34 protein-coding genes (1 of these 34 running past the window's edge) are annotated in these 57671 nt (G+C 73.9%); 14 read left to right on the top strand and 20 right to left on the bottom strand.

Annotated elements, in window-relative coordinates; genetic code table 11:
• The 9 genes in view from ACFV8H_RS21615 to ACFV8H_RS21575 are tightly spaced (at most 59 nt apart) and all read right to left on the bottom strand, a layout consistent with a single transcriptional unit that may run on beyond the window.
• A protein-coding gene (locus tag ACFV8H_RS21615) for an FBP domain-containing protein (RefSeq protein ID WP_375890486.1) crosses the window boundary here: on the bottom strand, positions 1-75 show its 5' portion. 426 nt of this gene lie to the left of the window's left edge; 75 of the gene's 501 nt are visible here — the first part of the coding sequence; it begins with the start codon at positions 73-75; its stop codon lies beyond the left edge, outside the window.
• Positions 76-134: 59 nt separating this feature from the next.
• Positions 135-1730, bottom strand: coding sequence for an amino acid adenylation domain-containing protein (locus ACFV8H_RS21610; protein ID WP_380402228.1), 1596 nt, complete (start codon positions 1728-1730; stop codon positions 135-137).
• The gene (locus ACFV8H_RS21605; RefSeq protein ID WP_380402226.1) at positions 1720-2751 is read right to left on the bottom strand and encodes a kinase; all 1032 of its coding nucleotides are present in this window, start codon (positions 2749-2751) and stop codon (positions 1720-1722) included. The genes ACFV8H_RS21610 and ACFV8H_RS21605 overlap by 11 nt, the downstream gene beginning before the upstream one ends.
• Complete coding sequence (locus tag ACFV8H_RS21600) at positions 2744-4069, bottom strand: MFS transporter (RefSeq protein WP_380402223.1); 1326 nt, start codon at positions 4067-4069, stop codon at positions 2744-2746. The genes ACFV8H_RS21605 and ACFV8H_RS21600 overlap by 8 nt, the downstream gene beginning before the upstream one ends.
• The gene (locus tag ACFV8H_RS21595; protein ID WP_380402221.1) at positions 4066-4809 is read right to left on the bottom strand and encodes a thioesterase II family protein; all 744 of its coding nucleotides are present in this window, start codon (positions 4807-4809) and stop codon (positions 4066-4068) included. The genes ACFV8H_RS21600 and ACFV8H_RS21595 overlap by 4 nt, the downstream gene beginning before the upstream one ends.
• 32 nt (positions 4810-4841) lie before the next feature.
• Entirely contained in the window at positions 4842-6071 is a 1230-nt protein-coding gene (locus ACFV8H_RS21590; RefSeq protein WP_380402218.1) for a cytochrome P450, read from the bottom strand.
• Complete coding sequence (locus ACFV8H_RS21585; protein WP_380402216.1) at positions 6068-7882, bottom strand: non-ribosomal peptide synthetase; 1815 nt, start codon at positions 7880-7882, stop codon at positions 6068-6070. Before ACFV8H_RS21585 ends, ACFV8H_RS21590 begins: the two co-directional genes overlap by 4 nt.
• A gap of 43 nt (positions 7883-7925) precedes the next feature.
• Positions 7926-8717 (bottom strand): hypothetical protein, encoded by a 792-nt coding sequence (locus ACFV8H_RS21580; RefSeq protein WP_380402214.1) that lies wholly within the window; start codon positions 8715-8717, stop codon positions 7926-7928.
• Positions 8714-14497 carry an amino acid adenylation domain-containing protein gene (locus tag ACFV8H_RS21575; RefSeq protein ID WP_380402211.1) on the bottom strand — a complete coding sequence of 1928 codons (5784 nt, stop codon included), beginning with the start codon at positions 14495-14497 and terminating at the stop codon, positions 8714-8716. The genes ACFV8H_RS21580 and ACFV8H_RS21575 overlap by 4 nt, the downstream gene beginning before the upstream one ends.
• A 461-nt stretch (positions 14498-14958) precedes the next feature.
• Here ACFV8H_RS21575 and ACFV8H_RS21570 point away from each other — a divergent pair, with 461 nt between their 5' ends.
• The 5 genes from ACFV8H_RS21570 (at position 14959) to ACFV8H_RS21550 (ending at position 19156) form a co-directional block, all read left to right on the top strand.
• Positions 14959-15177, top strand: coding sequence for an MbtH family protein (locus ACFV8H_RS21570; RefSeq protein ID WP_375890468.1), 219 nt, complete (start codon positions 14959-14961; stop codon positions 15175-15177).
• Positions 15178-15284: 107 nt separating this feature from the next.
• Positions 15285-15563 (top strand): phosphopantetheine-binding protein, encoded by a 279-nt coding sequence (locus ACFV8H_RS21565; protein ID WP_375890467.1) that lies wholly within the window; start codon positions 15285-15287, stop codon positions 15561-15563.
• Positions 15563-16720: an acyl-CoA dehydrogenase family protein gene (locus tag ACFV8H_RS21560; RefSeq protein WP_380402208.1), complete on the top strand. Its 1158-nt coding sequence runs from the start codon at positions 15563-15565 to the stop codon at positions 16718-16720. The genes ACFV8H_RS21565 and ACFV8H_RS21560 overlap by 1 nt, the downstream gene beginning before the upstream one ends.
• Before the next feature lie 33 nt (positions 16721-16753).
• Positions 16754-18016 carry a class I SAM-dependent methyltransferase gene (locus ACFV8H_RS21555; protein ID WP_380402206.1) on the top strand — a complete coding sequence of 421 codons (1263 nt, stop codon included), beginning with the start codon at positions 16754-16756 and terminating at the stop codon, positions 18014-18016.
• Positions 18017-18043: 27 nt separating this feature from the next.
• Positions 18044-19156, top strand: a complete 1113-nt coding sequence (locus ACFV8H_RS21550) for a DUF6421 family protein (protein WP_380402203.1) — start codon at positions 18044-18046, stop codon at positions 19154-19156.
• 122 nt (positions 19157-19278) lie between these two features.
• Here the strand turns inward: ACFV8H_RS21550 and ACFV8H_RS21545 are convergent, their stop codons facing one another.
• Together ACFV8H_RS21545 and ACFV8H_RS21540 are read right to left on the bottom strand one after the other, a co-directional pair.
• Complete coding sequence (locus ACFV8H_RS21545; protein WP_380402200.1) at positions 19279-24429, bottom strand: amino acid adenylation domain-containing protein; 5151 nt, start codon at positions 24427-24429, stop codon at positions 19279-19281.
• A gap of 101 nt (positions 24430-24530) precedes the next feature.
• On the bottom strand, positions 24531-27788 hold the full coding sequence (locus tag ACFV8H_RS21540; RefSeq protein WP_380402197.1) for an amino acid adenylation domain-containing protein: 3258 nt from the start codon (positions 27786-27788) through the stop codon (positions 24531-24533).
• Positions 27789-28253: 465 nt separating this feature from the next.
• Between ACFV8H_RS21540 and ddaH the strand changes: the two genes are divergently transcribed.
• The 3 genes from ddaH (at position 28254) to ACFV8H_RS21525 (ending at position 32127) form a co-directional block, all read left to right on the top strand.
• Positions 28254-29114, top strand: a complete 861-nt coding sequence (ddaH, locus tag ACFV8H_RS21535; RefSeq protein ID WP_380402195.1) for a dimethylargininase — start codon at positions 28254-28256, stop codon at positions 29112-29114.
• 146 nt (positions 29115-29260) lie between these two features.
• Positions 29261-31204: an amino acid adenylation domain-containing protein gene (locus ACFV8H_RS21530; protein ID WP_380402192.1), complete on the top strand. Its 1944-nt coding sequence runs from the start codon at positions 29261-29263 to the stop codon at positions 31202-31204.
• Complete coding sequence (locus tag ACFV8H_RS21525; RefSeq protein ID WP_380402189.1) at positions 31201-32127, top strand: TauD/TfdA family dioxygenase; 927 nt, start codon at positions 31201-31203, stop codon at positions 32125-32127. Before ACFV8H_RS21530 ends, ACFV8H_RS21525 begins: the two co-directional genes overlap by 4 nt.
• A 51-nt stretch (positions 32128-32178) precedes the next feature.
• Here ACFV8H_RS21525 and ACFV8H_RS21520 read toward each other — a convergent pair whose 3' ends face one another.
• On the bottom strand, positions 32179-32748 hold the full coding sequence (locus tag ACFV8H_RS21520; RefSeq protein ID WP_380402186.1) for a TetR/AcrR family transcriptional regulator: 570 nt from the start codon (positions 32746-32748) through the stop codon (positions 32179-32181).
• A 93-nt stretch (positions 32749-32841) separates the two neighbouring features.
• On the opposite strand from ACFV8H_RS21520, the gene ACFV8H_RS21515 reads away from it, so the two are divergent.
• Complete coding sequence (locus ACFV8H_RS21515; RefSeq protein WP_380402183.1) at positions 32842-34320, top strand: MDR family MFS transporter; 1479 nt, start codon at positions 32842-32844, stop codon at positions 34318-34320.
• Between the two features lie 79 nt (positions 34321-34399).
• Here ACFV8H_RS21515 and ACFV8H_RS21510 read toward each other — a convergent pair whose 3' ends face one another.
• From ACFV8H_RS21510 to ACFV8H_RS21490, 5 genes are all read right to left on the bottom strand, one after another.
• The gene (locus ACFV8H_RS21510; RefSeq protein WP_380402180.1) at positions 34400-35095 is read right to left on the bottom strand and encodes a formyltransferase family protein; all 696 of its coding nucleotides are present in this window, start codon (positions 35093-35095) and stop codon (positions 34400-34402) included.
• 63 nt (positions 35096-35158) lie between these two features.
• Positions 35159-36448 carry a cytochrome P450 gene (locus ACFV8H_RS21505; RefSeq protein ID WP_380402257.1) on the bottom strand — a complete coding sequence of 430 codons (1290 nt, stop codon included), beginning with the start codon at positions 36446-36448 and terminating at the stop codon, positions 35159-35161.
• 2 nt (positions 36449-36450) lie between these two features.
• Entirely contained in the window at positions 36451-38247 is a 1797-nt protein-coding gene (locus tag ACFV8H_RS21500; protein WP_380402177.1) for a beta-ketoacyl synthase N-terminal-like domain-containing protein, read from the bottom strand.
• 47 nt (positions 38248-38294) lie between these two features.
• Positions 38295-40121, bottom strand: a complete 1827-nt coding sequence (locus ACFV8H_RS21495) for an amino acid adenylation domain-containing protein (RefSeq protein WP_375890442.1) — start codon at positions 40119-40121, stop codon at positions 38295-38297.
• A complete protein-coding gene (locus ACFV8H_RS21490; RefSeq protein WP_380402174.1) occupies positions 40118-46159 on the bottom strand; it encodes an acyltransferase domain-containing protein in 6042 nt (2013 codons plus the stop codon). Before ACFV8H_RS21490 ends, ACFV8H_RS21495 begins: the two co-directional genes overlap by 4 nt.
• 812 nt (positions 46160-46971) lie before the next feature.
• Here ACFV8H_RS21490 and ACFV8H_RS21485 point away from each other — a divergent pair.
• Together ACFV8H_RS21485 and ACFV8H_RS21480 are read left to right on the top strand one after the other, a co-directional pair.
• Complete coding sequence (locus tag ACFV8H_RS21485) at positions 46972-48318, top strand: MFS transporter (RefSeq protein WP_380402171.1); 1347 nt, start codon at positions 46972-46974, stop codon at positions 48316-48318.
• Positions 48319-48417: 99 nt separating this feature from the next.
• Positions 48418-50268 (top strand): acyl-CoA dehydrogenase, encoded by a 1851-nt coding sequence (locus ACFV8H_RS21480; RefSeq protein ID WP_380402168.1) that lies wholly within the window; start codon positions 48418-48420, stop codon positions 50266-50268.
• Positions 50269-50584: 316 nt separating this feature from the next.
• On the opposite strand, the gene ssuE is transcribed toward ACFV8H_RS21480, so the two are convergent.
• The 3 genes from ssuE to ACFV8H_RS21465 all read right to left on the bottom strand — a co-directional run bounded on the left by ssuE (position 50585) and on the right by ACFV8H_RS21465 (position 52800).
• Positions 50585-51124, bottom strand: coding sequence for an NADPH-dependent FMN reductase (gene ssuE, locus ACFV8H_RS21475; protein ID WP_375893191.1), 540 nt, complete (start codon positions 51122-51124; stop codon positions 50585-50587).
• 117 nt (positions 51125-51241) lie between these two features.
• On the bottom strand, positions 51242-51475 hold the full coding sequence (locus ACFV8H_RS21470) for a phosphopantetheine-binding protein (protein WP_380402165.1): 234 nt from the start codon (positions 51473-51475) through the stop codon (positions 51242-51244).
• The gene (locus ACFV8H_RS21465) at positions 51472-52800 is read right to left on the bottom strand and encodes an HAD-IIIC family phosphatase (RefSeq protein ID WP_380402162.1); all 1329 of its coding nucleotides are present in this window, start codon (positions 52798-52800) and stop codon (positions 51472-51474) included. Before ACFV8H_RS21465 ends, ACFV8H_RS21470 begins: the two co-directional genes overlap by 4 nt.
• Before the next feature lie 187 nt (positions 52801-52987).
• Between ACFV8H_RS21465 and ACFV8H_RS21460 the strand changes: the two genes are divergently transcribed.
• From ACFV8H_RS21460 to ACFV8H_RS21450, 3 genes are all read left to right on the top strand, one after another.
• The gene (locus ACFV8H_RS21460) at positions 52988-53662 is read left to right on the top strand and encodes a cutinase family protein (protein WP_380402159.1); all 675 of its coding nucleotides are present in this window, start codon (positions 52988-52990) and stop codon (positions 53660-53662) included.
• A gap of 214 nt (positions 53663-53876) precedes the next feature.
• Positions 53877-56381: a penicillin acylase family protein gene (locus ACFV8H_RS21455; RefSeq protein ID WP_380402156.1), complete on the top strand. Its 2505-nt coding sequence runs from the start codon at positions 53877-53879 to the stop codon at positions 56379-56381.
• A gap of 52 nt (positions 56382-56433) precedes the next feature.
• Positions 56434-57558 (top strand): alpha/beta hydrolase, encoded by a 1125-nt coding sequence (locus tag ACFV8H_RS21450; RefSeq protein WP_380402153.1) that lies wholly within the window; start codon positions 56434-56436, stop codon positions 57556-57558.
• Positions 57559-57671: the final 113 nt, after the last annotated feature.

Raw genomic sequence — 57671 nt, 5'->3', positions numbered from 1 at the left:
GCTGAGCCTGCGCGCCTCTCCCTTGGTGCAGTTGACGAAGGATTCACGGACTTCGTTGTCGTCGAGTGCGCGCATTTGGCAGATCCTAGCAGTGGGTTTGTGCGACACGGTCGGGAATATGACGGGTCGTTCATTCAGGAAAGGACGGAAGGGGCCTCGGTGGCAAGGGAATTCCTTGCCACCAGGGCGTCCCGGTCGACCTTTCCGCCGGGGGTCAGCGGGATCTCCGGGAGTACGGTGAGGAGGGTCGGCACCATGAACTCGGGCAACCGGGCGACCAGATGGGCGCGGAGCTCCTCGGCCCGCTCCGCCCGACCGGTGCGCAGCACCACACTGGCGGCCAACCGGTCCCCCGGGGCGTCCGGTTCGGCGGGCTGGACGAAGGCGGCCGCCTGGGCCACCGCCGGGTGGCCGAGCAGCGCGGCCTCCACCTCGGCGGGTTCGATCCGGAACCCCTTGACCTTCACCTGGCGGTCGGCCCGGCCGAGGTAGTACAGCCCGCCGTCCGCGGTGCGCCGCACCAGGTCGCCGGTCCGGTACATCCGGGCGCCGGGCGGGCCGTCCGGGCAGGGCAGGAAGCGCTCGGCGGTCAGATCCGGCCGTCCGAGGTAGCCGCGGGCCAGCGCGGCGCCCGACACGTACAGTTCGCCCTCGGCCTCCGGCCCGTCGACCGGCCGCAGCCGTGCGTCCAGGACGTGGAGCCCGACGCCGTCGATGGCGGTGCCGATCGGGACGGGCCCGGGCGGCAGCTCCGTGCCCGGTTCGATCCGGTACTCCGTGCAGCCGACGGTGGCCTCGGTCGGCCCGTACTCGTTGACCACGGTGGCCTCCGGGTGCCGGGCCCGCCAGCCGGCGAGCGCGGCACCGAGCAACTGCTCGCCGCCGAGGACCAGTTCGCGGCGGGGGGAGAACTCCGCCGGGAGCAGGTCGAGGAGCGGCAGGTGCCCCGGGGTCGCCTTGAGGAAGGTGCACGGGTGCTCGCGCAGTGCGGCCCGGCCGCCGCCGCGACTGCCCGCCAGGTGCACCGCACCGCCCGCCAGCAGCGGGGCGAACAGGCCGGTGACGGTCAGGTCGAAGGCGACCGAGGACTGGACCAGCGCCACCCCGCCCGTGCTGGGGTAGGAACGCGCCGCCCAGGTCAGGTAGTTGACCACCGAGGCGTGGCACAGTACGACGCCCTTGGGCCGGCCGGTGGAGCCGGAGGTGTAGATGACGTACGCCGGGTGCTGGGGCCGCAGGCGCCGCAGGCGCTCGGTGTCCCGCACCGGGGCGGCGCTGCGGCCGACCAGGGCGAGCCCGGTCGCGGCGGAATCCAGCAGCAGCACCGGGGCCGGGGTGCGGGGCAGCGCCCCGGCGGTCGGGGCGACCGTGAGCAGCAGCGCCGGTTCGGCGTCCCGGAGCACCTGGTCGAGGCGTTCCACTGGGTACCCGGGGTCCACCGGGACGTAGGCGGCGCCGGCCTTGAGCACCCCGAGGAGGGCCACCAGCAGCGTGACCGACCGTTCCAGGGCCACCGCCACCAGGTGCTCCGGGCCGATCCCGCGCGCGATCAGCTCGCGGGCCAGCCGGTTGGCGCGCTCGTCCAGTTCCCGGTGGCTCAGCCGTTCGGCGCCGCACAGCACGGCCGTCGCGTCCGGGCAGCGCGCCATCCGGCGGGCCAGCAGCCCGGTGAGGGTGGACCCGTCGGTCCCGTCCGGGGCCGAGCCGTCCGGTGTGGCGTCAGCGCGCATGGGGCTGTCCTTCCCCGGCGCCGGGTGCGGCCGGTACGGCGGTGAACTCCGGTACGGCGGTGAACTCCGCTGTGGCGGTGAGCTCAGGTACGGCGGTGAACTCCTCGGGCCCGAGCGTGCGGTGCACCGACACGGTGCCGCCGACGGACCGGCAGGCGGCCCGGGCGTGCTCGACCTTCGCGGCCAGCTCCGGGTCGCCGGCGGGCAGCAGGACGCCCAGGTTGGTGCCGCTGTGCGCGCGGACCAGCCCGAGGCCGTCGAGCTCCGCGCAGAGCGCGCGCAGCTCGCCGGAGCCGCGGTGCGGCCGCCGCCGCAGGCTCAGTTCGGTGCTGCGGGTGGCGATCCGGCCGACCTCGGCGAGGTCCCCGGTGCGCACCGCCGTGCCCAGCGCGGTCAGCAGCCGGCCGTACTCGCGGCGTTCCTCGTCGGTGTAGTCCTTGGGGATCCGGTTGAAGCCGACGGTGTCGACCCGGCCGCCCTCGTCGTGGGCGAGGACGGTCATCGACGGCAGGAAGCCGAGCCGCTCGCGCAGCCGGACGTCCCGGTGCAGGAAGGAGACGATGCCGTCGTACATCACTCCGTCGGTCGGTTCGATCCGCCGCAGCAGGGCCTCGACCGAGGTCGGCGGCAGGGGGGTGCGCAGCGCCGCCGCGACGGCCCGGGCGGTGGCCACCAGGTCGGCGGAGGAGCTGGCCAGCCCCTTGCCCTCGGGCAGTTCGCCGGTCAGGTCCAGTTCGCCGCCGCCGGGCCGCCCGGTCAGGTCCAGCAGCAGCCCGGCCAGCCGCCGGGACTTGGCCTTGTGGGCGGGCCGGACGGTGACCCCGGGCTCCTGCGGGTCGTAGCGGAAGGTCGCGGTGCTCCAGCCGGCGATCGGGAGGGTGACCAGGAACTCCGGGCCGTCGTCGGGCAGTGCGCCCTGGAGCAGTTCGCCGAAGGTGCCGAAGGCCCGGCCGGTGCCCGTGCTGCGGCCGGGGGCCTCCCGCAGCGCGGTGGCGGCGGGCAGCTCGGTGGGGCTAGTCAACCGGGACCCCCTCGACGGGGTCGGCCTGGGCCGACCCGTGGTCCGCGGTCGGCGCCGGGTCGGCGGCCGCCCCGGGGATCTCGGTCACCCGCCGGACCGGTGACAGGGCGATGATCACAGCGGCCACCAGGAGTCCCACCGAGGCGAACACCAGGGCCGGGGAGACGCCGATCCGGTCGCCGAGGAAGCCGCCGAAGACGGCTCCCAGCGGGGCGCCGCCCATGACGACCATCCGCACCACGGCGGTCATCCGGCCCTGGAGTTCGACCGGGGTGATGGAGGTGCGGTAGGCGCGCAGGTTGATGTTGCAGACGATCACCATCGCGGAGTTCACCACGTGCATCACCAGCAGCAGCACGATCGCCGCCGCCTCCGGCACCACGGTGGCCAGCGGGGTCAGCAGCGAGGCCAGGCCGATCGCGGTCGAGGTGAACACCAGCAGCCGGCCCAGCGGCATCCGTCGGCTCATCGGCCCGGCCAGCACCGCGCCGATCAGGGCGCCCGCGCCCGAGGAGGCCAGGATGACGCCGACGAAGGTCGGGGCGAGGTCCAGGTTGCGGGTCACGAAGGCGAGGAAGAGCGGTTCGCAGGCCAGCGCGAAGAAGTTGGCGACCAGGGTGGCGAGCACCAGGACCCGCAGCAGCGGGTTGCCCAGGACGAAGCGGGCGCCCTCGGCCGCGTCCTTCCAGACCGAGCCGGGCTCGCCGGTGCTCTCCGGGGCCGGCTCGCGCCGCCGGATCCGCGAGGTGAACAGGGCGGACACCACGAAGGTGGCCGCGTTGAGGGCCATCGCGACCGGGCCGGTCAGGGCCTGGACGATCACCCCGCCGAGCGAGTGGCCGCCGATGTTGGACACCGAACTGCTCAGCTCCAGCTTGCTGTTGCCCTCGATCAGGTCGTCGCGCTCGACCAGGGCCGGCAGCAGGGAGGCGTTGCCGATGTCCGCCACCACGCTGCACAGGCCGACCAGCAGGACGACGCCGACCAGCAGCGGCACCGTCAGGGCGTCCAGCCACCAGGCGCACGGGACCAGCATCATCGTGGCCCCGCGCAGGAGGTCGGCCCCGATGATGATGGGGCGCTTGGGCTTGCGGTCCACCCAGACCCCGACGAACAGGCTCACCAGCAGGTAGGGCAGGTAGCTCGCGGCGCTGAGCACGCCCAGCTCGGAGATCGAGGCCGAGAGCGTGACCGAGGCGATCAGCGGGACGGCCACGGCCGTCATGTTGGAGCCGAGCATCGACGCGGACTGGCCGAGCCACAGGTTGCGGAAGTCGGTGTTGCGGCGCAGCACGCCGATCTGCTTGCCGGACGTCACAGTGCCAGTCCCTCGGTGAATCGTGCCATCAGTTCCGCCGGGGCCTTGAGGAAGGCGTGGTGCTCGCCGGCCAGCACCACCGGGTGGTAGCGGCCGGGGGCCGCGTACTCCCGCCAGCCGTCCATCTGGTCGGGCCGGATCTCCACGTCCCCGCTCCAGCCGATCGCGTGCACCGCCGCGTCCAGGACGACCGGGGCGTCCAGCCGGTAGTTCCGGTTGCCCGCCACGTCCTGCTCCAGGACGTCCAGCGCGAGGTCGAGGGCGGACGGCTGGACCCGGCCGCCCATCGACAGCGTCAACCGCGCCAGTTCCTCGCGCAGTTCGTCCCGGCCCAGGCCGAGGAAGCGCCCGTACGGCCCCTGGTGCGGTGCGACCTGGGAGGAGACGAAGACCGCGGTGGGCGTCGGCCGGCCGGTCCGTTGCAGGTGCAGCGCGGTGGCGAACGCGGCTAGCGCCCCGCCGCAGTGCCCGAACACGCCGAACGGACGGTCCAGGTAGGGCGCGAGCGCCTCGGCGGTCTGCTCGGCCAGCGACTCGTACGAGCCGTGGTGCGGCTCCCGCATCCGGTTCTCCCGCGCGGGCAGCTGCACCGCGCAGAGCTCGACGCCTCCGGTCCGCCGCGGCCACCCGTTGTACATGGACGCGCCGCACCCGGAGTACGGGAAGCAGAACAGCCGGGCCGCCGCGTCCGGCGACGGGCGGCGCAGCAGCCACCTCCCGGGCTTGCTGACCGTCGTCATACAGCACCTCACCTCTGGAGTCTCTCGTGCGCTCAGCGCAGCTTGGCGGTCACCGGCAGGCTCTTGATCCCGGCGACGAAGTTCGACCGCAGGTGCTCGACCGGGCCGGCGAGCTCGAACTCCCCGACCAGTCGCACCACTTCGGCGAAGAAGAGCCGCAGCGCGATCCTGGCCAGCGGGGCGCCGATGCAGTAGTGCGGGCCGAAGCCGAAGGCCAGGTGGCGGTTGGGGGAGCGGGACACGTCGAAGGCGAAGGGGTCGGCGAAGACCCGCTCGTCCCGGTTGGCGGAGCCGAGCCAGGCCACCACCGCCTCCCCGGCCCGGACCGGGACGCCGCTCAGCTCGGTGTCGACCACGCTGTAGCGCATGAAGTGGTTGGCGGGGGAGGACCAGCGCAGGCCCTCCTCCACGGCGTCCTCGACGGTGGCGGTGCCGTCCCCGAGCCGGCGGTACTGCTCCGGGTGCTCGGTGAAGGCCAGGACGGTCGCGGCCATCGCGTGCGGCGTGGTGACGTTGGCGCCCAGCAGCAGGCTGTAGCAGTTGTAGACGAGCTCCTCGCGGCGCATGGTGCGGTCCCCGACCGGCATGCTCCGCAGGAAGCCGACCAGGTCGTCCCGGGGGCCGCGGGAGCGGGCCTGCTCGGCGAAGTACGCGAACAGCTCGTGGTGGGCGCGGACCAGCTTGGCGCCCCCGCCGACCTGGTGGAAGGTGGCGTCCTCCGGGGCGACGGCCATGGTGGTGAGCCGGGCCAGGTACTCCCAGTCCTGCTCCGGCAGGCCCATCAGGGCGCCGGTGAAGGCCATCGGGAAGCCGGTGGCGGCCGCCGCGAGGTCCAGCGGGCCGCCGTCGGCGAGCGGTTGGAGCAGGGTGCGTACCAGGCGGCGGATCGCCTCCTGGTGGGGGCGCAGCCGGGCGAAGGAGAGCACCCGGGCCATCGGCTCGCGCAGGGCGCCGTGCACCGGCGGGTCGCAGGCGGCCATCATCTTGTCGCCCGCCGGGTCGCGTTCGCCGAGGATCGACAGCATGGTGCCCCGGCGGGAGGTGAAGCGGGTGTGGTCGCGCAGGACGGCGCTGACGTCGGCGTGCCGGGTCACCGAGAGGAAGGACCGGCCGTCCGGGAGGGTGCGGCGGTGCACCGGTGCCTCCCGGCGCATGACCGTCCAGACCGGGTGCGGGTCGCCCTCGGCGTAGAAGGCCGGGTCGCCGAGGTCCACCGTGTCCGGGTCGATCCGCTCCGGGTCGGGCTGCGCGGTGATCCTCATCGGCCGGCTCCGTCGTGCTCGCGCAGCACCTCGGGATCGGCGCCCTCCTCGGCCGCGGCCTCGACGACCCGCAGGGCCAGCTCGGCCACGGTCGGGTTCTCGTAGAAGGTCCGGGCGGTGATCAGCAGGTCCGTCTCGGCGGAGATCTCACCGGTGATCCGGGTGGCCATCAGCGAGTGGCCGCCCAGTTCGAAGAAGTCGTCGTCGGCGCCGATCCCGTCGATCTCCATGACCTCCTCCCACAACCGGGTCAGCCACTCCTCGGCGGCGCCGTGCGGGGGCCGGTGCTCACTGCCGACGTCCTCGCGCTCGCGGCCGCGGCGCTGCGCCAGGGCGGTGCGGTCGACCTTGCCGTTGGGGGTCAGCGGCAGGGTCTCCAGCCAGGTGAAGGTGCTCGGGACGAGGTGGCGCGGCAGTTCGGCGGCGAGGCCGGCGCGCAGTTCGGCGGAGAGCAGTTCGACGTCGCCCTGGTAGAAGGCGGCGAGCCGGCGGTCGCCGTCGGCCCGCTGCTGGAGCACCACCACGGCGGAGCGGACGTCGGGGTGGGCGCTCACGGCGGCCTCGACCTCGCCGAGTTCGACCCGGAAGCCGCGGAGCTTCACCTGGGTGTCGGTCCGGCCGAGGAAGGCGAGGGTGCCGTCCGGGGCCTGGCGGACCCGGTCGCCGGTGTCGTACATCCGGGCGCCGGGCTCGGCGGCGAAGGGGTCGGGGAGGAAGCGTTCGGCGGTCAGGTCGGGGCGGCCGAGGTAGCCGTGGGCGAGCCCCGGGCCGGCGGCGAAGAGCGTGCCGGTCCCGCCCGCGGGCACCGGCCGCAGCCGCTCGTCCAGCACGTGCACCCGGGTGCCGCCGATCGGACGGCCGATCGGCACCGGGCGCCCGTCCAGGGGTTCGCGCACCGGGTGGCAGCAGGTGAAGGTGGTGTTCTCGGTCGGCCCGTAGCCGTTGACCACGACGCCGTTCGGCAGCGCGGCGGCCGCGCGGTCGACGTGGGCGGGGGAGAGGACGTCGCCGCCGGCCACCAGGTAGCGCAGCGCCGGCAGCGGGGGGAGCCCGGCGTCGACCACCTGGTGGAACAGGCCGGCCGTCAGCCACAGCACGGTGACCCCGGCCTCGCGGACCAGCTCGGTCAACTCCCCCGGCCCGAGCGGCCCGGGCGGTGCGACGACCAGGCAGGCGCCGTTCAGCAGGGCGCCCCAGATCTCCAGGGTGGAGGCGTCGAAGGCGATCGGGGCGTGCGCCAGGAAGACGTCCTCGGGGCGGAAGGCCAGCGGGTCGCCGTCGACCACCAGGCGGTGCACGGCCCGGTGCGGGACGCTGACGCCCTTGGGGCGGCCGGTGGAGCCGGAGGTGTACGCGACGTAGGCGGTGTCCTCGGGGCCGGGGGGCGTGTCGGGCCCGCTCGTGCCGGGCCCGTTCGCGTCGGCCGCCGTGAGCACGGTGAGGGCGAGGTCCGGACCGGCCAGCACCGCGCGGGCGCCGGCGTCGGCCAGCAGGGAGGTGGCGCGGGCCGGCGGGTCCTGGGGGTCGACCGCGACGTACGCGGCCCCGGCCTTGAGCACGCCGAGCAGGGCGGTCACCTGCTCCGCCGAGCGGTCGACGCGCACCCCGACCCGGTCGCCGCGCCGCACGCCGACGGCCCGGAGCCGGGCCGCGAGGGCCTCCGCCCGGGCGTCGAGCTCCCGGTAGGACAGGCGGGTGGCGCCGGACCGGACGGCGGTGGCGCCGGCCCGGTCGCGCGCGACGGACGCGAAGCGGTCGCACACGGACGTCAGGCCCCCGGTGGGGACCACTGCGGTGTCTACCGTGGCCATGGGCTGATCAACTGTCCCTTCGGGGCGGTCCGGACCGTGCCGGTCACGGGCCCGGTTTCGTGGGCGACTGGCGTGTCGTCGGGCGGTGGGGTGGTCGGGCGGTGGGGTCGTCGGGAGGTCGGACCTCCGTCCACAGCGCGGTGGCCCGCGCGAGCGGCCGCCCGTCCGCGTCGTACAGGGCGGTGAGGTTGACCACCGTCCGCCCGTGGGTCGCGTGCCGGGCGGCCACCACCTCGTACTCCCGGCCGGCCCGCACCGGCCCGGTGAGCCCGGCGGTCATCCGGCTCAGCACCATCGGGCGGGCGCGCGGGTCGGTCACCCAGCCGCCGGGGCAGTCGAGTGCGCCCCAGACCTGTTCGGCCGGTACGGCCGCGCCGGGGGCGCCGCGCGGGGTCCAGGTGCAGGCCACGGTGCCCGGGGCCACCGGACCGGGGGACAGCCGCAGGCCGTCCTCGGCCCGCTCCGGCCCGCACGCCCAGCAGGTGGGGAACGGGTGGCCGGTGCGGCCCAGGTAGCTGGCGGCGGCGCCGCGCGCCGCCGGGAGCCCGACCGGCGGCGGCAGCGGCAGTCCGTCCCGGGCCCGGGTGACGGTGGCCACCAGCTCGGCGCCGTGCCACAGCCCGGACCGGCGCTCACCGGACCGGAACTCCAGCGGGGTGTCCAGCGGCAGCGGGGCCAGCAGGGTCACCGCCGGGTCGGGGCCGTGCCGGCCGTCGGCCAGGGCGACGATCCGGGCGCAGGCGTAGCCGCCGTGCGCCGAGCCGTCCGGTCCGTTGTAGCGCGCGGGGATCACCAGCTCGGCGGCGGTGCGCGCGTGCTCCACGGCGCCGTTCACCGGGGCGTCCCGTCCGGAGCGGTGTCGGGTGCCCCGTCCGGCGCCCCGTCCGCGGCGCCGTCCAGGGCCCGGTCCACCAGCCGGGCCATCTGCCGGACGTGCGGCTGCCGGAGGATGTCGTAGTGGCTGGCCTCGATGGTGTGCGCGCTGAACCGGCCGTCCACCGCGGCCCGCCAGGCGCCGGCACTGCCGATGGCGCCGCCGTCCAGGCCCTCGATGTAGACCACGTCGCCCGGGTACCGGCCCGGCCGGTAGTCGTTGTGCGCGGTGAGGTTGGTGGTGAAGACCTTGAAGTAGGCCTCCCACTGCTCCAGTTCGGTGGCCTTGCCGTCCTCCGCGGTGGGCAGCCGGCCGACCAGCCAGCGGAGCTTCTGGTGGATCGTCGGGAACTCGGCGAGGGCCGCCGCCCACTCCGCGTCGTCGTGCTCCGGGACGGCCATCCCGGCGGCCCGCAGCACGTCGACGAAGACCAGCAGCGCGAGGTCCTCGTCGCGCAGGCTCTCGTCGAACTGGCCCGGGTAGGCCGCGTCGATCATGCTCAGCGAGCCGACCTCGGCACCCCGGCGGCGGAGCCGGCAGGCCATCTCGAAGACCAGCACCGCGCCGAAGGACCAGCCGGCCAGGTGGTACGGGCCCTTCGGCTGCTTGGCCACCAGCAGGTCGACGTAGCTCTCGGCGATCCGCTCCACCGACAGGTTGGCCACGCTGCCGGAGACCAGGCCCTCCGAGACGATCCCGTACACCGGCCGGCCCGGTCGCAGCTGGGAGGCCAGCGGGAGGTAGCAGAACACGCCGCCGCCGACCGGGTGGACCAGGGTGAGCGGTTCGCCCTCCCCGGCCCGGCGGATCGGCAGCAGCCGGGCCGGGTCCTCGTCGCCGGACTCCCGAGCCGTCACCAGCGGGGCCAGCCGGGCGACGGTGTTGTGCGTCAGGAGCTCCGCGACGGGGAGCTTGCGGCCGAACTCGCGCCGGATCCGCATGGCCAGGTTGAGCGCCACCAGGGAGTGCCCGCCGAGCGCGAAGAAGCTGTCGTGGATGCCGATCGGGCTGACCCCGAGGGTCTCCTCCCAGACCCGGACCAGTCGGCGCTGGACGTCGGTGACCGGCGGCGCGGGGGTCCGCTCCCCGGCCAGGGCGGCCGGCCCGGGCTCCGGGAGGAGCTTGCGGTCCACCTTGCCGTTGGAGGCCAGCGGCAGCCGTTCCAGCCGCGTCCAGACGCTCGGCAGCATGTACTCGGGCAGGGTGTCGCCGAGGTACGCGGCCAGGGCGTCGCCGGTGACGGCCTCCGGGGCCGCCACGTACGCCGCCAGCCGGTGCCCGTGCAGGACCACGGCCGCCTCGCGGACGTCCGGGTGGCGGGTCAGCGCGGCCTCGATCTCGCCCAGTTCGATCCGCATGCCGCGGACCTTCACCTGCTGGTCGGCCCGGCCCAGGTAGTCGATCGCGCCGTCCGGGCGGCGCCGGGCGAGGTCCCCGGTGCGGTAGAGGCGTTCGGCGGCGCCGTCCGGCCAGGTGTGCTCGACGAAGCGCTCGGCGGTGAGGTCCGGGCGGCCGTGGTAGCCGTCGGCCAGGCCGACACCGCCGATGTGCAGCTCGCCGGTCACGCCGACCGGGACCCGGTTCATCCGGGCGTCCAGCAGGTGGATCCGGATGTTCGCGATCGGGTGCCCGATCGGCACCGTCGCGCCGTCCCCGGGGCGGCAGCGCCAGCAGGTGACGTCGACGGCGGCCTCGGTCGGGCCGTAGAGGTTGACCAGTTCCGCGTCGAGGCGCTCGTGGTGGGCGTCCCGCAGGTCGGCCGGCAGGGCCTCGCCGCTGCACACCACCAGGCGCAGGCTCGCGCAGTCCGCCGGGTCCGCGTGGTCCAGGAAGACCCGGAGCATCGAGGGCACGAAGTGGACCGTGGTCACCGAGTGCTCGCGGATCAGCTGCGCCAGCTCCTCCGGCTCCCGGTGGGCGCCGGGAGCGGCGACGACCAGCCGGGCGCCCTGGACCAGCGGCCAGAAGAACTCCCAGACGGAGACGTCGAAGGTGTACGGGGTCTTCTGCAGCACCCGGTCCGCCTCGGTGAGGCCGAACTCCTCCTGCATCCACAGCAGTCGGTTGCAGATCGCCCGGTGCGAGACCACGACGCCCTTGGGGACGCCGGTGGAGCCGGAGGTGAAGATCAGGTAGGCCGGGGCGTCCGGGTCCACCGCCACCCGGGGGCCGCCGACGGGGAGCCCGGCGTCGGCGGTGCCGGTGTCCACCACCTCGACGGCGGCACCGGACGGCTCCACCCGCTCGGCGAGCGCGGTCGTGGTCAGCACCAGGGCCGGCGCCGCCTCCGCCACCATCGTGGCGATCCGGGCGACCGGGTGCTCCGGGTCGATCGGCACGTAGGCGCCGCCCGCCTTGAGGACCGCCAGCAGCGAGACCACCAGCTCGGTCGAGCGCTCCAGGCACACCCCGACCCGGTCGCCGGGCTCCACCCCGCGGTCCACCAGCCGGCGGGCGAGGGCGTCGGCCCGGCGGTCCAGCTCCCGGTAGGAGAGCGTGCCGCCCTCGAAGGCCACCGCGATCCGGTCCGGGGTCAGCCGGGCCTGCTCCTCGACCAGGACGTGCAGCAGGTGCGGCCGGTGGTACGTGGTCGCGGTGTCGTTCCAGCGGTCGAGCTGCGCCAGCTCGGCGGGGGACGGCAGTTCGGTCCGGCCGATGCCCGCGGCGGGTTCCGCGGCCAGCGAGCGCAGCGCGGTCAGGTGGTAGCCGGCCCAGCGGTCGATCTCCTCGGCGGCGAACTGCGCCGCGTCGTACCGCAGCCCCAGGCCGATCCGCCCGGTCCGGGCGTCGCGCATGAACTCCACGCCGAACGGGAAGTTGGTCGGCACCACACCGAACTCGTCGAGGATCTCCAGCTCCCCGGCGGTGCCCTCGTCGGGCGCGTGGAAGTGGGTGTAGTTGAAGAAGCTCTCGAACAGCGGCCCGCCGCCGGCGTCCTGCTGGATGGTGGCGAGCGGGAGCCGGCGGTGCGGCTGGAGCGCGAGATCGGTCGCGGCGACGTCGGCGACCAGCGAGGCCCAGGTGGTGCCGTCGTCGATCCGGGCGCGCACCGGCAGGGTGTTCAGGAACAGGCCGACGACCCGCTCCCCGTCCTCCTCGGCGATGCGGCCGTTGTAGACCGCGCCCGAGACCACGTCGTCGGTGCCGCCGAGCAGCGCCAGCACCCGCAGGTGCGCGGCCAGCAGCGCGATCCGGACCGGGACGCCGAGTTCGGCGGCCGTCCGCAGCAGGTCGGCGGAGAGCTGCTCGGGTAGCTCGTACTCGGTCATCACCAGGTCCGGCACCCCTGCGGCGGGGGCGGTGCGCGGCAGCCGCAGCGCCGTCATGCCGTCCAACCGCTCGCGCCAGAAGGCGCGTTGGTCGGGATCGGCGACGGCTTCGCGCTCCAGGGCGACCAGCGAGCGGAACCGGGCGAGCGGCGGCGCAGGGAGCTCCCGGGTGCTGCGCCCGAGGGCCTGGAGGTAGAGCTCCAGGAGTTCGGTCAGCAGCTGCCGGCCGCTCCAGCCGTCCAGGATCGCGTGGTGCTCGACCACCCAGAGCTGGAAGGTGTCGGCCGAGCGGCGCTGCACGTGGAAGCGGATGAGCGGCGGGCGCTCCCAGTCGAAGGGGTGCTCGCGCTCCCACGCGTAGTGGCGGCGCAGCGCCTCCGGCTGCTCGTCGGCGGGCACCGCCCCGAGGTCCTCGAAGGTGACCGGCGGCTCGGCGACCTGGTGGTGCACCAGCTGGACCGGCTCGCCGAGGTCGCGCAGGGCGAAGGAGGTGCGCAGCAGCTCGTGCCGCTCCAGCAGGGCGGCGACGGCGGAGCGCCAGGCCGGCGGCGAGTACGGGCCGCGCAGGTGGTAGCCGGCGACGTCGTGGTAGGCGCGGTGCACGGCGTCCAGCTCGCTGTGGTAGAGCATGCCGGCCTGGAGCGAGGTGAGCGGATAGGCGTCCGCCAGGCCGTCCGGCAGCCGGGCCCGGTCGGCGGCCGTCAGCAGGTCGAAGGGCTCCAGGGCGGCTTCGGCCTCGGGGGCGGTGCGGGTCACCAGCGGGGTCAGCTCGCGGATCGTCTGGGCGACCAGGAGGTCCCGCAGTTCGAACCGCAGGCCGTGCCGGCGGGCCCGGGAGAGGATCTGGATGCTGAGGATCGAGTCGCCGCCGACCTCGAAGTAGTTGTGGTCGATGCCGATGTCGCTGCGGCCGAGGGCCTCCTGCCAGACCTCGGCCAGGATCCGCTCGTCCTCGTCGCGCGGCGCCACGTACGGGGTGTCGTCCTCGTCGTCCCAGCCGTCGTCCCAGCCGTCGTCCCGACCGTCCTCCGCGGCACGGCCCGCGACGCCGTCCGGGGCGCGGTCCGGGGCGCGCTCCGCCGCCGGGAGCTCGAACAGCGCGTCGAGCGGGCGGTCGGGCTGCTCGACCACCAGCCGCAGCAGCCGGGCGTAGTGCCCGGCGAAGCGCTGCGCCCACTCGGGCGTGAACCGGTCGGTGCGGTACTCGAGTTCGAAGCCCGGTCGGTCGTCGTGCTCGTTCACCTGGAGGGAGAGCTGGAACTTGGCGGTGTCGGAGTGGACCGGCACCGGGACGATCTCCAGCCCCTGTGCCGCGGGCGGCTCCGTCGTGGTGTCGTCCAGCATGAACAGGGCCTGGAAGACCGGGTCGTGGCCGGGGTCGCGGCGCGGGTTGACCAGTTGGACGACCGACTCGAAGGGGAGCTCGTGGTGGTCCTGGGCCTGTAACGCGGCGGCGCGCACCCGGGTCAGCAGTTCGCGGAAGCTCGGTCCGGTGGGCCCCGGTCCGCCCGCCCCCGGTCCGCCCGCCCCCGGCCCGGCCGGGCCGAGGTCGGTGCGGATGGCCACCATGTTGACGAAGAAGCCGACCGTCCGCTCGAACTCGATCCGGCTGCGGTTGGCCACCGGGCTGCCGACGATGACGTCCTCGACCCCGGTGTACCGGCCGAGCAGGACCTGGTACGCGGCGAGCAGCACGGTGAACAGCGTGCTGCGGGCCGTGGCGGCCAACGCGTGCAGGCCGTCCAGCAGTTCGGGTTCCAGCGGGAAGCTCAGCAGGCCGCCGCCGTGGCCGGGGGCCGGGGCGCCGGCCGGCCGGTCCCCGGGCAGTTCCAGGACCGGCAGCTCTCCGCCGAGGGTCCGGGACCAGAAGTCGAGGTGCTTCTCGGCGGCGGGGCTGCCCAGCCAGGCGCGCTGCCAGTCGGCGTAGTCGCCGTACTGGAACTCGGGTTCCGGCAGGGCGAGGTCCCGCCCGGCCGCGAACGCGTCGTAGTGGCGGAACAGTTCGTCGACCACGATGCCCAGGGACCATCCGTCGCAGACGATGTGGTGCATCGTCAGCACCAGGAGGGCGGTGCGCTCGTCGCGCCGCAGCAGGGCGGCACGGAACAGCGGGGGCGATTCCAGGTCGAACGGCCGGTCGGTCTCCGACCGCAGCCGGGAGCCCAGTTCGTCCTCGGACGCGCAGTCGACGATCCGCCAGTCGGCGGGGCGGTCGGTGACCACCTGCTGGAGCCCGTCGTCGCCGAGGGTGAAGTGCGTCCGCAGCGCCTCGTGCCGCAGGGCCACCCGGCGCACCGCGCGCTCCAGGGCCGCCGGGTCGAGCCGGCCGGTCAGGGCGAAGACGACCGGGACGTGGTAGGCGGGGGAGTCGCCGATGACCTGCTGCACGAAGTACAGCTGCTCCTGCGCCTTGGCCGCCGGAAAGACGTCCGGCTCGAACGTCTCCGGGCTGGGGCTTTCATTGCTGCTCAAAGCGCCGTGACCTTTCTTCATCCCATTTATCGGCCGCGAGGTGGGGGGCGGCGTCGATATGGTCTTCCGGTGCGCAGACGGCAGTCACTAAGTCGATCCAAGTCGATCTTAGCGTTGGCGATGCTCCTGTCAACAGCCGTTTTCCGGGTGTGCCACGGGAGTTGGGGTGGCGGGTCGGAATAGTGCGGTTCTGTCCCGGTTGGGATGGATATGGATATCGGCCCGGGCGGGCCCCGGTCCGGGCGTCCCTACTTCTCTTCCGACCATTGACAGCGGGGTGGGACGCGGAGAGGATCATTGGCATCGAAGCCCCTGCCCGGAACCGGACTTATGGCCGCCGCGAGGCGTTCGGCCCCGCCGTTGCCGGATTGCCCGGCCGTTCGATCGGCCGATGAGGAACCCGGGCGGAAATACGTGTCGACGGGTGTGCGGGGGCAGGCCTTGATCGGAAAGAGGGACACGTGAGCGAGCAGAGCGACGAGGACCTCCGGTCCTACCAGGTCGTCGTCAACCACGAGGAGCAGTACTCGGTTTGGCCTGCGGAGAGCACCCCGCCGGCCGGCTGGACCGCGCCCGGGTTCACCGGGACCAAGCAGGAATGCCTCGACCGCATCGCCGAGGTGTGGACCGACATGCGTCCGCTGAGTCTGCGCCGGGCAATGGCCGGCGAGACCTCCTGAAATCCACCTCGGGGTCGCCGGCCGACGCGTCCTGAATCGCGCGGCCGAATTCAGTCGCATTCACCAGAAGCAGCGATGGTTTTCCGTACAGCGGGAGGGGCAACACCGTGAGCAGGCCATGGGACGACCGTTTCGAGAAAGTACTCCTGAAGGTCGTCCCCGGGATTTCCGGTGGCGCCGAACTGGTTCCTGATCTGGATCTCTCGGGAGCCGGTCTCACCTCCATCGGAATCGTCCAGCTGATGATGCAGCTGGAGCGTGAGTACGACGTCGAGTTCGCCTTCGAGTTGCTCAACTTCCAGATCTTCGCGACGCCCGCCACGCTGTGGGCCGAGGTTTCCGAAACCCTCGCCCAGGCGGGCCACGCGGTTCGGAAGGACGGCTGATGACGGCGGCCGCGGCCGAGCTCGTGGCCGGGATCCTGCCGGTCCTGCGCGAACAGGCCGCCGAGTCCGACCGGCTCGCGGCCTTCCCGGCCGCGTCGCTGGAGACCCTGCGCGAGCACCGGCTGCTCAGCCTGACCGTCCCGCAGGAGTACGGCGGCTCCGGCGCCTCCACCCGACTGTGGACCGAGGTCGCGCAGGAACTGGCCGGCGCCTGCCTGTCCACCGCCCAGATCTGGGCGATGCACGTGTCGCACGTCGACGCGGTGGTCCGGTACGGCAGCGCGGAGCTCAAGGCCGACCTGCTCACCCGGATCGGTACGGAGGAGCTCTTCATCGCCTCCGTCACCAGCGAACAGGGCCGGGGCGCCAGCCTGTTCACCGCCCACAGCCCGCTGGTCCCCGACGGCGACCGGGTCGGCATCGACCGGATCGCCCCGGTGGTGACCGGCGGCGCGCACGCCGACGGCTACCTGATCAGCATGCGGGCCGGCGCGGAGGCCTCGGAGCACGAGGTCTCGCTGGTCTACGCCGACCGCGCGGACCTGGAACTGGCGACCACCGGCGAGTGGAACGCGCTCGGCATGCGGGCCACCGAGAGCGTCGGGATGGTCATCAAGGGCAGCGCCCCGGCCCGGAACGTCATCGGCGGCTCCGGCCGCTTCGCCGACGTGGCGCGGGAGAGCATGATCCCGGTCTCGCACCTCGCCTGGGCCGCCTGCTGGCTGGGCGCCGCCCGCGGCGCGCTGAGCGAACTGGTGCGCTTCCTCTGGAAGTCCGGCCGGGCCGACGGCGCCTCCGACCTCTTCCACGAGCGGCTCGCCCGGATCCGGGTGGACCTCGAACTCGCCAGTGCCTACCTCACCCGGGTCCGCGAGGAGGTCGACCTGGCCCGCGCCGAGGGCCGCTCGCTGGCCCACCCGCGGACCCAACTCCAGCTCAACGCCCTCAAGGTGGCCACCTCCGACCTGGCCTTCCGGGCGGTCGACAACATGGTGCAGCTGGGCGGACTGCGGCTGGGCTACCTCCAGGACGCCCCGATCCCCCTGGAGCGGCACTTCCGCGACCTGCGGTCGGCCAGCCTGACCCACGCCAACGACGGCCTGCGGGTGGGCATCGGAGCGCTGTCCCTGCTCGACCGCTCGGTGACCCTGATCTGATCGGCCGCCGATCCGCACCGCAACCCTGAGCGAATGGGAGTAGCACAAGTGTCGACGCCGCACGGGCTGATCGGGCACGAGAACACCGTCTCCGAGTTCTACGGGACGTTCCCCTACCCGTGGAAGCCGGTCTACTTCGACCGGATGAGCGACCCCGACTTCCACGCCGCCCTGATCCGCCAGGAGACCGGCCGGGCCGGCCTCGGGCCGATCCGCCGGATCTGGGTCGCCGGCTGCGGGACCAACCAGGCGCTGATCACGGCGCTCCAGTTCCCCGCGGCCGAGGTGCTCGGCACCGACGTCTCCGCGGAGTCGCTCGCCATCTGCCGGCAGAACGCCGAGCAGCTCGGGGTGACCAACCTGCGGCTGGTGCAGCAGGGCATCACCCAGGCCGGGTACGACCGGGAGTTCGACCTGGTCGTCTGCACCGGGGTGATCCACCACAACCCGGAGCCGCGGCGCTGCCTGGAGCGGCTGTCCGCGGCGGTGCGGGACGACGGCGTGCTCGAACTCATGGTCTACAACCGCTTCCACCGCCGGGAGGCCGAGTCCTTCCAGGCGGCCCTGCGGATCCTGGCCCCCGAGTCCGAGCACGGCCACCGCGAGCGGTACGCCCTCGCCCGGAGCCTGGCCGGCTCGCTCCAGGTCGAGAGCACCATGACGAAGCACCTGGAGGACACCCGGCGCAGCCCCGAACCCGCCTGGGCGGACCGCTGGATGAACCCCTGCGAGACCTCCTACGACGTCGACTCGCTGGCCGGGCTGGCCCGCGAGTGCGGCCTGCTGCTGGAGGCCCCGAAGGTCAACGGCTTCGACAAGATGCGCCGTCGGTTCCTCTGGACTACGGAGCTCACCGACCCCGAACTGCTGGCCCCGTACGAGCGGTTGGACGACCTGGCGCGCTGGCAGCTGGTGAACCTGCTGCACCTGGACAACTCGCCGATGCTCTGGTTCTACCTGCGCCCCGACCGCGCCGGCACGGGCACCAGGGTCTCGGACGCCGACCGCAACCGGATGTTCCTGGACGGCGTGCTCGACCGCCCGAAGGCCGTGCGCCACCGCCACGTCCTGGACCGGGACGGCGCGTACCACCCCGACCCGAACGCCTCCGAGGTGGCCGCCTGGCCCGCCTGGCCCGAGGTCAAGGCGATCCAGGAGGCCGCGGACGGCCGCCGCACCGGCCGGGAGATCCTCACCGGGCTGGGGTACGGCACCGGCTTCAACGCCGTCCAGCGCGCCCGGATCATGCTCACCACCTCGGAGTTCCCGCACCTGACCGTCACACCGGCCGGCTGACCGGCCGCGCGGAGAGGAGAACCAGTCGTGGACCCCGTAGCGCCGGTGATCGCCGAAGTGAACGCCCTGCGCCGCCGGTTGCAGCCGGTCGCGGACCCGAGGGACCCGGTGTTCCTGGAGCGGCTGGCCAAGGAGCTGGCGGACAGCGCCGAGCTGAGCCGCCAGCCGATCGTCCGGGCCTTCCTGGCCGACCTGCGGGACAGCCCGGACGGCTCCCGGCTCCGCGCGACCAAGGCGCACATCAACGAGGAGCGCGACAACCACGTCTTCTCGTTCTTCGACGCCTCGTACTTCCCGAAGCTCTCGCTCGACTACCTGGCGTACCGGACCCTGCCGACCGACCCGCACCTGGCCGTCCGGTACGCCAGCAACACCCGGCCGGTCAACCTGCTCGCGAAGTCGGAGGGTTTCAAGTCCCGGGTGGTCGTCGCCCTGTTCCCGGAGAACCACCTCGACGGCCGGCAGGACCCGGACGACCTGATCTTCTACTTCATCGACAAGTTCGTCGAGCGCCACAACCGGATCACCCGGAAGATGATCGACGCCGTGATGGCACCGGGCAGCTTCCCGCGGATCCAGGGCGCCCCCGACCACGTCGTCGAGGCCGCCTCCTCCTGGTGGGTCCGGCTGCACGAGTACCACCACCGGCAGGGCGACCTGCCGATCCCGGAGTTCCTGGACGCGAAGAAGCTCAAGCCGCTGGCCGGGCTGGAGGAGCTCCGGGTGGACGTCTCGGCCATGCTGGTCTGCCTCGACGACGCGCAGCTGCCCGAGCAACAGGCCCGGGCCGCCTACGAGTACATCCTCGCCGAGCGGCTGCTGCGCTACGCGGTGGAGGGCATCCCGCGCCCCAACTACGACGCCGTCGCCTCCCAACTGCTGTTCAGCTACCTGACGGAGCACCGGGGCATCCGGCTGCGCGACGGCCTGATCGAGCTGGCCCCGGAGCTGCCGGCGGTGCTGGCAGCCTTCCTGGGCGAGATCCGGGCGATCGAGCGGCGGATCCGCACCGAGCCGCTGGAGCGGGTGCGCGCCGGGCTGCTGGAGTTCACCAACCGCTACACCGACTACGACCCGCAGGCCAAGGACTACCGGCACATCCCGTTCTTCGCCGAGGTCAAGCAGCGCCTGGGCCTCTGAGCCCCCGTACGGCCCCCGCACCGCCCGCACGTCCCGCACGACCCCCGCCCGGACGGGACACCGACGGACCGGCCCGCAGCTCCCGCCGCGGGCCGGTCCGGTCGTTTCCGGGGTCCGTCCGGTCACTCCGGCCGGGCGGTGTCGGTCAGCACGGTCCGACGGCGTCGGACCACCACCGGCTCCGCCCCGCCCGACTGCCCTGCCCGGTCCACCTCGGCGGCCAGTTCGGCGATCGTCGCGTGCTCGAAGAACCGCACCAGCGGGACCGCGGCCCCCAGCGAGGAGCGGATCCGGCTCAGGATCTGGGTGGCCATCAGGGAGTGCCCGCCGAGCCGGAAGAAGTCGGTGTGCACGCCGATCCGGTCGACCCCGAGGACGGACTGCCAGATCCCGGCGAGCGTCTCCTCGACGGGCGTGCGCGGCGCCGTGTACTCCTCCTCCGGCTCCGGCGCGGCCGGCAGCGCACCGCGGTCCACCTTGCCGTTGGGCAGCAGCGGGAAGGCGTCCAGCACCACCACGGCCGAGGGCACCATGAAGTCGGGCAGGGTGCGGGCGGCGTGCTCGCGCAGCGCGGGGCCGTCCACCGCCGTCCCGGCCATCGGCACGGCGTACGCGACCAGCCGGTCGCCCGTCGCGGAGCCGCTCACCACGGCGACGGCGTGCGCCACCGCGGGGTGCGAACCGACCGCCGACTCGACCTCGCCCAGCTCGATCCGCAGACCGCGCAGCTTCACCTGGTCGTCGGCCCGGCCGACGAACATCAGCTCGCCGTCCGGCGTCCAGCGCACCACGTCCCCGGTCCGGTACATCCGCTCGCCCGGCGCCCCGAACGGGCAGGGCACGAAGCGGTCGGCGGTCAGGACGGGGCGGTGCAGGTAGCCGCGGGCCAGCCCGGTGCCGGCCAGGTAGGCCTGCCCGGGGACGCCCGGCGGCACCGGCCGCAGCGCCTCGTCCAGCACGTACACCCGGGCGTCCAGGTTCGGCCCGCCCAGGGTGGGCACGCCGTCGCCGGAGAGCGGGCCGGTGGTGGTGGAGATGACGGTGGACTCGGTGGCTCCGTAGATGTTGATCATCCGGCGCCCGGGCGACCAGCGGCCGACCAGGTCGCCGGGCAGCACCTCGCTGCCGCTGGCCAGGCCGACCAGCGCGGGCAGCTCGACCGGGGGCACGGTGGCCAGCCGGGTCGGGGCGAGGAAGGCATGGGTGATCCGCCGCCCGCGCAGGAAGTCCGCCAGCTCCTCGCCGGCCAGCGGGCCCGGCGGGGCCACCACCAGGGCCGCCCCGATCGGGAAGGCCATCAGCAGCTCCAGCACCCAGGCGTCGAAGCTCGGCGTGGACACCTGGAGCACCCGGGAGCCGTGGTCGATCCGCAGCCGCGCGGCCATCTGGTCGCTCAGCGCGAGCAGACCGGTGTGCGGCATCACGGCGCCCTTGGGGACACCCGTCGAGCCCGAGGTGTAGATCGCGTAGGCGGGGCTGAGCGGGTCGAGCGGGGCCGTCCGGTCGGCGTCGGTGGGATCGGCGTCCGGCTGTCGGGCCAGCAGCTCCGCAGTGGCGGGCTCGTCCAGCACCAGCCGGGCCGTCCCGCTCTCCGGCAGCCCGGTGTCCGGCAGTCCGGAGTCCGCGGTGGTGACCACCAGGGCCGGACCGGCGTCCGCCAGCATGAACGCGATCCGCTCGGCCGGGTAGCCCGGGTCGACCGGGATGAACGCCGCCCCGGCCTTGGCCACCGCGAGCACCGCCACCACCAGCTCGACCCCGCGCGGCAGCGCCACGGCGACGAACTGCTCCGGGCCGATCCCGCGCCCGATCAGCAGCCGGGCCAGCCGGTTGGCCCGCGCGCCGAGCTCCCGGTACGTCAGCCGGGTGTCGCCGAACTCCAGGGCCGGCGCCTGCGGGGCCCGGGCGGCGGCGGCCTCGAAGAGCGCCGCCAGCGTCACCGCGGGGACGCCGGCGCCGGTGCTGTTCCAGTCCTCCAGGATCCGTCGGCGCTCGGCCGCCGGGAGCAGCTCCAGCTCGGACAGCGGCCGGGCCGGTTCGGCGACGGCCGACGCGAGCAGGGTGGTGAACCGCTCGGCCAGCGCGGCGACGGTCCGCCGGTCGAACAGCGCCGTGTTGTAGGTGACGTGCCCCAGCAGACCGGCCGGGCCGCCGTCCGCGCCCTGCTGTTCGGTCAGCGAGAAGTCCAGGTCGAAGGGGGAGACCGGCAGCTCGAACAGCACCGGCTCCACCCGGAGCCCGGCCAGCTCCGGGCTGGCCTCGGGCCGGCCCGCGACCGACAGCAGGACCTGGAACAGCGGGTTGCGGCCCGGCTGGCGGGCCGGGTTCAGGGCGGACACCAGCAGGTCGAAGGGGACGTCCTGGTTCGCGTAGGCGGCCAGGTCGGTCTCCCGCACCCGCTCCAGCAGCGCCGCGAAGCTCGGGTCGCCCGAGGTGTCGGTGCGCAGCACGACGGTGTTGATGAAGCAGCCGACCAGCCGCTCCAGGGACACCTCCGAGCGGCCCGCGACCGCCGTGCCCAGCGGGATGTCCCCGCCCGCGCCCATCCGGGTCAACAGGGCGGCCAGCGCCGCCTGCACCACCATGTGGACGCTGGCCCCGGCGGAGCCGGCCAGCTCGCCGACCGCCCGGTGCAGCGCGGCCGGGACGGCGAGCGGGACGGTGTCGCCCCGGTAGTCGGCGGTGGCCTGGCGCACCCGGTCGGCCGGCAGCGGCAGCTCCTCGGGCAGCCCGGCCAGGCGCCCGGTCCAGTGCGCGAGCTGCCGGGCCAGCCCGCTGTCGCGGTCCGTCGCGGAGCCCAGCGCGTCGTGCTGCCACAGGGCGTGGTCCGGGTACTGCAGCGGCAGCGGCTCCCAGCGCGGCGCGGCCCCGGCCCTGCGGGCGGCGTAGGCCGTCGACAGGTCCTCGCACAGCGGCTGCCAGGAGAGGCCGTCGCAGGCGATGTGGTGGATCACGATCAGCAGCAGGTGGTCCTCGGCGCCGACCTCGAACAGGCAGGCCCGCACCGGCGGTTCGCCGCTCAGGTCGAAGGGCCGGGCCGCGGCCGCGCGCAGCGCCGCGTCGAGGTCCCCGGCCGCGACCGGGAGCAGCGGCAGCGCGGGCTCGGACGGATCCCGCACCAGCTGGCACGGCTCGCCGTCGCGGACCGGGAACACCGTGCGCAGGCTCTCGTGCCGGGCGATCACGTCACCGAGCGCCGCGTGCAGCGCCGCTCGGTCCAGCGGACCGGTCAGCCGCAGCGCCAGCGGCATGTGGTAGTAGGAACTCTGGCCCTCGACCTGGTTGTTGAACCAGATGCCGCGCTGGGCGAGCGACAGCGGCAGCGTCGCCGGACGCGCCACCGGGGCCGGCCCGGACGGCTGGGGGGCCGGTTCCGCGCCCCGCTCGGCGACCAGCCGGTCGATCTCGGCGGCCAGCGCGCCCAGGGTGGGGGAGCGCAGCATCTGGCGGACCGACAGCTTGATCCCCCAGGCCCGGCGCACCCGGGCGACCACCTTGGTGGCCAGCAGCGAGTCGCCGCCGGTACGGAAGAAGTCCTGCTCCCGGCCGGGCGTGCCGCCGTCGAGGACCTGGCTCCAGATCGCGGCCAGCCGCCGCTCGGTGCCGGTCCGCGGGGCCTGCGCGGCGGGGGCCGGCGCCGGCGCCGGGGCGGCGGCGGAGGGCTCGTCCCGGTACTCCAGGGTGCCGTCGCGCAGCCGCCGGGCGGTGCGGCCGTCCGGCACGCCCGCCACCGTCACGGCGCCGAACACGCCGACCGGGCACGGCCGGCCGTACCGGTCGGTGAGTACCACCCCGTCCTCCGGCGCCACCCCGTCCTCCGGCACCCCACCGGCGCCGTCGCCGCCCAGGGCGAGGTCCCCGGCGCGGGACCCCGGCCGCTCCAGGAACGCGGCCAGCAGCAGCCGGAAGTGCCCGGCCAGCTGCTCCACGGTCGCGCGGTCGAACAGGTCGGTGGCGTACTCGAAGCGGCAGTCGACCCGGTCCCGGTCGTAGGTGACGACCAGCTCCAGGTCGAACTTGGCGGTGTCGTTGTCGAGGTCCACCAGCTCGACCCCGCAGTCCGCCAGGGTCGGCGGTGCGGTGGCCTGGTTGACCGAGCACATGACCTGGAAGACCGGATTGCTGCCCGGGGCGCGCTGGAGCCCGAGCGCCTCCACGACCTGGTTGAACGGGACGTTCTGGTGGGACAGCGCCTCCACCGAGACGGTCCGGACCCGGTCCAGCAGCTCGGCCTGGGTGGGCCCGTCGGCGAGGTCGACCCGCAGGGCGACGGTGTTGGAGAAGAACCCGACCACCGGCTCCAGCTCGCGGCGGGCCCGGTTGGCCACCGGTACGCCGATCACCACGGTGTCCTCGCCGCCGTAGCGGTGCAGCAGTTGGGCGAGCACCGCGACCGCGCCGGTGAACAGCGAGGCCCGGTCGCCGCCCTCCCAGCGCCGCAGGGCCGCCTGGAGGTCCGCCGGCACCGCGACCGGCACCGAGGCCCCGCGCATGCTCGGCTCGACCGGGCGCGGCCGGTCCGTCGGCAGGGCGGGCCCGGCGGGGACGTCCTTGAGCCGCTCGCGCCAGTAGCCGAGCTGCTGCTCGTACAGGTCCCGGGCCTCGGGTTCGGCCTCCCAGCCGGTGTAGTCCGCGTACTGGAGCCCGGTCGGCGGAAGTTCGGGCTCCTCGCCCCGCACCCGGGCCGAGTAGAGGACGCCCAGCTCCTGGAAGAGGATGCCCTCGGACCAGCCGTCGGTGACGATGTGGTGGAGGTTGACCACGGCGTGGCAGAGCTCGTCCCCCACCCGGATCAGCACCACGCGCAGCAGCGGTTCGCCGTCCAGCCGGAACGGCCGCCGGGCCGCCTCGGCGATCAGTTCCTCGGCCGCCCGCCCGCGTTCCGCCTCCGGCAGCCCGCGCAGGTCGTGGTGGTTCCGGGCCACCCGCACGGACGGCGCGATCTCCTGGAACAGCTCCTCGCCGGTGAAGCCGAAGGTGGTCCGCAGGGCCTCGTGCCGGGCGAGGAGCGCGTCGAAGGCCCACCACAGGGCGTCCTCCCGCAGCGGGCCGGAGATCCGCAGCGCGAACGGCACGTTGTAGGAGGTGCTGGACTCGTTCAGGTGGTCGATGAACCAGAGCCGCCGCTGCGCCGCGGAGGCCGGGATCCGGCCCTCCCGGGGTCGGCGGCGCAGTCCTCCGGCGGGATCGGGTGCACCGTCGCCGGAGAGGATCCGGCGCAGCAGGTCGCGCTTGAGTCCGGTCAGTCCCGTGCCGGATGGCTCGTCAGGCATGACGCTCTCCCCCATGGTCGAGAAACGGTCGAGAAACGGTCGAGAAGTGGTCGGACCGCCGGCCCGCTCGCCCGGTGGGCCGGCGGTCGGGTGGCCCACGGTCAGGACAGCTGCCGCAGCAGCTCCCCGGCCTCGGCCTCGGTCATCTCCTCCAGCCGTCGCACCAGCAGCTGCTCGACCTCCGCGCTCAGTTCGCGCAGTGTCGGCTTGGTGAAGACCGACATCAGCGGCAGGTCGATGCCGGCCCGCTGGCGCACCCGGGAGACGAACCGGGTGGCGACCAGGGAGTTGCCGCCCAGGGCGAAGAAGCCGTCCAGCGCCCCGATCCGGGTCAGGCCGAGCAGGTCGCGCCAGATGTCGGCGACGAAGGCCTCGACCGGCCCCTCGCAGGGCTCGCCCGGGGCCCCGGCGTCGTCCAGCAGGCGCTCCGGGGGTGCCAGCGCGCCGCGGTCGATCTTGCCGTTGGCGGTCACCTCGAAGCGGTCCTGGACGGTGACGAAGGAGGGCACCATGTACTCCGGCAGCCGCTGTCCGACGTGGGCGCGCACCTCCTCGGGCGAGGGCCGCCGGTCGGGCCGCAGCGCGGTCACGTAGGCGACCAGGCGGCGCAGCCCGTTCTCGCCCTCGTGGACCAGGACGACCGCCTCCTTCACCCCGGGGTGGCCCTCCAGCACCGCCTCGATCTCGCCCAGTTCCACCCGCATGCCGCGGATCTTGACCTGGTGGTCGGTGCGGCCGACGAACTCCAGCCGCCCGTCCGACCGCAACAGGCCCTTGTCGCCGGTGCGGTAGAGCCGCTCGCCGGCCACCGAGGGGTGCGGGAGGAAGGCGGCTGCGGTGCGGGCCGGGTCGCCGGCGTAGCCGCGGGCCAGCCCGGCGCCGCCGATGTACAGGTCGCCGACGACGCCGATCGGGACCGGCCGGAGCGAGGCGTCCAGCACGTGGACGGTGTTGTTGTCGAACGGCCGGCCCAGGCTGACCGGCCCGGCGCCGGCGAGGTCCTCGGCCGTGCAGGTGTGGTGGGTGGAGTCGATGGAGACCTCGGTGGCGCCCCAGGTGTTGTGCAGCTCGCCGGGCATCAGCGCGCGGAACCGCCGCACGGTGCCGGGGGACAGCGCCTCGCCGCTGGAGGTGGTGCCGCGCAGCGCCTCCAGTCCGGCGGCGCCGCGCTGCTCCACCACGTCCAGCACGGAGTTGAGCATGCTGGGGACGACCTGGAGGTACACCGAGCGGTGCCGGGCCAGGGCCTCGACGATGGCCTGCGGGTCGCGGTGCAGGTCGGGCGGCAGCACCGCCACCCGGCCGCCGACGGACAGCGGCCAGAAGATCTCCAGGGCGGAGTCGTCGAAGGTGAGGGTGGTCTTGTGCAGCACCGTCTCGCCCGGTCGCAGGGCGTGCCGGCGCTGCATCCAGGTCAGCCGGTTGACCCAGCCGCGGTGCCGGTTGGCCACGCCCTTGGGGGCCCCGGTGGAGCCGGAGGTGTAGTACACCGAGACCAGGTGCTCAGGGTGGGCCGCCGGGGCGGGTCGGTCGGGGTGCTCGGGGCGCTCGGGGCCGTCCGCCGGGGACCGGTCCGGCAGCGGGCCGATCGGCTCGATGTCGTCGAACGGCTCCAGTGGCACGCTGCCGGTCAGCACCACCCGGGCGCGGGCGTCCCGCAGGATCTGCTCCAGCCGGGCGCGGGGCGCCGCCAGGTCGAGCGGCAGGTAGGCGCCGCCGGCCTTGAGGATGCCGAGCAGGGCCACCACCAGGGCCACCGAGCGCTCGACGAACACGCCGACGCACTGGTCCGCGCCGACCCCGCGCCCGCGCAGGTGCTCGGCCAGGGCCGAGGCGCGGCGGTCCAGTTCACGGTAGGTCAGCTCGCCGTCCGCCGCGCTCACCGCGACGGCGTCCGGGGTGCGGGCGGCCTGCGCCTCGAACAACTCGTGCACGCAGCGCTCTTCCGGGAACTGCGCGCCGGTGCGGTTCCCGCGGGCGATCAGGGCGCGCTCGGCGGGCGAGCAGAGCTCGTACGCCTCCAGCGGCCGGTCGGGGTCGGCCAACAGCCCGTCCAGCAGCGTCCGGTAGTTCTCGGCGAGCCGGGCCACCGTGGTGCGGTCGAAGAGCGCGGTGGCGAACTCCAACCGGCCGTCCAGGCCGCCCTGCGGGGAGCGGTCCAGGTAGAGGCCGAGCTCGTACCGGGCGGTCGCGGTGCGCACGTCGAGCGGGCGGACCTCCAGGCCGTCCAGGTGCGGGCGGTGCTGGGTGTGGTTGTACGCGAAGACCGTCTGCACCAGCGGTGCGTGGCTCAGTTCGCCCTGCAGCCCGAGCCGTTGGACGATGTGGTCGAACGGGGTCTCCTGGTGGGCGAAGGCGTCCAGGCAGGTCTCGCGCAGCGCGCCCAGGTAGTCGGCGAAGGTCTGCCCGGGGGTGTGGTCGCTGCGGATCGGGAGGGTGTTGACGAAGAAGCCGAGGGTCTGTTCCAGGCCATCGCCCGGCCGGTTCGCGACCGGGGTGCCGACCACGAGGGACTGCTGTCCCGAGTACCGGTGCAGCAGGAGGGTGAACGCCGCGAGCAGGACCATGTAGTGCGAGGCGTTGTGCTGTTTGGCGACTTCGGTGAGGCGTTGCGTGGACGAACCGGAGAGTTTGAAGCGGACGTCGCTCCCGGCGAAGTCCTGGGTGGCCCCGCGCGGGCGGTCGGCGGGCAGCCGGAGCAGGCCGGGAACGCCGGTCAGCGTCGACTCCCAGGACGCCAGGTCGGCTTCGGCCGCCGGGCCGGCGAGGCGCTCGCGCTGTTGCACCGAATACCGTGAATAACTCACCGCGAGCGGCTCGGAAATCGGCGGGCGACCGGCTTTCGCGTGCCGGTAGGAGCGGCCGATCTCGTCGATCAGAAGTCGGCCGGACTGGCCGTCCGTGATGAGGTGGTGGAGGTTGAGGTACAGGATGTGGTGGTTTTCGGACAGCTTCGCCAGCCGGATGTCGAAAAGCCCGGGGCGGCTCAGGTCGAAGGGTTGCGAGGCGGCTTCGGAAAGCCTGCGCAGGACCGCCCCGGCATCCGTTCCGAGGTTTTCCACCGGGAGTTCGAAGGGCAGTTCGTCGGCTATCAGTTGGACCGGCCGGTCCCCCCGGACGGCGAATCCGGTCCGGAGCGGCTCGTGCCGCCCGACCAGCGCGCGGATCGCCTCGGTGAGTGCCGGGACGTCGAGTTCGCCGGTGATTCCGTAGGCGGCCGGCTCGTTGTACACCGGCACGTCCGGGTGGAGCTGGTGCAGGAACCAGAGGCGTTCCTGGGGGTGGGCGAGCGGGATCTCCCGGAGGGCGGGGTGCTGTTCCTCGGCCGGAGTTCCGGTCCCGGTGTCCTGGTTCGTCATCCGGCGGTCCGACCTTTCCTTCCCGCGGATCGCCGGAATTCCGGTGGAGTTCGGCGATGCCGGGTCGTGATTGCGCGGTTCGGGGCATCTGGGCACTCCGGCGCAAGCTATTGACTGACGCCCGGGAAAGTCAAGGCCCCGGATCATTGATCCCCCCTGGGGCGGTTGGAGGGGTAACGGAGCGGTTGTGCCCGGTATGTCGCCGGGGTCGCGGGGGGCGGACCGCCCGCCGGAGGGGCGGAGCGGCGGAGTCCGGTCGGCCGTTCGTGGCATGAACACCCGGGACAATGGGCAGGTCGACTGCTAGGGTCGGGTGATTGTGGGCTTGCCGATGACATGTCAGGATCGTTGCGGCGGCGGCGTTTCGTGACCTGGCCCTCGTGAACCCCCACCGGCGCCGCGGTCCGCACGGCGACCCGGCACCCTTTTCCCTCTCCTGAAACCACCATCGCAGAGGAGATCCCTGTGTCCAGTGGCGGTACTCAGCCCGAGCCGATACGGCCGACGGCCCGAAGGGCCACCCCGCGCCGACTCCTGATGTGTCGTCCGCAGCACTTCGACGTGACGTACTCCATCAACCCGTGGATGCACCCCGAGAAGCCGGTGGACCGCGAGTCGGCGCTGCTCCAGTGGGAGCGGCTGCGCGAGGTGTACCTGTCGCTGGGCCACACCGTCGAGGTGATCGAGCCGGTGCCCGGCCTGCCGGACATGGTCTTCGCCGCCAACGGCGCGACGGTGGTGGACGGCAAGGTCCTCGGGGCCCGGTTCCGGCACGTCGAACGGACCGCCGAGGGGCCGGCGTACCTGGCCTGGTTCGTCCAGCAGGGCTACCGCGAGGTGCTGTGGCCCGAGTTCGTCAACGAGGGCGAGGGCGACTACCTGCCGGTCGGGCGGCGGATCCTGGCCGGCACCGGCTTCCGCACCGACCAGCGCTCGCACTACGAGGCGCAGGAGTTCTTCGGGCTGCCGGTCACCTCGCTGACCCTGGTCAACCCCGAGCACTACCACCTGGACACCGCGCTCTCGGTGCTGTCCGACACCGAGGTGATGTACTTCCCGGCGGCCTTCACCCCCGGCAGCCGCTCCGTTCTGGAGACCCTCTTCCCGGACGCGATCCTCGCCGACGCCCAGGACGCCGCGGTGTTCGGCCTCAACGCCTTCTCGGACGGCCTCAACGTGGTGCTGCCGCAGGCGGCGGCCGGCCTGATCGAGCAGCTCCGGGAGCGCGGCTTCAACCCGGTCGGGGTGGACACCACCGAGCTCCTCAAGGCGGGCGGCGCCGCGAAGTGCTGCACCCTCGAACTGCGGCCCGAGCCGCAGGGCTGAGCCGCGGGGCTGAGCCGCCGGGGCGTCGCCGCCCGGTCGAGCGGTCCCCCCGCCGTGCACCCGCCCCGCCGTGCAGTCGAGCAGTCGAGTCAACTCGCCGAACGACCCCGGCCGGACCGGGGCGTGGGAGGAATGAGGAGTCCGCGTTGCAGGCCGAGCAGAACAGAGCCGAGCCCGACAGAGCCGAGCCCGACAGGGCCGAACACGACATCACCGCCGCACCGGCCGTCACGGCGGAACGGCTGGCCGAACTCTCCGCCGGGCCCGCCGTCCCGACGGCCGAGCCGGTGTACCGACGCTTCGCACGCTGGGCCGAGCGGGACGGCGGGCGCCCCGCCCTGCTGACCGGCATCGGCGACCTCGACTACGCGGAACTGGACAGCTGGGCCGGTGAGTTGGCCGGCCGACTGCACGCCGTCGGGGCCCGGCCGGAGCAGCGGGTCGCGATCTGCCTGCCGCGCTCGCCCGCCCTGGTCGCCGCGGTGCTCGCGGTGCTGCGGGCCGGCGCCGCCTTCGTGCCGCTGGACCCGGAGTGGCCGAAGGAGCGGATCCGGGCCGTCCTCGCGGACGCCGAACCCTGCGCCGCCGTCGGCGACGCCCGCACCGCCGCGCTCCTCGACGGCGGGGCGGTCCCGGTGCTGGACGTGGACCACGGCGGCGGCCGCCCGCTGGAGCCGGTCGCGGTCCGGCCGGACCACCTCGCCTACGTGCTCTACACCTCCGGCTCCACCGGCCGGCCGAAGGGCGTGCTGATCGAGCAGCAGGCGCTCGCCAACTACGTGGACCACGCCGCCCGCGCCTACCTGAGCGGCGACCCCGCCGCCGAGGGCGCCGCGCTGCACACCCCGCTCACCTTCGACCTGACGCTCACCGGCCTGCTCGCCCCGCTGGTCACCGGCGCCGGCGTCCGGATCGTCCCGGACGGCCAGGGGGTCGACGAACTGGCCGAACTGCTGCGCCAGGGCGTCCGGTTCGACCTGGTCAAGCTCACCCCGGCGCACCTGCGGATGCTGGAGCACGCCCTCCCGCTGTCCTTCCACACCCCCGCGGTCGGCACCTTCGTGGTGGGCGGGGAGGCGCTGCCGACCGAGCTGGTGCGCCCGTGGCTGGAGCGGATGCCGCAGCTGCGGGTGGTCAACGAGTACGGCCCGACCGAGGCCACGGTGGGCTCCTCGGCCGCCTTCGTGTCCGATCCGCTCCCGGCCGGACCGGCCGTGCCGATCGGCCGGCCGATCGCCAACGTCCGCCAGTACGTGCTGGATCCGGACCTGGGGATCGCCGGGGTCGGGGCCACCGGGGAGATCCACATCGGGGGAGCGGGCCTGGCACGCGGGTACGCGGGGCTGCCCGGCCCGACCGCCGGGCACTTCGTCCCGGACCCGTACGGGCCGCCCGGCAGCCGGCTCTACCGGACCGGCGACGCGGGACGCTACCTCCCGGACGGCTCGGTGGAGTTCGTCGGCCGACTGGACGACGAGGCGAAGGTGAACGGCCACCGGGTCAGCCCGGGGGAGATCGAGGCGGTGCTCCAGCGGCACGAGCAGGTGGCGGCCGCGGCCGCCGTGGTCCGGGACGTCGGGGAGACCCGACGGATCATCGCCTTCGTGACCGGCCGGCCCGGGGCGCGGCCGGAGCCGGAGGCGATCCGGGCCTGGACCCGCGAGGTACTGCCCGGCTACCTGGTGCCCTCGGTGGTGGTGCCGGTGGAGGACCTGCCGTTGACCGCGAACGGCAAGGTGGACCGCTCCCGCCTCCCGGACGCCCCCGTCGAGGCCTCCGGCCCGAGCGCCCCGCCGGTCACCCCGGTGCAGCAGGCGCTGGCCGGGATCTGGCAGGAGGTGCTCGGCCTGGACGAGGTCGGGATCGACGACCACTTCCTGGACGTCGGCGGCGACTCGGTCGCCACCCTGCTGGTGGCGGGCCGCGCGGCCAGGCTGGGGATCCGGCTGGAGAGCCGGATGCTGCTCGACCACCCGACGATCCGCTCGCTCAGCGCGGCCCTGGAGCCGGAGCCGGAGCCGGAGCAGGACCAGGAGCAGGACCAGGAGCCGGGGTCCGCGCGGCCCGCGTCGGCGGTGAGCGCCCGATGACGCTCCCGTACCGGATCGAGCCGGAGCGGGCGGAGACCCTGCTGGTCGACCACGCGCGGCAGTACCGGGCGCGGATCAGGGACCTGGTCCGCGAGCACGGGGCCGTGCTGCTGCGCGGCTTCGCGCTGCGGGGCGTCGAGGACTTCGAGGAGACCGTCCGCCGACTGGCCGGCCCGCCGCTCCCGTACCAGGAGAAGTCGTCCCCGCGCAGCCGGATCCAGGGCGGGGTCTACACCTCGACCGAGCACCCGGCCCGGGAGGAGATCTTCTTCCACAACGAGAACTCGTACCAGGCCTCCTGGCCGATGACGCTGTTCTTCCACTGCGTCCAGCCGCCCGCCGACCGCGGCGCGACCCCGCTGGCCGACTGCCGGGAGATCCTCCGGCTGCTCGACCCGGAGGTGCTGGCCGACTTCACCCGGCGGCGCTGGATGCTGGTGCGCAACTTCGGCCCCGGCTTCGGCCTGCCCTGGCAGGACGTCTTCGGGACCACCGACCGGGACGAGGTGGCGGCCTACTGCGCGGCCAACCGGATCGAGCCCGAGTGGCTCGACGACGGCACCCTACGCACCCGGGTGGTCCGCGACGCCGTCCGGACCCACCCGGGGACCGGTGAGCCGGTCTGGTTCAACCACGCGGCGATGTTCCACCTCTCCACCCTCTCGCCCGGTGTCCGGGCCGGCCTCGAAGCCCTCTTCGCCGCCGAGGAGTTGCCCAACAACACCTACTACGGCGACGGCGGCCGGATCCCGGACGACGTGATGGCGCACGTGCGGGACTGCTACCGCAAGGCCGCGACGCGCTTCGACTACCGGGAGGGCGACGTCGTCATGCTCGACAACATGCTGACCGCCCACGCCCGCGAGCCCTTCACCCCGCCCCGCCGGGTCGCCGTCGCCATGGCCGAGCCGCTGAGCGGTTGAGCGGTTGAGCGGCCGAGTCGTCGGGGCGGTCCGGCGGGCCGCCGTCCGCGGTCAGCGCAGCAGGGGCAGGAAGAGGGTGTCGACGATCTCCTCCAGGACGTCGTCGGGCGCGGGCGCGAACGTGGTGAGGATCTGGAGGCGCAGCAGGTCGAAGGGGAGCGACTTGAGCCGGGGGGTGAGCCTGGCCGGGTCGACCTCGCCGCGGGCGGCGGCGCGTTCGAAGAGCAGGTCGAGCGCTTCGGCGCGACCGGTGACCAGGGGGTCGACGAGGTCGGCGGGGCTGGTGCCGGACTCCTGGCGGTAGCCGGCCAGGTGCATCTGCACCACGGTGATGAGTTCGACCCGGGTGGTGTTGATCTCCCGCATCAGGGTGAGGACGTCCCCGCGCAGGCTCCCGGTGTCGGGGGTGTCGATCCGGGCCCCCCGGACGGCGTGCACGATGGCGGCGCGGACCAGTTCGTCGCGGTTGGACCAGCGCCGGTAGAGGACGGGCGGGCTGGTGCCGGCGCGCTTGACGACGGCGTCCATGGTGAACCGGGCGTAGCCGTGGTCGGCGAGTTCCGCCCAGGCCGCGTCGAGCAGCGCCTTCTCCAGTGCCGGCCCGCGGCGTCGCTCGGCCATCGCCGATCCCTCCGTTAGGAAGACTTGTCTTTCTTATCCTAGCGCCCTACTCTGGCCGCCGTAAGATAGAACTCTGTATCTAAAGGAGCCGTCGTGGGCACCCCCCACCGCACCGACCCCGCCGCCGCACCCGCCGCCACGTCGTCCGGCCCCGACCGGGTGGACCCCGCCGTGTGGCGGCTGGCCGTCACCCTGATCACCGGCGCCCTCGCCGTCGTCTTCGACACCACCATCGTCAGCGTCGCCCTCGACGACCTCGCCGAGCGGTTGCACGCCCCGCTCTCCACCGTCCAGTGGGTGGGCACCGGCTACCTGCTCGCCGTGTTCGTCACCATCCCGCTGGCCGGCTGGGCCCAGGCGCGGTTCGGCGGCCGCCGGCTCTGGATCGCCGCCCTCCTCGGCTTCCTGCTGGGCTCCGTGCTCAGCGCCCTGGCCTGGGACGCGGCCTCCCTGATCGCCTTCCGGGTCGTCCAGGGCGTCGCCGGCGGGCTGATGATGCCGCTGGTCAGCACCCTGCTGATGCAGGCCGCCAAGGGGCGCAACACCGGCAAGGTGATGGCGATCATCACCGTGCCCACCGCGCTCGGCCCGATCCTCGGCCCGGTGCTGGGCGGACTGATCCTGCACTTCGCCGACTGGCGCTGGCTGTTCCTCGTCAACATCCCGTTCTGCGTCGTCGGCGTGCTGCTCGCCCGCCGCGACCTGCCCGACGACCGCCCCGGCCCGGACCGGCCGCGCGCCCGGCCGGACGTGCTCGGCATGCTGCTGCTCTCCCCGGGCTGCGCCGCCGTGATCTACGGCCTCTCCCGGGTCGACGGCCGGGGCGGCTTCGCCACCGTCGAGGTGCTCGTCCCGCTGCTCGGCGGGCTCGCCCTGGTCGCCGGCTTCACCGCCCGGGCGCTGGCCCGCCCCGAGGGCGCCCTGGTCGGCGTGCGGCTGTTCCGCCACCGTTCGGTGGCCTCCTCCGCCACCCTGCTCTTCCTGGGCGGCGTCGCCCTGTACGGGCCGATGCTGCTGCTGCCGCTGTACTTCCAGCAGCTGCGCGGGCAGGACGCGCTCGGCGCCGGCCTGCTGCTCATCCCGCAGGGCGTCGGCGCGCTGCTGGCCCGCGGCCTGGCCGGCCGCTACACCGACCGCTTCGGCCCCCGCCGGGTCTCGCCGGCGGCCTTCGCCCTGGTCGCCGCCGCCACCGTGCCGTTCGCCTTCGTCGGCGCCGACACCGGTCTGCTCCCGCTGGCGGCGGCCCTGTTCGTCCGCGGCCTCGCGCTCGGCGCCGCCATGATCGCCCCGGCCGGTGCCGCCTTCGCCGGCCTGGAGCGCGCCGAGATCCCGGACGCCAGCATCATCACCAGGGTCGCCCAGCAGATCGGCGGCTCGGTGGGCATCGCGCTGCTCACCGTGGTGCTCCAGCACGGCACCGGCGGCATCCGTACCCCGGCGGCCCTGGCCCAGGGCTTCGACCAGGCCTTCTGGTGGTCGGTGGCGCTCACTGCCGCCGCCGTGCCGCTCTGCCTGCTGCTGCCCGGCCGCCCCGCCGCCGAGGGCGCCGCTCGGGCCGGTGCCGGGGACTGACGCACCGAGGGCCGAAGTGCCGTCGGCCCCGCACCCGTCTCCTCCGGGTACGGGGCCGACGGCTCTTCGCCGTGCGGGCTCAGTGCTCGTGCAGCGCCCACCGGCTGCCGTCGACCCGCGCCGCGCCGGGCAGCGCGATCAGCTCGGGCTTGAACAACGGCGGCGCGCCCATCGCGGGCTCCCAGGTCGCCAGCGACTCGTCCTGGGGGACCTCGATCCGCCGGTCGGCGGCCAGGTCGGCGACCACCTTGAGCAGCAGCCGCACCCCGAGCGGCGCCAGGTGGTCGCGCCACAGGCTCTGCGCGGTCGAGCCCGGCGGTACGAACAGGTGCTGCTGGGCGGCGATCGGGCCGCCGTCGGTGCGCTCGGTCAGGTGGTAGACGCTCCCGCCGGTCACCTTGTCGCCGTCGCGGATCGTCCACCGGATCGCGTCCCGGCCGCGGTGCAGCGGCAGCAGGCTGGGGTGGTAGCCGATGGTGGCGACGGCGGCCCGGGCGCGGGTCTCCCGGCCGAGGAAGGCGTGCGAGTGCGCGGCGAGGATGACGTCCACCCCGTCGGGGACGTGCCGCGCCCGCAGTTCGGCCGAGTCCGTCCAGGGGATGTCCCTGGGGAACGCCCAGGCCCGCACGCGGTCCCAGCACATCGCGTCGGCCTCGTCGGACCGCCCCTTGCGCAGCCGGGGCGCGGCCGCACCGACGATCTTGTGTCCGCCGTCCAGCAGGGCCTCCGCGACCTGCACCGCGAACGCCCCTTGTCCCGATAGGTAGATGTTCAACCGTCCTCCTGCGCTCACTGGTCGGGTCGGGTCGGGTCGGGTCTCGGTTTCGGCGTCGGCGCGTCAGTCGGCCCCGTCCAGTCCGGCCCCGTCCAACCCGGCGCGGTCGGGCTCGAAGCGCACCGGCAGGGTGGCGAACCCGGTCAGGAAGTTGGAGCGGATCGGCCGCGGCTCGGCGGTCAGGTCGAAGCCGGTGGTGAAGTCCCGCAGCGCCCCGAGCAGTTCGGCGATCTCCACCTTGGCCAGGTAGGAGCCCACGCAGAAGTGCGGGCCGTACCCGAAGGCCAGGTGCTTGTTGGGGGTGCGGCCGAGGTCGAAGCGCTCGGGCCGGTCGAAGACCCGCTCGTCCCGGTTGCCGGAGGCGTGCCAGAGCGTGACGATCTCGCCGGGCCGCAGCCGTACGCCGTGCACCTCGGTCTCCCGGACGACGCTGCGCCCGAAGTGCAGGGTGGGCGAGGCCCAGCGCAGCACCTCGTCCACGGCCGTCCCGAGCTCGACCTCGCCCCGCTTGAGCCGCCGCCACTGGTCGGGCCGGGCCGCCAGGGTGCGGACGCAGTCGATCATCGTCAGCCGGCTGGTCTCGTCGCCGCCGATGATCAGGCTGTAGCAGTTGAGCACCACGTCCTCGTCGGTCAGCGGCACGCCGTCGATCGAGCTGGCGACCAGCATGCTGATCACGTCCTCGCCGGGGTGCTCGCGGCGCTCCTCGACGACGTCCATGAAGTACATCAGGATCTCGTTGCGGGCCATCTCGGAGTCGACCTCGTCGACGTCCTCGTCGTCCGCCGAGAGCGCCGCCCTGGTGAGGCCGAGCAGGTGGTCCTGGTCCTGCTCGGGCACGCCCAGCAGGCTGCAGATGGTGGTCATCGGGATCCGGGCGGCGATCTGCTCGGCGAAGTCGCAGCCGCCGGAGGCGACCGCCGCGCGGATCCACCGCCGGGTGTTGGCCCGGACGGTGGTGGCGACCTCGTCCAGCACCCGTGGGGAGAGCACCCGTTGCAGGATCTTGCGCAGCTCGTGGTGGCGGTGCCCGTCGGTGACGGCCAGCATCCGGCCCGCCCCGGCGTCGCCGCCCTCCAGCAGGGTGACCAGGACGTTGCCGCGCTCGGAGGTGAAGTGCACGTCGTCCCGGTAGGTGGCCAGGATGTCCTCGTGCCGGGAGAGCACCCAGAACCCGCGCCGGCCGTCGGCCGGGGGGTTCCAGTGCAGCGGCGCGGTGTCGCGCAGGGTGCGCCAGTACCCGTCGAGGTCGAGGCCGGGGTCGGCGAAGGTGGCCGGGTCGCCCAGGTCCACGGCGGCCGGGGCGAGCGCCGGGGCCGGGCCAGGGGTCGGGCCGGGGGCCGGGGTGCGCACGGTCACCAGTCCGTGCGCCAGAACCGGCGCGGTTGGAAGGGGTAGGTGGGCAGCGGCACCCGGTGGCTGGCCTCGCCGCGGTGCAGGGCGTCGAAGTCCACCTGCCGGCCGCCCACCCAGGCGGCGGCCAGTTCGGCCAGCGCCCCGGCGTCCCGGCCGGCCGGTACCAGGCCGTGGTCGGTGCGGGCGAACGCGCCCGGGTCGACGGCCGGGGCGGCGGCGGTCGAGGTGACGACGCCGCCCGCGGGCTCCCCGGCGAGCGCCGCGATCAGCTCCTCCCGGCTGCGCACCACGGCCGCCCAGCGGCGGGGCAGCACCTTGCGGCCGAGGTTGAGGCTGTAGCAGACGTCGTCCAGCCGCAGCGTGGGGTCGGCCGCCAGCCGCTCCCGGAGCCGGGTGCGCTGGCGGGCCAGGGTCTCGTCGTCCAGGGCGGACAGGGTGGCCAGCCGGGGCCGGCCCGCCTCCTCGGGCTCGCGCCGGGCCGGGGCCGGCGGCTCCTCCAGCAGCAGGTGGGCGTTGTAGCCGCCGCCGCCGATCGAGGTGATGCCCGCGCGGCGGACGCCGGACTCCGGCTCCCAGTCCGCCCCTTCGAGCTGCGGCACGAACGGCGTGCCGGGCAGGTCGAGGTCCGGGTTGACCTCGGTCAGGTTGATCGTCGCCGGGAGCTGCCGGTGGTACAGCGCCAGCGCGGCCTTGACCGCCCCGAAGCCGCCGGAGACCACGCCGCCGTGGCCCACGTTGCCCTTGACCCCGCCGATCGAGGTGGTCGCGGTCTGCTTGCCGAACGCCATGGTCGCCGCGTGCACTTCGAGCTCGTCGGTCATCGGCAGGCCGAGCCCGTTGGCCTCGTACATGCCCACCGTCTCGGGGGCGACGCCGCCGACCTCCATGGCGCTCGCGATGCAGGCGCTCAGCCGCTCGGGCTGGGCCAGGCCGTAGGCCATCGCGCTGACCCCGTTGTTGTTCACGGCCGAGCCCTTGACCACGGCGTAGACGTGGTCGCGGTCGGCGACGGCGTGCCCCAGCGGCTTGAGCAGCACGGTGACCACGCCGCTGGACAGCGCGGTGCCGGTGCCGTTGGCGTCGAAGGGGCGGCAGTGGCCGTCCCGGGACAGGATCCGGTTCTCCTCCCACAGGTGGCCGCGCGGGTGCGGCAGCCGCACCATCGCGCCGCCCGCGACCGCCAGGTCGGTCTGGCCGAGCAGCAGCGACTGGCAGGCCAGGTGCACCGCGTAGTGGAAGCCCGCGCAGACGGCCGCGACGGTGACGGCCTCGCCGGTGAGCCCCAGGTAGTACAGGGCGTTGGAGGTCATGGTGTCCGGCGACCAGGCCAGGCTGGCCTCGATCGCCTCCGGGCCGACCGACACCCGGTCCGGCGGGGAGCTGTAGAGCGCGGCGGTCTGCGGGTTGTTGGCGCCGTACATCCCGATCTCGGCGTCCAGCCGCTCCGGGTCGTAGCCGCCGTCCTCCAGCGACTCCCAGGCGCTCTCCAGGAACAGCCGGTTCTCCGGGGTCATCGCGGCGGCCATCCGGTCGCTGATGCCGAACACCGACGGGTCGAACTTGTCGTAGGTGTCCAGCACGCCGCAGGCGCGCACGTAGAAGGGGCTGTGGATCAGGGTCTCGTCGACGTGGATGTCGTCCTTGGCCAGGAAGGAGATCGACTCCCGGCCGTGGACGAGGTTGTCCCAGAACTGTTCCTTGGTACGGGCGCCGGGGGCCCGTAGCGACATGCCGATGACGGCCACGTCGCCCGGGTCGTAGTCCTGCTCGGGGGCCTGCTCGGGGTGGTCGGTCATGGAAGGCTCCTGCTCCGTGGTGGGGTGGGGCGGCTCGGGTCGCGGGCTCAGCGGTCGCCGGCCGGGCGGCCGCGCAGGGCCGCGCGGCGGGCGCCGGCCCGGCGGCGGGCCGACTGGACCACCTCGGGGGTCGCGCCCTCCTCCTCGTCGAGCCAGCGGGCGAGCGAGGCGATGTCGCGGAAGCTGAACAGGTCGGGCACCCGGACCCGCCGGTCGAAGCGACGGGTCATCAGCCGGGCCAGCCGGATCAGCAGCAGCGAGTCGCCGCCGAGGTCGTAGAAGGCGGCCTGGACGTCGATGCCGGACGGTTCGAGGTCGAGCAACTGCCCCCAGATCTCGGCCAGGGCGAGCTCGGTGGGCGTGCTCGGCGCGGTCGTCGGCCCGCCGGTGCCGGCGGCCGGCGGCTCGGGGAGCGCGCTGCGGTCCAGCTTGCCGCCCGGCCCGAGCGGCAGCGCGGGCAGCACCACCAGGGTGGCGGGCACCAGGTAGTCGGGCAGCTCGGCGGCGAGCCGGGCGGTGACGGCGCCCTGGAGCGCCGCGTCCAGCCGGGGCCCGTCCGGGGCGGGGCCGTCGCCCGCGGGCACCAGGTAGCCGACCAGCCGGTTGCCGCGGACGGCGGCGGCGGCCTCCCGGACCTCGGGGCAGCCGGTCAGCCGGGCCTCGACCTCCTCCAGCTCGATCCGGTAGCCGCGCAGCTTGACCTGGTGGTCGGTGCGGCCGAGGAAGCGCAGCTCACCGCCCTCGGTGAACGCGACCAGGTCGCCGGTGCGGTACATCCGCCCGCCCGGGTGGAACGGGTCGGGCAGGAAGCGCTCGGCGGTGGTCTCCGGGCGGTTGACGTAGCCGTGCGCGACCCCGGCGCCGCCGAGGTACAGCTCGCCCGGGGCACCGGTCGGCACGGGCCGGCGTTGCTCGTCCAGCACGTACACCAGGGCGCCCTCGGTCGGCGGGCCGATCGTCGGCTCCTCGGCCGACTCCTCCGGGACGAGGCCGAAGGAGCAGAACACGGTGCCCTCGGTGGGGCCGTAGGCGTTGAACACCCGGGTGGCGCCGGTCTCCCGGTACGTCCGGTCGACCAGCTTGCGGCGCAGCGCCTCGCCGCCGAACACCACGGTGCGCAGGTTGGGCGGCAGCGCCCCGGCGTCGAGCAGGCCGTTCATCACCGACGGCACGGCGTTGAGGTGGGTGATCCGGTCGGCGTACCGGCTCTCCGGCAGGTGCACGGCGCTCTCGACCAGCACCACGGCGCCGCCCCGGCACAGCGCGTTGAAGATCTCCATCACGGACATGTCGAAGCAGACCGAGCTGGCCGCCGCGACCCCGCTCAGGTCGCAGCCCTCCAGGACGCGGTCCATCGCGGCGAGCATCGCCACCGCGCCGCCGTGCCGCACCGCCACGCCCTTGGGCCGGCCGGTGGAGCCCGAGGTGTAGATGATGTACGCGGTGTCCCCGGGCACGACCGGGACGGGCCTCGCGCCCGGCTCGGTGCGCACCGCGGCGCCGTCCAGCACCAGCACGGTCGGGCCGGGCGGGCAACTCGCCCGGGAGGCGGGGGTGGTGAGCAGCAGCCGGGTGCCGCTGTCCTGCACCATGAGGCCCAGCCGGTCGGCGGGGTAGTTCGGGTCCAGCGGCAGGTAGCAGGCGCCGCTGCGCAGCGCGGCCAGGAGGGCGACCAGCAGGTCGGGGGTGCGTTCGACGCAGATCCCGACCGGGACGCCCGGGCCGGCCCCGGCGGCGGTCAGCCGTTCGGCCAACTCGGCCGAGCGGCGGTCGAGTTCGCCGTAGCCGAGGACGCCGGCCTCGGCGTACACCGCGATCGCGTCGGGGTTCTTGGCGGCCAGTTCGACGAAGGCGGAGTGCAGGGTGTCGGTCACCGGTCCGCCTCCTCGGGCAGGCCGGCCGGGGCGACGGCGCCGAGGGCGAGGCCGGGCCGGGCGATCGAGTCGAAGAGCACGGTGCGGTACAGCGCGAGCAGTGCGGTCACGGTGTGCCTTTCCAGGTAGCTCGGTTTGAACTGGACGTGGCCGGCCACTTCGCCGTCGATGTCGGCCATCGAGATCTCCAGGTCGAACTTGGCGAGGTGGCGGCGCACCTGGAGCGGTTCGAGCGGCAGGGCGCCGTCCGGGGTGAGGGTGGAGCCGACGCCGTGGAAGAGCTTGACGGAGCGGGGGAAGGCCTCCGAGGAGAGCCAGTTGACCACCACGTCGAACCACGGGGAGCGACCCTCGGCGCGCGGCGGCCGGAGCCGGGAGGCCAGCAGGTCGAGGGGGTAGTTCATGTGCTCCAGCAGGCCGAGCGAGAAGTCGTGCACCTCGCGCAGCAGGTCGCGGAAACTGCGGTCGGCGGCCGGGTTGGCCCGGACCAGCACGGTGTTGAGGTAGTAGCCGACGGCGGACTCCCAGCCGGGCTCGGCCCGTTGGGCGATCGCGGTGGCCAGCACCGCGTCCTCGGTGCCGACCGCGCGGTTGAGGGTGGCGAAGAACCCGGCCAGCACCACGGTGCTGATCGACACGCCCTCGCGCAGCGCGAACTCCCGCAGCAGCCTGGTCTCCTCGGCGCTCCAGCGGAACGCCAGGTCGCGGCCCTCGTAGGTGACGCCCGGCGGCCGCTCCCGGTCGGACAGGTCGAGGCGGGCGGGCGGGTCGGCCAGCTTCGCCGACCACCAGTCCAGCGCCGCCGCGGCGGCCGGCCCGGCCAGCCACTGCCGTTCCCATGCGACGAACTCGGTGTACGGGGCGGCGGGTGCGTCGGCGCCCTGGCAGGAGCCCTGGTCGGCGCCCTGGTAGGAGGCCTGGAGTTCGCGGATCATCACATCGGCGGAGGCCGCGTCCGAGGCGATGTGGTGGACCAGCACCAGCAGGTAGTGGTCGGCCGGGCCCCGGCTCAGCAGGACGACCCGCACCAGCGGCCCGTTGTCGAGGTCGAGCGGCCGGTGCCCCTGCCGGGCCAGCTCCTCGCGGGCCTGCTCCTCGTCCAGCGCGGAGCCGTCCAGTGCCAGGAACTCGTACACCGGTTCGTCCAGGACGACCTGGTACGGCCGCCCGCCCGCCTCGACGAAGAGGGTGCGCAGCGCCGGGTGGCGGGTCGTCACGGCCCGGACGGCGCGCTCCAGGGCCTTCTCGTCGACCGCGCTGCGGATCCGGGCGGTCACCATGAAGTTGTAGGGGACGGCGTCCGGCGAGACCATCTGCATGAACCAGAGCGAGGCCTGGCCGTGCGAGGCGGGCGCCAGGGTGAGGCCCAGGTCGTCGGCGCGCAGCTGCTCCAGGGCCGGTGCGTCGGTGGCGTCCAGCAGGCCGCGGGCGTCCAGTTCGTCGAGCAGTTCCTCGGCGTCCAGCTCGGAGAGCTCGTCGAGGAAGGCGTGGTCCGCCGGGCGGGCGGGGGCCGGTACGGGAGTCGGCGCGGCAACCGGGGCAGGGGCGGGTGCGGGGGCGCCGCCGCCGGTGAGCTCGACGAAGTGGCCGACCACCTCGGAGATCGGGCGGCCGTCCAGGAACACCACCGGCGACACCCGGTGCCCGAACAGCGCCTGCATCCGGTTGACCAGCCGGATCCCCACCATCGAGTCCAGGCCGAAGTCCCGCAGACAGGCGCCGGTGTCGAAGCCGCTCACCGGCACGCCCAGCGCGTCGGCGAGTTCGGCGAGGACGACCTCCGCCACCGGCCGCGCCGCGGGCTCGGGCCCGGCCTGCACGACGGCCTGCACGACCGCCGCCGCCTCGGGCGCGGGCGCGGTGGCGGTGGCGACCGGCGGAGCCGACGGGGCGGACGCGCGGGCGGCCTGCGGCTCGGTGTCGATCCAGTAGCGCTCCTTCTGCCACGCCACCAGCGGGGTCTCCACCGGCTCGACGTCGTCGTCGAACAGCGGGTCGAAGGTCAGCGGCAGGCCCCGGACGTACAGCGAGGCGGCCGCGCCCAGCAGGCAGCGCAGGTCGCTCTCCTCGCGCCGCAGCGAGTTGACCGCGTGCACCCGCGCCCCGCGGGTGAGGGCGATCTCCTCGACGGCGCCGCGCAGCGTCTCGTGCGGGCCGATCTCGACGAAGGTGCCGACGCCCCGGTCGACCAGCGCCCCGATGGTCTCGGCGAAGCGGACCTGGTTGCGCAGGTTGTGCACCCAGTAGTCCACGTCGGTGGCCGGGTTGACCGCCTCGGCCAGCGCGGTGGAGTGGAAGTCGATGACGGGCGGCAGCGCGGTGATGCCCTCGATGCCCTCGCGCAGCGGCTGGAGCAGCGGGTCCATGCCGGGGCTGTGCACCGGCCGTTCGACCCGGATCCGGCGGACCGACACCCCCTCCCGCCGCAGATCGGCCTCCAGGGCGTCGACGGCCTCGGGTGAGCCGGAGACCGCCGCGCTGGTGGGGCTGTTGACCACGGCGACGGCCGCGTGCGCGGCGTACGGGGCGAGCCGGGGCAGCAGCTCCGCCTCCGGCAGGTCGACCGAGATCATCGCGCCCGCGGCCGCCTTGCGTTCCAGCAGGTGCGAGCGGGTGACCACGACCCGGGCGGCGTCCTCCAGCGACAGCGCCCCGGCCACGCAGGCGGCCGCGACCTCGCCCAGGCTGTGCCCGACCACGGCGGCCGGCTCGACGCCGAGCCCGAGCCAGACCTTCGCCAGCGACACCTGGAGGGCGAACAGCACCGGCTGCTGGACGTCCATCTCCTCGTACCGGGCCCGCTCGGCCGGGGCGGCCAGCTGCTCCAGCACCGAGCAGCCGCCGGCCGCCCGCACGGCGGCGTCGCAGGCGGTCATCCAGGTGCGGAACCCGGCGTGGGAGCGCAGGAGTTCGCGACCCATGCCGACCCACTGGGTGCCGCCGCCGGAGAACACCAGCGCCACCCGGCGGTCGACGTTCCCGGAGACCGCCCCGGTGAGGACCTCGGGGTGCGGCCGGCCGGCGGCGACCCGGGCGAGGCCGTCCAGGACGTCCTGCCGGCTGCGGGCGAACAGCGCGATCCGGTGGTTGTGGTGGGTGCGCCGGGCGGCGAGGGTGTACGCGAGGTCGGCGACCCGCAGGCCGGGGTCGCGTTCGACGCGGTTGGACAGTTCGCGGCAGGTGTCGGCCAGTGCGCCCGCCGTCCGGGCCGTGACGGGCACCAGGTGCAGCCGGCCCTCCGGGGCGGGGTCGGCCTGGCCGGGGGCGGTGTGCCGGCCCCGGTCACCGGCCAGGAACGGGTGCGCCGGGACGGCCAGCCCGGCGGCGTACAGCGCGCCGAGCGAACCGAGCAGGGTGACGGCCTCGTCCTCGCCCCGCCGCAGCGAGGGCAGGGTGGCGGCGGGGAGCAGTTCCGACACCGACTTGAGCAGCAGCGGGTGCGGGCTGAGCTCGATCACCGCGTCGACGTCGTACCCGCGCAGGCCGGTCAGGGCGTCGACCACCCGGATCTCCCGGCGCAGGTTCTCCGCCCAGTAGTCCGGGCCGAGTTCGGCGCCGTCCACGGCCTCGCCGGTGACGGTGGAGATCATCGGGATCCGGGTGCTCCGGGGGCGGATGCCGTCGAGCTCCACCTTCAACGGGGCGAGCACGTGGTCGACCAGCGGGGAGTGCGGGGCGTGGCCCATCCGCACCCGGTGGTTGGTGACGCCCGCGTCGGTGAGCCGCCGGACCAGGCCGTCGATCTCCTGCGGGGTGCCGGTGACCAGGGAGGAGCGCAGGCCGTTGCGGCCGGAGAGGGTGAGCCCGCCGGTCAGGTACGGCGCGACCTCGTCCGCGGCGGTCATCACCACGATGCCCTCGCCCCGCCCGACGGCGAACTGCTGGAGCAGCCGGCCGTGGTGGGCGGCCAGCCGGGAGGCGTCGTCGAAGTCGAGCGCGCCGGCCACATGGGCGGCGGCGAACTCGCCGACGCTCTGCCCGACCACCACGTCCGGCTCCACGCCCAGCGCGCGCCAGGTCTCGGCCAGCGCGACCTGGAGGGAGAACAGCAGCGGCTGGAAGACGTCCATGTCGTCCAGCCGGCCGTCCGGGGAGAGCAGCTGCTCGACCAGTGAGAAGCCCAGCAGCTCCTTCATCCGCCGGTCGGAGCGCAGCATCGAGCGGCGGAACACCGGCATTCCGGCCAGCAGTTGGCGGCCCATGCCGACCCACTGGGAGCCGTTGCCGGAGAACAGGAACGCCACCCGCGGGCGGCGCCCGGTCGCCTCGCCGACGCTCAGCCCGCGGGCCGGCGCCCCGGCGCCGAAGGCGTCCAGCTGGGTGCGGAGCTCGGCCAGGTCACGGGCGGCGGCCGCGAGCCGGAACGCACCCCCGCCGGGCGAGCGGCGGCACAGTTCGCGCAGGTCGGTGGCGTCGCGCAGGGCCCGGGCCCGGTCCGCCAACGCCTCCGGGGAGTCGGCGGCCAGCAGTAGCAGGGAGCCCTCGGGGCGCGGCAGTTCCTCCACCGCGACGTGGCAGATCGCGCCGCCGAAGCCGAAGGAGCTGACCCCGCCCCGGCGGGCGTCGGAGCGCCGCGGCCAGGGCGTCAACCGGTCCTGGACGGTCATCCGGTACTCGTCGAAGAGGATCTGCGGGTTCGGCGTGCTGTAGTGCAGGCTCGGCGGCAGCACGCCGTTGCGCATCGACAGCGCCAGCTTGACCAGCCCGACGATGCCCGCCGCCGCCTCCAGGTGGCCCACGTTGGACTTGACGGAGCCCAGCCGCAGCGGCTCGGTGCGGTCGCCGCCGAGGACGGCGCCGATCGCATTGGCCTCGATCGGGTCGCCGAGCGGCGTCGCCGAGCCGTGGCACTCGATGTAGTCCACCAGGTGCGGGTCGATGCCGGCCCGCCGGTACGCGGTGCGCAGCATCTTCTCCTGCGCCTGCGGGTTCGGCGCCGTCATCCCGTTGCTCAGGCCGTCGTTGTTGGAGGAGCTGCCCTTGATCAGGCAGTACACCGGCAGGTCGCGCTCCAGGGCCACGCTGAGCGGCGCGAGCACGACGACACCGGCGCCCTCGCCGCGGACGTAGCCGTCGGCCCGTGCGTCGAAGGACTTGCAGCGGCCGTCCGGGGCGAGCGCGCCCATCGCGTCCATCGCGGTGTAGTAGTCGGAGACGAAGCTCAGGTTGACGCCGCCGGCCAGCACGAGGTCGCTCTCGCCGAGCTGGATCGACTGGCAGCCGACGTGCACCGAGACCAGGGAGCCCGCGCAGGCGGCGTCGATGGCCATGCTCGGGCCCTGCAGCCCCAGGACGTAGGAGACCCGGTTGGCGATGATGCCGTCGTGCATGCCGGTCGCGGTGTGCGGAGTGATCTGGGCGTCGGGCCCGCGGTAGTGCGCCAGGGCGGCGTAGTCGCCCCAACAGGAGGCCATGAACACGCCGGTGTCGCTGCCGAGCAGGGTGTGCGGGGCGATGCCCGCGTCCTCCAGGGCCTCCCAGCACAGTTCCAGGACCAGCCGCTGCTGCGGGTCCATCTGGACGGCCTCGCGCGGCGAGATGCCGAAGAACAGCGGGTCGAACCGGTCGATGTCGTCGACGAACCCGCCCCAGCGGACCGCGTCGTTCATCAGCCCCCGGCGCGCGGCCGGGACCGGTCCGACGGCGTCACCGCCCTCCACCAGCAGCCGCCAGAACGCGGACGGGTCCGGACCGCCGGGGAAGCGGCAGCCGATGCCCACGACCGCGACCGGCTCGTGGGTACGGGTGCCGCGCTCGGCGCCCCGGGTGGGCTGCGCCTCGCGCGGACCCTCGACCAGGGCCCGGGCCAGCTCGCCGACGGTCGGGTACTGCCAGAGCCAGGTGGCGGGGACGGCGCGCCCGAGGAACGCGGACAGCTCGGCGGCGAGCGCCACCGACCGCGCGGAGTCCAGCCCGTACCGGTGCAGCGGGGCCCGGGGGTCCAGGGTGTTCGCGGACACGTCCAACAGTTCGGATACGCGGGAGAGCAGGAAGTCCGTGACGGCGGACAGGTCCGGCACCGTGCGTTCTTGGGGCATGGCGACTCCCTGGGCAGGGCGGAAGGAAGGAACGGGGGAATGGACGGGGGGAGCGGGTGGGTCGGGACTGCCCGGCCGGACGGCTCGCGACAGCCTGAATCAGCCGCGTGCGGACGTGCGGATCAGCGGCTCGAATCGCTCGGATCGGCTCGGGTGATCGCGCAACAGCGGCCCACTGTGAAGTTCTCGCCGACGCGTGCGGCGCGGCGCCTGCCGGCCGGTCCGTCGGCGCTGTCGTCGCCGGGGACCGCGCGGCGCTGGTGTCCCGGTCCGCCCTGGATGCGGAGGTCGATCGGAAGGTCGATCGGACGGTCGATCGAGTCTGGCGCAACGTGTGTGCGAGCTGTGCGAATCGATGTGCAGCGGATCACCGGGTCTTTACCGACCAGCGGGTATGAGAGTGCCACTTGGCGATTGGTGAGACAAGCGTCGTCTGCGAGCCGGTCCGGGCAGTGGCGGGATCCGATCGCCAAAGTGTCCGATTCGACCTACTCGATCGAACGGCTCCGGTCGAACGGTGGCGACGGCGGATGAACCGCTGCACGGCGGGCTTTCGTTCGCGCGCGATACGGCGAACCTGCCTGAATGGCAAGGGAGTTGGAGTGCCGTCGACATTCCCCGCGAGTGGCGAGGGGTGGACAGCGGACGATCAGCGCGGGCAAGCTGACCCCCATGCCAGTTGCGAGCCCTGAGACAGCGTCAGCCTGCGTCGACCGCTCCTTAGCCCCTCGGGGCCCCGCACGGTGCCCGGCGCTTGCACCGCCCGGTGCACCGGGCCGCACCGGCCGGGCCGCCCGTTCCGGCGGCCGGGCATGACCGAGGTCGCGGTGCAGCCGCTGACCCGACCGGGACTGGCCCTCGGGGTGCTGGCCGGGGCGCTCGCCCTGGACGTGAGCGGCCTCGGGGTGCTCAACGCCGCCCTGCCCTCCGTCGGCAGCCGCTTCGACCTCGCCGACACCACCCTCCAGTGGGTGATGACCGCCTACGCCGTCACCTTCGCCGGCTTCCTGCTGGTCGGCGGCCGACTGGCCGACGTGCTCGGCCGGCGGCGGGTGTTCGAGGTCGGCGTCGCCGTGTTCACCGTCTCCGCGCTGGTCGGGGCGGTGGCGCCGAACATCGGGGTGCTGCTGGGGGCGCGCGCCGTCCAGGGCGTCGGCGCCGCGCTGTCGGGACCGGCCGCGCTGGCCCTGCTCTCCGAGGCGTTCCCGGCCGGTCCGGCCCGCAACCGGGCGTTCAGCGTCTACGCGGCGGTCGGCGCCGCGAGTTTCAGCGGCGGCGTGCTGCTCGGCGGCGTGCTGACCCAGTTCCTCGGCTGGCGTTCGGTGCTGTGGTTCTCGGTGCTGCTGGGGGCCGCGGTCCTCGCGGTGACCAGGATCGGCCTGCCCGACGGCCCCGGGCACCGCGGCCGGCTGGACCTGCCCGGCGCGGTCGCCGGCACCCTCGGCCTCACCCTGCTGGTGGTCGGGGTGAGCAGCTCCGGCGCCACGGCCTGGACGGTGCTGGCCGCCGCCGCGCTCTGCCTGGTGCTGTTCGTGGTGCGGGAGCACCGCACCGCCGACCCGGTCCTCCCGCTCGGCCTGTTCCGGCTCGGCTCCGTCCGGGCGGCGAGCCTGGCGGCGTTCCTCCAGTACGCGGGCTCGGTCGGGATGCTGTTCTTCGCGCCGCTGTACCTCCAGGGGATGCTGGACTACTCCCCGTTCGAGTCCGGCCTGGCGCTGGTGCCGATGTCCGCCGCGGTGTTCCTCACCGCCAACTTCGCCACCGGCCGGCTGCTGGCCCGCTTCACCCCGCGCGCCCTGATGTCCGTCGGCCTGGTCCTGATCGGCGTCGGCACCGGGCTCTGGCTGGGCACCCCGCACGAGGGCTCCTACCTGGTGCACGTGCTCCCCGGCCTGGTGCTCAGCGGCATCGGCCAAGGCCTGAACTTCCCCTCGATGACCACCGCCGGGCTGGCCGGCGTCCCGGCCGAACGGCAGGGCGTCGCCGGGGCGGTCAACGTGGTGACCCAGCAGATCGGCGCCAGCGTCGGGGTGGCGCTGCTGGTCCTGGTCGCCGGGACCAGCGCGGACCGGCTCGACGGCTACCACCTCGCCTACGTCACCGCCGCCGCGGCCTGCCTCCTCGGCGCCGCCGCCATCGCCGCGGGTCGCCGCACCTGACGGACCCCCCCCGTACCTGATGGGCTCCGCGCCCGACGGACCCCGCACCCGGCCCGCGGGCCCCGCTCGCGACGGTTGACGGCTCCGGTCCGGTGGAGCATGCTGCTGACGAAGCCAAGCAAGCGCTTAGTCACTCGCGAAAGGCGCCACCCCGTGCCGTCCCTGCTGCTCTCCCGCCGCGACCTCGACTTCCTGCTGTACGAGTGGCTGGACGTCCGCTCGCTCACGGCGCGCCCCCGGTACGCCGACCACTCGCGGGAGACCTTCGACGCCGCCCTGGACCTCAGCGAGCAGGTCGCCACCCGGCACTTCGCGCCGCACAACAAGCGGAACGACGCCGAGGAGCCGCGCTTCGACGGCGAGCGGGTGCACATCATCCCCGAGGTCCGGGAGGCGCTGGCCGTCTTCGCGGACACCGGACTGCTCGGCAGCGCCATGGACCAGGAGGTCGGCGGCGCCCAGCTGCCCTCCGTGGTGGCCAGCGCCTGCTTCGCCTGGTTCCAGGCCGCCAACCCGGGGACCTCCGGCTACCCTTTCCTCACCGTGGGCAACGCCAACCTGCTGCTGGCGCACGGCAGCCGGGACCAGATCGACACCTACGTCCGGCCCATGGTCGAGGGGCGGTTCTTCGGCACCATGTGCCTGTCGGAACCGCAGGCCGGCTCCTCGCTCGCCGACCTGCGCACCCGGGCGGAGCCGCGCGCCGACGGCAGCTACCGGCTGTTCGGCAACAAGATGTGGATCTCCGGTGGCGACCACGAGCTGTCCGAGAACATCGTCCACCTGGTGCTGGCCAGGATCCCCGGCGGGCCGCCCGGGGTGAAGGGCCTCTCGCTGTTCATCGTGCCCAAGGTGCTGGTCGGCGCCGACGGCGCGCTCGGCGAGCGCAACGACGTCGTACTGGCCGGGCTGAACCACAAGATGGGCTTCCGGGGGACGACCAACACCCTGCTCAACTTCGGCGAGGGCGTGCACCGGCCGGGCGGCGAGCCCGGCGCGGTCGGACACCTGGTCGGCGAGCCGCACCACGGCCTCGCGTACATGTTCCACATGATGAACGAGGCCCGGATCGGTGTCGGCCTCGGCGCCACCGCGCTCGGCTACACCGGCTACCTGCACGCCCTGGACTACGCCCGCACCCGCCCCCAGGGCCGTCCGGTCGGGGCCAAGGACCCGGACGCGCCCCAGGTGCCGATCATCGCCCACGCCGACGTGCGCCGGATGCTGCTGGCCCAGAAGTCCTACGCGGAGGGCGCGTTGGCCCTGGTGCTGTACTGCGGCCGACTGCTCGACGAGGAGCGCACCGGCGCCTCCCCGGAGGACCGCGCCCGCGCCCACTTGCTGCTGGACGTCCTCACCCCGATCGCCAAGAGCTGGCCCTCCCAGTGGTGCCTGGAGGCCAACAGCCTCGCCATCCAGGTGCACGGCGGCTACGGCTACACCCGGGAGTACGACGTCGAGCAGTTCTACCGCGACAACCGGCTCAACCCCATCCACGAGGGCACCCACGGGATCCACGGCCTCGACCTGCTCGGCCGCAAGGTCGTCATGGACGGCGGCGCGGGCCTGCGCCTGCTCGTCGAGACGGTCTCGGCGACCACTGCCCGCGCCGCGAGCGCCGGGGGCGAGGCCGCCGAGTACGCGGGGCAGCTCGACGAGGCCGTCCGGCGCATCGTCCCGGTCACCCGGCGGCTGTGGGCGACGGGGGACCCGGAGACGGCGCTGGCCAATGCCACCGTCTACCTCGAAGCGGTCGGGCACACCGTCGTGGCCTGGCTGTGGCTGGAGCAGCTGCTCGCCGCCGACGGGGGCGCCGAGCCCGTGCACGAGGGGAAGCGGCACGCCTGCCGGTACTTCTTCCGGCATGAACTGCCCGGGACCGAGGCCCAGTTCCGGCTGTTGGAGAGTCTGGACCGGACTGCCGTGGAGATTCCGGACGACGCGTTCTGAGGGTGGTCCTGCCGGGGGCGGAGTCACGGCCGGCGGGCCCGGTTCGTCACCGCTGTTCGCGGTTCGCTCCTGCTGTTGCCGGTTCCGGGTCCCGGTCGGTCAGTCGATTGGAGACCATCGTGGGTGGGCAGGGCCCGGCGGTCAGCAGTACGGGACGGGATCGGTCTCGCTGGTGATGTCGGTGTCCTTCACGAAGCCCGACGGCCCTGACAGCCCTGACAGCCCTGACAGCCCTGACAGCCCCGACGGCCCCGGGCGACCCGGCGTCCCGGGAGGCGGCCTGCTGACCGGTGCTACCCGTAGGAGAGGTGGCGGGTCAGCCCACCGGGGTCGGCAGGGCGTCGGCGAACCGGTCGACCACCTCCTCCAGGGCGGTGGCGGCGCCGGGGGAGAGCGCGGTGCTGCCGTCCGGCGCGGTCAGGATGTCGCGGTCGAGGACGAACCAGCCCTGGGTGACGTGCGCGGCCCCCATGCTGGTGAGCACCGGCCGCAGGGCGTAGTCCACCGCCAGGACGTGGGCCGGTGAGCCGCCGGTGGCCAGCGGGAGCACGGTCCGGCCCGCCAGGGCGTACTGCGGCAGCAGGTCCAGCAGGCACTTGAGCAGGCCCGAGTAGGCGGCCTTGTAGACGGGCGTGCCCACCACGACGCCGTCGGACCGCCGCAGCAGCTCGGCGACCTCGACGACGGCGGGGTGGGCGACGTCCGCGCCGGTGAGCACCTCCGCGGGCAGGCGGCGCACCTCCAGCGCGGTGACGTGGTGGCCGCGGGCTTCGAGGCGGTGGGCGGCCGCCCCGAGCAGGCGGGTGGTGCGGGAGACGGGGGACGGGCTGCCGGAGAGGGTGAGGATGCGGGCCATGGGAACCTCGATCGGGCGGTGCGGTGGGCGGGTGGGTCGTGATGCGACGTGCGGGTGGGTCCTCGTGCGACGCCCGGCGACGCCCGGGTGGGTCGTCGTACGGCGTGCGGACCGGCATCAGACGGTGGCGATCCGGTGGATCTCGGCGAGGGTGCGGGCGTCCAGCAGGTCGGGCAGCGACAGCCGGCGGCCGCTGAGGCGTTCCAGGGCGGTGAGCAGGCTCAGCAGGTGGAGCGAGTCCCAGCCGGGGAGGTCGTCGAAGTCGACCTCGGCGTCCTCGGGGCCGAGCGGCAGGCCCAGTTCGGTGGCGGCCACGGTGATCAGTTCGGCGAGGCCGTCGGGGGCGGTCATGCGGGGTGTCCTTCCAGGAGGCCGGCCAGCTCGGCGTCGAGCCGCAGGTGGCCGGGCGGGGGCAGTTCGGTGTCGAGGTCGTGGCGGAAGGCGAGGCCGCCGTCGGCGGCTGCCGGGTCGTCGGCGGGCGCGAAGCCGTACCGGGGGAGGAGGCCCTTGACCGTGCCGTTGCGCGGGCCGGGCCGGTAGTGGCCGGTGACCGCGCGCAGGCCGGTGCCGGCGGCCAGGCCGAGGACGGCGGAGAGCACCGCCTGCTCGATGCCGCGGGAGAACACCCGGCAGCTCAGCAGGAAGTTGTCGATCCGCAGCGCCTCGCCCTCCCGGGTCAGGAAGACCGCGCCGACCAGGCCGTTGTCGCCGAAGCGGTCGGCGGAGCGCACGGTGAGCACCCCGGAGCCCTCGGCGGCCGCGAAGGCGGCCACCTCGGCGGGCTGGAGGCGGCGGGTGGTCAGGTTGAACTGGTTGGTCCGCAGTGTGAGTTGGGAGACCCGGGGGAGGTCCTCGGCGGCCAGTGGGCGCAGCCTGACCTCGATGCCCAGCTCGTCCAGGTAGTCGGTGAGCGAGTCGAACCCCTGGAGGAAGTCGCTGCGGGCGACCTCGCCCCGGTAGAGCGCGGCGCGCTCGCGGTCCTCACCGGTGAGCCGACGGACGTCGAACCAGCCGTCGGACAGCAGCCGTTCGACGTGCAGCGCCGGTTCCTCGTCCAGTGCCACCACCGCGACCTCGGGCAACTCCCGTCTGACCAGGCCGCGTTCGTAGGGCGAGTCGTCGACGAAGACGAAGCCGGAGGTGCCCAGGTTGAGCGCCTCGGCGAGGTCGGTGATCCCGGCCGGCTTGGGGAGCCAGTCGGCCGTCACCCGGACGAAGTCCGCCTCGCGCAGCGTCATCTCCGGGTGCTCCCGCAGGACGGTCAGGACCGGCTCGCGGTCGTTCTTGCTGACGGCGGCGAGCAGCACGCCCTGGGAGCCGAGCTGTTTGACCACCCGCTGGAACCCGCGGAACGCCTCGCCGCGCGGCGTCCCGCCCGCCTCGACGCCCTCCGGGCCGTCGTCGCCGAGGATGCCGCCCCACAGCGTCTGGTCCAGGTCCAGGACGAGCACCTTGCGGGTCAGCCCGGCCAGGTGGCGGGCCAGGTGCCCGGCCTCGCGGGCGTAGGCGGCGAGCAGCGGCTCGGAGAGGTGGGCCTTCGCGTAGACGTCGAGCCGGGCGTCGGTGACCGGGACGCCCTCGGCGAGCAGGGCTCGGACGCCGGGGTACTCGGCGGCGAGGCGGCCCTGACGGCGGAGGTCGAGCAGGGCGTGGGCCGGGTCGGCGGTCGTGTCCACCTTCCTGCGCGCCTTCGGCACCCCGCGCCGCCGCCCGGCCCGCCGCTCCTGACCGGGCGCGGCGCCCCCCGGACGATCGGCTTCATCGCTCTGTCATCGCCCGCTGCGATGGTCCTCCGGTGACCTGAGCCCACCACGCACCGCAACGGAGCGGGCGGGTGGGCCGACCTCGTGGGGAGGAAACGCCATGCAAGCACGAAAGATCGCCGCCGCGTCCGCCGGGCTCCTGCTGACGGTGGGGCTGACGGCGGCCCAAGGCGCTACGGCACAGGCGGCGACCACGCGCGTGGCCGCCCCGTGCGAGGGCACCTACACGATCGTCGTCGGGGGCACCGGCAGCTCGTGGGACCACGACAACTTCACCGGCAACATCCAACAGCACGTCGGCTACCCGACCCAGATCCCCAACGGGGCGAGCACCCGGGCGGGCGTCAACGAGCTGAACCGGCTGGTCCGCGACCAGCGTGCGGCCTGTCCCGACCAGCACGTCAAGATGGCCGGGTACTCGCTGGGCGCCGGCGTGGTGCACGTGTGGGTGACCGAGAACTGGCAGACCTTCGGCAACGTCAACGCCATCCTGGTCGCCGACCCCAAGCGCCAGGGCCCGCCCGGGGCCAACGGCGGGGCCGTGCCGTTCGGCGGCATCATCGGCGCCCCGCTGGCGGGGGCCGACCGGTTCTTCGGCAACATCCCCGTCAAGACGATCTGCCACTGGGACTACGTCTGCGACGAGTCCGCCGGTATCTGGACCTACCCGGCGAACCACATGAACGACTACCCCCAGGACTTCAACATGGACCACCACAACGACAGCGCCAACGAGCAGTGGTACAACGGCGCCTGGTACCCGGCGAGCTGGTAGCCGCCCGTACCGCCCGTAGCCGCCGGGCCCGCAACCGGCTCCCTCACCACCTGTCAGTGCCCGGGCGCCGCCCGGCCACCGGCAGGTGGTGAGTCGTCTGCGGGGGCGAGGGCCGGGGCGGTGGCGGGGGCCTGCGTCATCGGTCTGTCATCGCCCCTCCCTAGCGTGGCCGCGTACGGACAAAACCCTCGGATGACAGGGAAGGGACGGCCCGATGGCGCGGAGGGGACTCACAGCGAGGCTGCCGGTGGCGGTCTTGGCCGCGGTGGCACTGATGGGCACGACGATGGCCGCCGGAGCACCGGCCGCCGGACCGGCGGCCACCGCCGGCGCACCGGACAAACCGACGATCCGCTACACCGAGTACGGCATCCCGCACATCATCGCCGCCGACCTGGCCGGGCTGGGGGAGGGCTACGGGTACGCCGCCGCCAAGGACAACATCTGCACCCTGGCCGACACCTACCTGATGGTCAACGCCCAGCGCTCCCGCTACCTGGGCCCGGACGGCAAGGCCAGCCCCGGCCAGAACCAGAACATCACCACCAACCTCAACAGCGACCTCTACTTCCAGCGGATCAACGACAACCGGGTGGTGGAGGGGCTGATCGACCAGCCCGCGCCCAGGGGCCCGGAGCCGGAGGTCAAGGAGGCCATCCGCGGCTACGTCCAGGGCTACAACCGGTACCTGGCCGAGACCGGCGTCGGCAACATCACCGACCCGGCCTGCCGCGGCGCCGCCTGGGTACGGCCGATCACCGAACTGGACGTCTACCGGCACGCCCACGCCGAGATCATCATGGGCAGCGCCGACCCGCTGGTGGACGGCGAGGTCAACGCCGCACCCCCGGGCGCGTCGGTCGCCGCCCAACCCGGTGCCGCCCAGCCCGGTGCCGCCCTGCCGGCCGCAGCCGCGCCGCAGCTCTCGCCGGAGGAGACCGGCAACCGGATCCGCGAGGCGATGGCCGCCGCCCGGCAGCAGGGCAGCATGGGCAGCAACGCCCTGGCGGTGGGCGCCCAGGGGGTGTCCGGGGGCACCAGCATGCTGCTGGCCAACCCGCACTTCCCCTGGCAGGGCAAGAACCGGATGTGGCAGGCCCAACTGACCATCCCGGGCCGCTTCAACGTCTCCGGGGCCAGCCTGCTCGGCCTGCCCGCCGTGAACATCGGGCACAACGACGACGTCGCCTGGAGCCACACCGTCGCCACGGTGGCCCCGTTCGGCCTGTTCGACGTCCAGGTGGACCCGCTGCACCCCACCAACTACCTGGTGGACGGCGTCTGGACGCCGATGACCTCGCAGCAGGTCGGGGTCGACGTGCTGAACCCGGACGGCTCCGTCGGCCGGGTCACCAGGACCCTCTGGGCCACCCGCTACGGCCCGATCACCACCTCGGTCCAGGGCATCCCGCTGCCCTGGGTCGTGAGCGCGCACGCGGTGCGGGACGCCAACATGGACAACCTGCGGGCGCTGAACACCTGGTTCCACCTCGACCAGGCCAAGGACGTCAACGAGGTGGTGAACGTCCTGGAGACCACCGAGGGCGTCCCCTTCTTCAACACCGTCGCCTCGGACCGCAAGGGCAACGCGCTCTACGCGGACATCCAGGCCACCCCGAACATCACCGACGCCCACGCGCAGTCCTGCCTCACCCTGACCGGCCAGATCCTGTTCAACCAGTCGCTGCGGCAGCCCAACGTGCCACCGGTGTCGATCTTCGACGGCAAACGCAGCGAGTGCGACTGGCCGAACGACCCGAACGCCGTCGCGCCGGGGCTGATGGACCCGCACCGGCAACCGCGGCTGATCCGCTCCGACTTCGTGGGCAACGCCAACGACAGCGCCTGGCTGGCCAACCCCGAGCAGCCGCTGTCCTTCCCCCGGGTGATGGGCGACAGCGCGGCACCCCGGACGCTGCGCACCCAGCAGCTGATCCTCACCGCCCAGAACCGGATCAACGGCACCGACGGCCTGCCGGGCCGGGGCTTCACCCCGGAGACCATGCGGCAACTGCTGTTCTCCGACCACAGCCGGGCGGCCGACCTGGCCCTCAACGCCACCGTGAGCGCCTGCCAGGGCGCGCCGTTCGGGCTCGTGCTGGTGGACGGCAACCTGGTCAACATCAGCGAGGCGTGTCCGATCCTGGCCGCCTGGAACCACGAGTTCACGCCGGACAGCCGGGGTTCCTGGCTGTTCGAGAACGTCTGGTTCCTCCTGGGCGGCGGGCAGGCGATCGAGAAGCTGCCCTGGCGGGTGCCCTTCGACCCCAAGGACCCGGTGCACACGCCCAATTCGCTGGACGCCGGCAACGACGTCGTCCGCAACTCGGTCGCCCGGGCCGTGCTCTCCCTGCGCAACGCCGGCATCGCGCTGGACGCGCGGCTGTCGGACGTCCAGAAGGTCACCCGCAACGGCGAGCAGATCCCGGTCCCCGGCGCGATCCACGAAACGGGCGTGCTGAACGTGGTCACGCCCGGCACGGTCGACGGCAAGTTCGACATCACCTTCGGCTCCAGCTTCATCCAGGAGACCCGGTTCACCGCCGACGGGCCGCCGCAGGCTGCCTCGGTGCTGGCCTACTCCCAGTCCGCCAACCCGAACTCGCCGCACTACGCCGACCAGACCAAGCTGTTCTCGACCGGCCAGTGGGCGCCCGAGCGCTACACCGAGGAGCAGATCGCGGCCTCACCGGCCCTGGAGGTCAAGGTCCTTGACTGAGACCCCGGCCGAGACCGCGCCGCACCCGACCACACCCACGAGGGGGACCACCATGACGAGGACACCGCACCGCCGGCGAAGGCTGGTGGCCCTGCTGGCCGCCGTCGCCGGCATCCTCGGGACGGCCACCACGGCCGCTCCGGCCGCTCCCGCCCAGGCCACCGCTCCGGCCCGGGCCGCCGCCGCGGTCGGCACCGGGCTACCGCCGCGGATGACGGACGGGTACGGCCTGACCCAGGTCGACACGAGCGTGGGCGGCCCCACCAACTTCTACCTCACCGTCACCACCCCCGAGGTCACCGGCAAGCACCACATCAAGATCATCCTGCCGAGCGGCTACGGCGACGACCCGACCCGGCGCTACCCGGTGCTGTACTTCCTGCACGGTTCGCCCGACGACCCGATCCAGCAGAACTACCCGGCCCTGACCACGTCCAACGCGATGATCACCGTCATCCCGGACGGCGGCGCCCGCGGCTGGTGCGCGAACTGGCTCAACCAGAACACCCAGCTCGGCGCCCAGAACTGGGAGAACTTCCACCTCAACCAGGTGATCCCGTTCATCGACGCGAACCTGCGCACCGTCGCCACCAAGAAGGGCCGCGCCGTCGCCGGGGTCTCCATGGGCGGGTTCGGCGCCCTCCACTACGCCCAGGACCGCCCCGACCTGTTCAGCCAGACCGCGTCCCTGTCCGGGGACATCGACCTGTCGGCCGACTCCATGGACCTGCGACTGGCCGTCGTCGCCTCCCTCATCGACGCCCAGGGCGCGCTCTGCGGCTCGGCCTCCGGGTCCTGCGGTGACCCGAACAACGACCCCTACAAGCCGGGCGTGGACAGCGACGCCCTGTTCGGCACCCCCTACCCGGTGTTCAACGCGGACTGGCGGTGGAACGCGGCCGACCCCTCCCAGCACATGGACCGGCTCGCCGGCGTCGGGGTCTCCATCTACGTCGGCAACGGACACGGCTCGCCCACCGACCTGGAGTTCTGGCTCGAAGGCGCGTCCAAGCACGTCAAGGAGCACATGGACGCCCTGGGCATGCCCTACTACTACGTCGACTACGGCGACGGCTCCGCCTGGGGGAGCCAGTGCAACGGCGGCCACAACGCCTACTGCTGGGAACAGGACCTCCGGGACCTGATCCCCCGGCTGGAGCGGGCCTTCGCCTCCTGACAGTGAGGATGTTCATGAGCGGTTCCCGGGCAGGTCTGACCCGCCTCCTGACTGACCTCGGGTCCTCAACGGGATCTGTCGGCCTCGTTCGGGAACCGCTCGTGTGCATCCAC

Origin of the sequence: Kitasatospora sp. NPDC059827 (assembly GCF_042731675.1) — a bacterium.
Taxonomy (GTDB): domain Bacteria; phylum Actinomycetota; class Actinomycetes; order Streptomycetales; family Streptomycetaceae; genus Kitasatospora.
Note: the sequence above shows the minus strand (reverse complement) of the source record. Positions and strands in the feature narration are given on the sequence as shown.

Bases quoted from the DNA above. Each gene is read 5' to 3' on its own strand.
- ACFV8H_RS21500 (WP_380402177.1), bottom strand. From the start codon at position 38,247: ATGACCGACCACCCCGAGCAGGCCCCCGAGCAGGACTACGACCCGGGC.
- ssuE (WP_375893191.1), bottom strand. From the start codon at position 51,124: ATGGCCCGCATCCTCACCCTCTCCGGCAGCCCGTCCCCCGTCTCCCGC.
- ACFV8H_RS21470 (WP_380402165.1), bottom strand. From the start codon at position 51,475: ATGACCGCCCCCGACGGCCTCGCCGAACTGATCACCGTGGCCGCCACC.
- ACFV8H_RS21610 (WP_380402228.1), bottom strand. From the start codon at position 1,730: ATGCGCGCTGACGCCACACCGGACGGCTCGGCCCCGGACGGGACCGAC.
- ACFV8H_RS21450 (WP_380402153.1), top strand. From the start codon at position 56,434: ATGACGAGGACACCGCACCGCCGGCGAAGGCTGGTGGCCCTGCTGGCC.
- ACFV8H_RS21560 (WP_380402208.1), top strand. From the start codon at position 15,563: ATGACGGCGGCCGCGGCCGAGCTCGTGGCCGGGATCCTGCCGGTCCTG.
- ACFV8H_RS21520 (WP_380402186.1), bottom strand. From the start codon at position 32,748: ATGGCCGAGCGACGCCGCGGGCCGGCACTGGAGAAGGCGCTGCTCGAC.
- ACFV8H_RS21460 (WP_380402159.1), top strand. From the start codon at position 52,988: ATGCAAGCACGAAAGATCGCCGCCGCGTCCGCCGGGCTCCTGCTGACG.
- ACFV8H_RS21595 (WP_380402221.1), bottom strand. From the start codon at position 4,809: ATGACGACGGTCAGCAAGCCCGGGAGGTGGCTGCTGCGCCGCCCGTCG.
- ACFV8H_RS21525 (WP_380402189.1), top strand. From the start codon at position 31,201: ATGACGCTCCCGTACCGGATCGAGCCGGAGCGGGCGGAGACCCTGCTG.
- ACFV8H_RS21590 (WP_380402218.1), bottom strand. From the start codon at position 6,071: ATGAGGATCACCGCGCAGCCCGACCCGGAGCGGATCGACCCGGACACG.
- ACFV8H_RS21490 (WP_380402174.1), bottom strand. From the start codon at position 46,159: ATGCCCCAAGAACGCACGGTGCCGGACCTGTCCGCCGTCACGGACTTC.
- ACFV8H_RS21455 (WP_380402156.1), top strand. From the start codon at position 53,877: ATGGCGCGGAGGGGACTCACAGCGAGGCTGCCGGTGGCGGTCTTGGCC.
- ACFV8H_RS21555 (WP_380402206.1), top strand. From the start codon at position 16,754: ATGGGAGTAGCACAAGTGTCGACGCCGCACGGGCTGATCGGGCACGAG.
- ACFV8H_RS21545 (WP_380402200.1), bottom strand. From the start codon at position 24,429: ATGCCTGACGAGCCATCCGGCACGGGACTGACCGGACTCAAGCGCGAC.
- ACFV8H_RS21480 (WP_380402168.1), top strand. From the start codon at position 48,418: ATGCTGCTGACGAAGCCAAGCAAGCGCTTAGTCACTCGCGAAAGGCGC.
- ACFV8H_RS21585 (WP_380402216.1), bottom strand. From the start codon at position 7,882: ATGGCCACGGTAGACACCGCAGTGGTCCCCACCGGGGGCCTGACGTCC.
- ACFV8H_RS21540 (WP_380402197.1), bottom strand. From the start codon at position 27,788: ATGACGAACCAGGACACCGGGACCGGAACTCCGGCCGAGGAACAGCAC.
- ACFV8H_RS21485 (WP_380402171.1), top strand. From the start codon at position 46,972: ATGACCGAGGTCGCGGTGCAGCCGCTGACCCGACCGGGACTGGCCCTC.